This is a genomic window from Blautia sp. AM23-13AC, assembly GCF_003435675.1.
GTDB classification, from domain to species: domain Bacteria; phylum Bacillota; class Clostridia; order Lachnospirales; family Lachnospiraceae; genus Fusicatenibacter; species Fusicatenibacter saccharivorans.
The window spans coordinates 1-57,671 of sequence record NZ_QTUL01000001.1 but is presented as its reverse complement, the minus strand read 5'-3'; the positions used below and the strand labels follow the sequence as shown (position 1 = coordinate 57,671).

The 57,671-nt window shown below is 47.2% G+C and carries 44 protein-coding genes and 2 pseudogenes (1 of these 46 running past the window's edge); 8 read left to right on the top strand and 38 right to left on the bottom strand.

The window, feature by feature from the left end:
* The 22 genes from DW642_RS00225 to DW642_RS00120 all read right to left on the bottom strand — a co-directional run.
* Positions 1–953, bottom strand: the 5' portion of a protein-coding gene (locus DW642_RS00225; RefSeq protein ID WP_242991096.1) for a D-alanyl-D-alanine carboxypeptidase family protein. The gene continues 133 nt to the left of window position 1, outside the view; the window shows 953 of its 1,086 coding nt (coding positions 1–953); the start codon lies at positions 951–953; its stop codon lies beyond the left edge, outside the window.
* Entirely contained in the window at positions 928–1,332 is a 405-nt protein-coding gene (gene mgsA, locus DW642_RS00220) for a methylglyoxal synthase (protein ID WP_022462855.1), read from the bottom strand. The genes DW642_RS00225 and mgsA overlap by 26 nt, the downstream gene beginning before the upstream one ends.
* The gene (locus DW642_RS00215; protein ID WP_022462854.1) at positions 1,307–2,503 is read right to left on the bottom strand and encodes an FtsW/RodA/SpoVE family cell cycle protein; all 1,197 of its coding nucleotides are present in this window, start codon (positions 2,501–2,503) and stop codon (positions 1,307–1,309) included. The genes mgsA and DW642_RS00215 overlap by 26 nt, the downstream gene beginning before the upstream one ends.
* On the bottom strand, positions 2,487–2,747 hold the full coding sequence (locus tag DW642_RS00210) for a cell division topological specificity factor MinE (RefSeq protein ID WP_022462853.1): 261 nt from the start codon (positions 2,745–2,747) through the stop codon (positions 2,487–2,489). The genes DW642_RS00215 and DW642_RS00210 overlap by 17 nt, the downstream gene beginning before the upstream one ends.
* Before the next feature lie 12 nt (positions 2,748–2,759).
* Positions 2,760–3,539 carry a septum site-determining protein MinD gene (gene minD, locus DW642_RS00205; RefSeq protein ID WP_022462852.1) on the bottom strand — a complete coding sequence of 260 codons (780 nt, stop codon included), beginning with the start codon at positions 3,537–3,539 and terminating at the stop codon, positions 2,760–2,762.
* Positions 3,540–3,668: 129 nt separating this feature from the next.
* The gene (locus tag DW642_RS00200) at positions 3,669–6,653 is read right to left on the bottom strand and encodes a penicillin-binding transpeptidase domain-containing protein (RefSeq protein ID WP_117508925.1); all 2,985 of its coding nucleotides are present in this window, start codon (positions 6,651–6,653) and stop codon (positions 3,669–3,671) included.
* A complete protein-coding gene (mreD, locus tag DW642_RS00195) occupies positions 6,638–7,165 on the bottom strand; it encodes a rod shape-determining protein MreD (protein ID WP_022462850.1) in 528 nt (175 codons plus the stop codon). Before mreD ends, DW642_RS00200 begins: the two co-directional genes overlap by 16 nt.
* Positions 7,166–8,017 (bottom strand): rod shape-determining protein MreC, encoded by an 852-nt coding sequence (gene mreC / locus DW642_RS00190; protein ID WP_055228139.1) that lies wholly within the window; start codon positions 8,015–8,017, stop codon positions 7,166–7,168.
* Positions 8,018–8,038: 21 nt separating this feature from the next.
* The gene (locus tag DW642_RS00185) at positions 8,039–9,052 is read right to left on the bottom strand and encodes a rod shape-determining protein (RefSeq protein WP_055217830.1); all 1,014 of its coding nucleotides are present in this window, start codon (positions 9,050–9,052) and stop codon (positions 8,039–8,041) included.
* 56 nt (positions 9,053–9,108) lie between these two features.
* A complete protein-coding gene (gene radC / locus DW642_RS00180; RefSeq protein ID WP_022462847.1) occupies positions 9,109–9,798 on the bottom strand; it encodes a RadC family protein in 690 nt (229 codons plus the stop codon).
* Between the two features lie 94 nt (positions 9,799–9,892).
* Complete coding sequence (locus DW642_RS00175) at positions 9,893–11,506, bottom strand: NAD(P)/FAD-dependent oxidoreductase (RefSeq protein ID WP_117508924.1); 1,614 nt, start codon at positions 11,504–11,506, stop codon at positions 9,893–9,895.
* Positions 11,503–12,690, bottom strand: coding sequence for an NAD(P)/FAD-dependent oxidoreductase (locus tag DW642_RS00170; RefSeq protein WP_173813255.1), 1,188 nt, complete (start codon positions 12,688–12,690; stop codon positions 11,503–11,505). The genes DW642_RS00175 and DW642_RS00170 overlap by 4 nt, the downstream gene beginning before the upstream one ends.
* A complete protein-coding gene (locus DW642_RS00165; protein WP_055228136.1) occupies positions 12,690–13,976 on the bottom strand; it encodes a methionine gamma-lyase family protein in 1,287 nt (428 codons plus the stop codon). Before DW642_RS00165 ends, DW642_RS00170 begins: the two co-directional genes overlap by 1 nt.
* The gene (miaA, locus tag DW642_RS00160; RefSeq protein ID WP_117509148.1) at positions 13,970–14,947 is read right to left on the bottom strand and encodes a tRNA (adenosine(37)-N6)-dimethylallyltransferase MiaA; all 978 of its coding nucleotides are present in this window, start codon (positions 14,945–14,947) and stop codon (positions 13,970–13,972) included. The genes DW642_RS00165 and miaA overlap by 7 nt, the downstream gene beginning before the upstream one ends.
* 9 nt (positions 14,948–14,956) lie before the next feature.
* Positions 14,957–16,987: a DNA mismatch repair endonuclease MutL gene (mutL, locus tag DW642_RS00155; RefSeq protein WP_117508923.1), complete on the bottom strand. Its 2,031-nt coding sequence runs from the start codon at positions 16,985–16,987 to the stop codon at positions 14,957–14,959.
* Between the two features lie 55 nt (positions 16,988–17,042).
* A complete protein-coding gene (gene mutS, locus DW642_RS00150; protein ID WP_117509147.1) occupies positions 17,043–19,679 on the bottom strand; it encodes a DNA mismatch repair protein MutS in 2,637 nt (878 codons plus the stop codon).
* 280 nt (positions 19,680–19,959) lie between these two features.
* Positions 19,960–20,727 carry a hypothetical protein gene (locus DW642_RS00145; protein ID WP_117508922.1) on the bottom strand — a complete coding sequence of 256 codons (768 nt, stop codon included), beginning with the start codon at positions 20,725–20,727 and terminating at the stop codon, positions 19,960–19,962.
* An 18-nt stretch (positions 20,728–20,745) separates the two neighbouring features.
* Complete coding sequence (locus tag DW642_RS00140; protein ID WP_055228134.1) at positions 20,746–21,411, bottom strand: hypothetical protein; 666 nt, start codon at positions 21,409–21,411, stop codon at positions 20,746–20,748.
* A 22-nt stretch (positions 21,412–21,433) separates the two neighbouring features.
* Positions 21,434–22,531 (bottom strand): hypothetical protein, encoded by a 1,098-nt coding sequence (locus DW642_RS00135; RefSeq protein WP_117508921.1) that lies wholly within the window; start codon positions 22,529–22,531, stop codon positions 21,434–21,436.
* Positions 22,532–22,719: 188 nt separating this feature from the next.
* The gene (locus tag DW642_RS00130) at positions 22,720–24,354 is read right to left on the bottom strand and encodes an ABC transporter ATP-binding protein (RefSeq protein ID WP_117508920.1); all 1,635 of its coding nucleotides are present in this window, start codon (positions 24,352–24,354) and stop codon (positions 22,720–22,722) included.
* Positions 24,354–26,084 (bottom strand): ABC transporter ATP-binding protein, encoded by a 1,731-nt coding sequence (locus tag DW642_RS00125; protein WP_117508919.1) that lies wholly within the window; start codon positions 26,082–26,084, stop codon positions 24,354–24,356. Before DW642_RS00125 ends, DW642_RS00130 begins: the two co-directional genes overlap by 1 nt.
* On the bottom strand, positions 26,074–26,586 hold the full coding sequence (locus tag DW642_RS00120; protein WP_117508918.1) for a MarR family winged helix-turn-helix transcriptional regulator: 513 nt from the start codon (positions 26,584–26,586) through the stop codon (positions 26,074–26,076). The genes DW642_RS00125 and DW642_RS00120 overlap by 11 nt, the downstream gene beginning before the upstream one ends.
* Positions 26,587–26,776: 190 nt before the next feature.
* On the opposite strand from DW642_RS00120, the gene DW642_RS00115 reads away from it, so the two are divergent.
* On the top strand, positions 26,777–28,177 hold the full coding sequence (locus DW642_RS00115; protein WP_117508917.1) for a sodium-dependent transporter: 1,401 nt from the start codon (positions 26,777–26,779) through the stop codon (positions 28,175–28,177).
* A 204-nt stretch (positions 28,178–28,381) separates the two neighbouring features.
* On the opposite strand, the gene DW642_RS00110 is transcribed toward DW642_RS00115, so the two are convergent.
* Positions 28,382–30,136 carry a glycoside hydrolase family 13 protein gene (locus tag DW642_RS00110; RefSeq protein WP_117508916.1) on the bottom strand — a complete coding sequence of 585 codons (1,755 nt, stop codon included), beginning with the start codon at positions 30,134–30,136 and terminating at the stop codon, positions 28,382–28,384.
* Between the two features lie 346 nt (positions 30,137–30,482).
* On the opposite strand from DW642_RS00110, the gene DW642_RS00105 reads away from it, so the two are divergent.
* A complete protein-coding gene (locus DW642_RS00105; protein ID WP_117508915.1) occupies positions 30,483–31,484 on the top strand; it encodes a LacI family DNA-binding transcriptional regulator in 1,002 nt (333 codons plus the stop codon).
* Here the strand turns inward: DW642_RS00105 and DW642_RS00100 are convergent.
* Positions 31,479–32,246, bottom strand: a complete 768-nt coding sequence (locus DW642_RS00100) for a GNAT family N-acetyltransferase (RefSeq protein WP_117508914.1) — start codon at positions 32,244–32,246, stop codon at positions 31,479–31,481. The two genes, DW642_RS00105 and DW642_RS00100, sit on opposite strands and share 6 nt — an antisense overlap.
* Before the next feature lie 90 nt (positions 32,247–32,336).
* Positions 32,337–33,791 carry a MocR-like pyridoxine biosynthesis transcription factor PdxR gene (gene pdxR / locus DW642_RS00095; RefSeq protein ID WP_117508913.1) on the bottom strand — a complete coding sequence of 485 codons (1,455 nt, stop codon included), beginning with the start codon at positions 33,789–33,791 and terminating at the stop codon, positions 32,337–32,339.
* 157 nt (positions 33,792–33,948) lie between these two features.
* Here pdxR and pdxS point away from each other — a divergent pair, with 157 nt between their 5' ends.
* Together pdxS and pdxT are read left to right on the top strand one after the other, a co-directional pair.
* Positions 33,949–34,830 (top strand): pyridoxal 5'-phosphate synthase lyase subunit PdxS, encoded by an 882-nt coding sequence (pdxS, locus tag DW642_RS00090; protein ID WP_117508912.1) that lies wholly within the window; start codon positions 33,949–33,951, stop codon positions 34,828–34,830.
* The gene (pdxT, locus tag DW642_RS00085) at positions 34,830–35,411 is read left to right on the top strand and encodes a pyridoxal 5'-phosphate synthase glutaminase subunit PdxT (protein WP_117508911.1); all 582 of its coding nucleotides are present in this window, start codon (positions 34,830–34,832) and stop codon (positions 35,409–35,411) included. Before pdxS ends, pdxT begins: the two co-directional genes overlap by 1 nt.
* Positions 35,412–35,524: 113 nt before the next feature.
* Here pdxT and DW642_RS00080 read toward each other — a convergent pair whose 3' ends face one another.
* From DW642_RS00080 to DW642_RS00045, 8 genes are all read right to left on the bottom strand, one after another.
* On the bottom strand, positions 35,525–37,213 hold the full coding sequence (locus DW642_RS00080; protein WP_117508910.1) for a heparinase II/III domain-containing protein: 1,689 nt from the start codon (positions 37,211–37,213) through the stop codon (positions 35,525–35,527).
* A gap of 121 nt (positions 37,214–37,334) precedes the next feature.
* Positions 37,335–39,122, bottom strand: coding sequence for a family 43 glycosylhydrolase (locus tag DW642_RS16095; protein WP_117508909.1), 1,788 nt, complete (start codon positions 39,120–39,122; stop codon positions 37,335–37,337).
* A gap of 12 nt (positions 39,123–39,134) precedes the next feature.
* Positions 39,135–40,067, bottom strand: a complete 933-nt coding sequence (locus DW642_RS00070; RefSeq protein ID WP_158554945.1) for an AraC family transcriptional regulator — start codon at positions 40,065–40,067, stop codon at positions 39,135–39,137.
* Positions 40,060–41,805: a glycoside hydrolase family 35 protein gene (locus DW642_RS00065; protein ID WP_117508907.1), complete on the bottom strand. Its 1,746-nt coding sequence runs from the start codon at positions 41,803–41,805 to the stop codon at positions 40,060–40,062. The genes DW642_RS00070 and DW642_RS00065 overlap by 8 nt, the downstream gene beginning before the upstream one ends.
* A gap of 224 nt (positions 41,806–42,029) precedes the next feature.
* Complete coding sequence (locus DW642_RS00060; protein ID WP_117508906.1) at positions 42,030–43,661, bottom strand: extracellular solute-binding protein; 1,632 nt, start codon at positions 43,659–43,661, stop codon at positions 42,030–42,032.
* Positions 43,662–43,750: 89 nt separating this feature from the next.
* Positions 43,751–44,653 (bottom strand): carbohydrate ABC transporter permease, encoded by a 903-nt coding sequence (locus tag DW642_RS00055; protein WP_117508905.1) that lies wholly within the window; start codon positions 44,651–44,653, stop codon positions 43,751–43,753.
* A 12-nt stretch (positions 44,654–44,665) separates the two neighbouring features.
* Positions 44,666–45,535: an ABC transporter permease gene (locus DW642_RS00050; RefSeq protein ID WP_118700447.1), complete on the bottom strand. Its 870-nt coding sequence runs from the start codon at positions 45,533–45,535 to the stop codon at positions 44,666–44,668.
* Between the two features lie 686 nt (positions 45,536–46,221).
* Complete coding sequence (locus tag DW642_RS00045; RefSeq protein WP_242991094.1) at positions 46,222–47,382, bottom strand: LacI family DNA-binding transcriptional regulator; 1,161 nt, start codon at positions 47,380–47,382, stop codon at positions 46,222–46,224.
* Positions 47,383–47,470: 88 nt separating this feature from the next.
* On the opposite strand from DW642_RS00045, the gene DW642_RS00040 reads away from it, so the two are divergent.
* On the top strand, positions 47,471–49,876 hold the full coding sequence (locus tag DW642_RS00040; RefSeq protein WP_117508902.1) for a glycoside hydrolase family 2 TIM barrel-domain containing protein: 2,406 nt from the start codon (positions 47,471–47,473) through the stop codon (positions 49,874–49,876).
* A 20-nt stretch (positions 49,877–49,896) separates the two neighbouring features.
* On the top strand, positions 49,897–51,294 hold the full coding sequence (locus DW642_RS00035) for an MATE family efflux transporter (RefSeq protein ID WP_117508901.1): 1,398 nt from the start codon (positions 49,897–49,899) through the stop codon (positions 51,292–51,294).
* An 87-nt stretch (positions 51,295–51,381) separates the two neighbouring features.
* Here DW642_RS00035 and DW642_RS00030 read toward each other — a convergent pair whose 3' ends face one another.
* Positions 51,382–52,506 (bottom strand): DUF362 domain-containing protein, encoded by a 1,125-nt coding sequence (locus DW642_RS00030; RefSeq protein ID WP_117508900.1) that lies wholly within the window; start codon positions 52,504–52,506, stop codon positions 51,382–51,384.
* Between the two features lie 207 nt (positions 52,507–52,713).
* On the opposite strand from DW642_RS00030, the gene DW642_RS00025 reads away from it, so the two are divergent.
* A complete protein-coding gene (locus DW642_RS00025; RefSeq protein WP_117508899.1) occupies positions 52,714–53,394 on the top strand; it encodes an HAD family hydrolase in 681 nt (226 codons plus the stop codon).
* A 103-nt stretch (positions 53,395–53,497) separates the two neighbouring features.
* Here the strand turns inward: DW642_RS00025 and DW642_RS00020 are convergent, their stop codons facing one another.
* The 4 genes and pseudogenes from DW642_RS00020 to DW642_RS16605 all read right to left on the bottom strand — a co-directional run.
* Positions 53,498–55,384, bottom strand: a complete 1,887-nt coding sequence (locus DW642_RS00020) for a phage tail tip lysozyme (RefSeq protein WP_117508898.1) — start codon at positions 55,382–55,384, stop codon at positions 53,498–53,500.
* A gap of 279 nt (positions 55,385–55,663) precedes the next feature.
* Entirely contained in the window at positions 55,664–56,902 is a 1,239-nt protein-coding gene (locus tag DW642_RS00015; protein WP_117508897.1) for an MYG1 family protein, read from the bottom strand.
* 229 nt (positions 56,903–57,131) lie between these two features.
* On the bottom strand, positions 57,132–57,344 hold the full coding sequence (locus tag DW642_RS00010) for a ferrous iron transport protein A (RefSeq protein ID WP_022461118.1): 213 nt from the start codon (positions 57,342–57,344) through the stop codon (positions 57,132–57,134).
* 79 nt (positions 57,345–57,423) lie between these two features.
* Positions 57,424–57,543 (bottom strand): annotated as a pseudogene (locus tag DW642_RS16605) (DUF6783 domain-containing protein); the annotation flags it as partial.
* Here DW642_RS16605 and DW642_RS16600 point away from each other — a divergent pair.
* A pseudogene (locus DW642_RS16600) lies at positions 57,493–57,621 on the top strand (DUF6783 domain-containing protein). The pseudogenes DW642_RS16605 and DW642_RS16600 sit on opposite strands and share 51 nt — an antisense overlap.
* Positions 57,622–57,671 lie beyond the last annotated feature (50 nt).

The window sequence follows — 57,671 nt, the reverse complement described above, 5'->3', positions numbered from 1 at the left end:
TCATCGGTCGTTCCGGTTTTTCCGCCGAGCACCGTCACATTTTCCGGTGCGTTTTTCTCTCCGGTCAGATATTTGTCCGTGGAGCTTAAATAGATCGTTCCCGCCGTACCGTCCGCATGCGTTATGTTCAGCGTGTAGGAAGACATTGACATCGTATTCTGGAATTCCGTATGCTGATAGGCAGCATACAGCATCAGATAAACATCATATGCAGTAGTGTAATGATTCTCATCGTGAAGACCGTGCGGGTTTGCAAAATGCGTACCGGTCATGGCAAGGGAAGCTGCCTTATCATTCATCATCTGAACGAAATTCTCTACACTTCCGCCTACCTGGCGGGCAATCGCCATAGCAGCATCGTTGGCAGAATAAATCAACAATGCATGGAAAAGCTGATCCATCGTTACCGTATCGCCCACGGCCAGTCCACTCATCTGGGATCCATCTTCCAGCGCAAGATCCTCTTCCGTGATCGTTACCTGCGTATCCGGCTGGTTGTATTCCATGGCAAGGAGAGCCGTCATGATCTTCGTGATGCTGGCTGGGTAGACCTGATCATACATATTCTGCGCGAACAATACTTTTTTGTGATCCAGATCAAACAGTCCGGCCTTTACCTGTGAAGAAAACGAGATATCATTCAGCGGTACGCTCGTCTCACCGACACAGAGATCGGCAGAGAGCGTTTCAGCCTGAAACCGTTTTTCTGCCGAAAGCGGATCGGAGGCGAGCACCATACTTCGCGCAAACGGCTCTGTAATGTCCATCTGGCGGTCCTGACGGTACAGTTTCACACCGATCAGAACCGCAATAACAGCAACACAGACACCCGCGCCGATGATCAGGCGGTTTAAAATATGTTCGGTTTTTTCCGGAGCAGTCCCGTTTTTCTCCGTTACAGGCAGTTTCTGTTCTTTTTCTGTAGTATTAGTCGTTTCTCCGGTAGATTTCACGCCAGTCCATTTCTCCTCTGTCTAATGATTTGATCAGCATTTCTGCCGTTGCAAGATTGGTGGCAAGCGGAATGCTGTGTACGTCGCAGAGACGGATAATCCGATGGACATCCGGCTCATGCTGTTTCGGCTGTTCCGGATCCCGCAGGAAAATCACAAGATCCAGATCATTCTGTTCAATCTGAGAACCCATCTGCTGAACGCCTCCAACGTGTCCAGCCAGATATTTGCGGACGTTAAGTCCGGTTGCCTCTTCTACCAGACGGCCGGAAGTTCCGGTTGCGTAAAGAGTATGCTTGGCAAGTACCGAGCGGTAGGCGATACACAAGTTCTGAAGCAGCGTTTTTTTTGCATCATGCGCGATCAATCCGATGTTCATTGATGGTTTTCCTCCTTAGTAATTCATAGTTTCTGGTTACAAAATCCCGGTTCTGCAGTCCGACATTCAGGACAAGCCCCATTCCGATGTAAAGTGTTACAAGGGAGGTCAGTCCATAGCTGACGAACGGAAGCGGTGTACCGGTGTTCGGCAGGATTCCGGTTGCAACACTGATATTCAGAAAGCTCTGAAAGGCAATGAGTCCTGCCATACCGCAGCAGATCAACGTTCCTGACAGATCTTTTGCTTTCCGGGAAGTCCGGATGCATTCGACGAGAATCAGGAACAGGAGCAGGATGATTCCGCAGCATCCAAAGAAACCAAGTTCCTCTCCTGCCACTGCAAAAATAAAGTCATTATGGTTCTGGGAAACGAAATTTCCCTTATTTGCGGAAGAAACTTTATTGTTGTTGAGTCCTTTTCCGGTCAGCTTTCCGGAACCGATGGCTGTAATGGAATTCTGCTGCTGGAGACGGCCGTCGGCGTTGTCGGCATCATCGCTTAACCAGTCCTGAATTCGCCCAAGCTGATAACCAATCGTCTTGTCAAGAGCCGCCGGAAGCTGGAAATTCACCTGCGTAATGACAAGCAGAAGCGCAAGTACCAGTGCTGAACCGGAAACCAGAACAACGGCGATAACTTTGTAGCTTAAGCCCGCCACATACATCATAAAGCAGAACAGAACCATGACCGTAATCGTATTTTTCAAATCCGGCTGACGGTAAATCATAACGAGCGGCGGAATCAGAAGCCCGATCGCGGTAAAAATGGTTTTCGCCGTATTCAGATCTTCTTCATGCTTCATCAGAAACATCGCAAAAAACATGATCAGAAAGATTTTTGACAGCTCGGTCGGCTGAAACTGAAAGCTTCCGATCTGAATCCAACGGGTCGCACCAAACGTGTTTTTTGCGGTAGAACCGCCGAGATAAAGAACGCCAAGCATCATCAGATTTCCGATGTAAAGAACCCAGTAAAAATTCAGAAGCCAGCTATAGTCAAGCAAAGAGACAATAATCATGATGACTACGCCCAATACGACTCCGATGGCCTGTTTTTTCTGGTCTGCACTGTCTGCACTTCCGATCAGAAGCACACCAATAATGCTGATGGCAATCAGAAGAATGACCAGCCGGAAATTATAATTTTTCAGCTTATATCGTCTTAACATGATACTCCTCGTTTCTTTTCAATGGTATTTTCGCTGTCAGTATGACAGGGGTTGTTTGTGTAATGGTGACGGAAATTTCATCCGCCTCAACGGTAAGGTATTTTCCTGCAGCAGCAGAAAGATCATTTTTCAGCATCTGAAGCGATGCCGGAGAACAGTTCAGACGTTCTGCCATTAAAAGATTGGACAGACGTTCTTTTGCAACGAGGCCGGAGTGCGGCTTTCTGCCTGAAAATAAACCCATACCAGTTCCCTCCTATCGCCCGAATACGCGGCGGAAAAATCCCTTTTTGCTGTCAAGATCCAAGTATGGAACACTCTCCCCGAGGATCCTGTGGCTGATATTCGTAAAGGCTTCTCCTGCCTTGGAACCGCTTCCAGCGATCGCTTCGCCCTGGTTGGTGGCGATTACTACCTGCTCATCATCGGGCAGAATGCCGAGCAGCGGAACAGCAAGAATTTCCTGTACATCATCCACCGACATCATTTCACCGCGTTTTACCATATCCGGCCGGATACGATTGATGACAAGAGAGATATCCCTCAGATCCTGCGCCTCCAGAAGGCCGATGATGCGGTCCGCGTCCCGGATGGCCGAAACCTCCGGCGTAGTCACAACAATTGCCTTATTGGCACCGGCAACTGCATTTGCAAATCCCTGCTCAATGCCTGCCGGACAGTCAAGAAGAACAAAATCAAAGCTCTGTTTTAATTCATCGCAGAGTTTTTTCATCTGCTCGGGCGTTACGCTTGTCTTGTCCCTCGTCTGGGCAGACGGGAGAAGGTAGAGCTGCTCGTACCGTTTGTCGCGGATTAGCGCCTGCTTCATCCGGCAGTTGCCCTCCACAACATCCACAAGATTGTAGACAATCCGGTTTTCAAGGCCGAGCACGACATCCAGGTTTCGAAGACCGATGTCGGTATCTACCATCACAACTTTCTTTCCAAGCTGTGCCAGCCCGATTCCGATATTTGCTGCGGTTGTCGTCTTTCCGACGCCGCCTTTTCCTGATGTAATTACAATGACTTCACTCATCTGGAACCTCCTTGTTGAAAACTGTTCTGCATTTTCATGCCGCAGGATGCGTCCAAACCTTTGTTTAAAAACGCATCCTTTCTCTTTTGCAGCTTTCTTCCCAGGCTTCGTTTCTGCCGGAAAAATTCCTTAGTCTGCTCTCACGCTTGCAACACCGTTGGAGTTTGCCTGACCGGACAGAATATCGTCTGAGAGGCCATAGTAATAATCTAAGATATCCTTAGCTACCAACTCTGCGTTCATAGAAGAATATCCAAACGGAATGCGGACGGCAAGAGCAATATCGTCTCTGCTCTCATAGTGAGAGAAGCCGATAAACAGTCCATGGTTTGCACGTGTACGGTCTTCCTGCGCGGTACCGGTTTTTCCGGAAAGCTCTACCGGCCAGGATTCCGGGAAAATGGTCGCATTGGATACGCTGATTACTTTTCGCATGCCTTCGTGTACCAGATCCCAGATGTTGGAATCAACATCCATTTCTGAATTTACCGTCGGGCCGAAATCTGCGCCCATATCGATGTCATTGCCATCCGAATCCGTTGCTTTCTGCAGAAGGGAAAGATTATAAACCGTACCGGAATTTGCAATCGTTGTGACATAGCGTGCAAGCTGTGTCGTCGTATAGTTGTTGGTACCCTGACCAATCGAGGAAGGGATCGGGAGGGAATCGGTTACATTCGGATCGGTTTCCGAAATTTCGATTCCAGTCTTTTCATCCAGCTTAAACATATCGGCATATTTCTGGATCATTTCCAGAGAGCGCTTCTGTTTAAAGGTGCCGTTCTCATCGAGTCCCAGACGATATCCAATCGTACAGAAGAACACGTTGCAGGAGTTCTGGATGGCACCGACAATGTTCAGATCTCCGTGGCCGCTCAACTGATGGCAGTGGACATAGTCAGATTCGTTGACAAGTCCTTCCCCGAACAGACCGTTGCAGTTGATGGTACTGGTCGGAGTAATTATGCCTTCGCTTAATCCGGCAACCGCCATCAGCGGTTTAAAGGTGGAACCAGGAGCCGTCTTCTGCTGGGTTGCTTTGTTGTACAGCGGGCTGGATTCATCGGTATTCAATTTTGCCCAGTATGCGGTATCCATCTGGTTTGCCAGGCGGTTGTTGTCGTAGCCAGGATAGGAAACACAGGCTAAAATAGCACCGGTATTCGGGTCCGTAATGACAGCAGAACCGGAACACGGATCGAGTGCAAGCTGTGCCGGGGTGATTTCCAGTTTGGCGATTTTATCGGACAGAAGCTGGAACGGTGTCATATTTCCTGCAACATAAGCGGCATAATCGTCATCCTCTTTCGTCAGAAGGTTCTGATCATACATCAGATTGCAGATATCATAGCCATCGAGCATATCCTGCAGCAGCATATAGTGATACATCTTTTTTGCAAATGTTGTATTGTTTGCCAGACGGTCCAGAATAACCTCCGTCAGCTTCTGATAAACCTCCTGAGAATCCAGGTAGGCATCATCCTGCGTCAGTGCTGAGACATCAATCCAGTTCTGGCTTGCCGCATACGTCAGATAATCACGAAGAGAAATCGTTCCGTCATTCCATGCCTGATAGGTGGCGTCTTTCTCATCAATTGCTGTTGAAGAAAGAATACCCATCGTACTGGAAAGCAGCTTATCCACGATGAAGGTCTCATATTCCTGCATTTCATCGCTGAGGTCGTTGTAAACGGTTGCTGTTTCAACGGTCAGTTCCTGCGTAATCTCGGCAAGCACCTGCTGGAGCTTCTGCTGGAACAGTGCATAGATCCGCTGCTCACGCTCCGTGGCATCCGCCGCCGAGAAATGGGAAATATCAATCGTGCTGTTTTCGATCAGTGCATTGTATACATCATAAATTGGAATCGGAACGGCATCCGTATTGGCAAGTGTTGAGATATCAACAGATTTTACATCACTCAGATACTGTTTCAGAATGCCGGCAATTCTCTGTTCCAGAATTTTATATACCGCAATCTGCAGGTCATAATCAATCGAAAGATAGACGTTATTTCCCTGTTTTGGCTCAACCAGGGATCCTTCTACCGTTTCCAGCTCTTTTCCGACGTTATTAACGATAATCTCTTCTGATCCGTCGGTTCCCTGAAGGATTGTCTCCATATACTGTTCCAGACCAGATTTTCCGACGATGGATTCCGTGGAATACGTTTCTTCTTTTCCCTGGCTCTTCAGCTCTTCATTCAGTTCTGTCAGCTCGTCTGAGGACGCCTGGCCCGTATAACCGATCAGAGAGGAAAAATACTTTCCGTCATAATATACACGCTCGGAATCTTCCGAAATGCTGACACCCTGCAGAACATCTTCATTCTCTGCAATCGATGCAGTTGTATTGCTGCTGACGCCGGAAGCAACTGTCACGCGGACATACTTCTGATAATTCGTCTGTTTCATCTTATAGCGGATCACCAGAATTTCCAGACGCTCCTGATTGGAAAGAGAAAGGACCGCATTTCCGGATTCGTCTGTCTGGTATGGAAGACCATACTCTTCAAAATCTTTGGCAGAATATGCGTATTTTTCATCGTCAGAATAGGCATCCAGGCCAAAGCCGTCCGGTCCGGCAAGAAATGTCATCAGCGTTTCGGCACTGGAACTCTTCTGTTCTGCCGTCATATCGTCGATTTTCTTCTGTCCATAAATGTCTGCACGGAAACGGTCGCGGGTCGTTCCCTCTTCACCTGTAAAAACAAACGCACCGTTCTCATCCACTTCAATCGGGAAGGTGCTGGTGTCAATCGAGTCTCCGTTTGCACGAATCAGCTTACAGAGACGATAGAGTTCTGCGTTCAGAGAGAGAATACGTTCTTTTGTCGTGTTGTACGTTCCGTTATCCTCGATGGTTACGGAGTAGGAAACCTTATTTCCAGCGATCAGTTTTCCGTTCCGGTCATAAATATTTCCTCTTGTACTATCAAGGGTTCTGGTTTTTGTGATTTGCAGTTCAAAATTATCCGCATACTCTTCTCCATGCACCACCTGCAGGATAAAAAGTCTTCCGATCAGGACGGCAAACATAGCAAGGAAAACCACACCAAGCAATAGGGTGCGGTTTTCACCGAGTCTGCGGAAAAGTTTTCTTATCTTCTTAGCCATGGCGACTGTTGTCCTTCCATTTCATTTTCGGTCAGTTTACGGTTGATGATAAATAAAAGCCGGTAAAGCAGAATGGAGAGCACTACCGTGTATACCATTTCCGGCAGAATAATATGCGCCAGATAATCGAAAAAGTGCAGGCGCACGCGCAGCAGGAACTGCAGCACATACATCAGCAGACTGTAGACAAGATCGCTGGCAGCGACCAGTACAATGTGTACCTTAATATCATCGTCATAGAAGACTTTGCAGAAAAAGCCATTCAGATAACCGATATACATGTAGAGCAGTGCGTAAAATCCAAACAGGCTGCCGTAGAACAGATCAATCATCAGACCGCTGAAAAATCCGACCATCAGTCCCTCTTTTTTTCCGCGCATCAGCCCAAAGGCGGACGTCAGAATCAGAAGAAGGTTCGGCGTTACGGACGCGATCTGAAAATACTGAAATACAGTTGTCTGTAACAGGAAAGCTGCCAGAATCAGAAAGGCAAGCGTGATTTTTCTGCGCATTTACTCTCCTCCCTGCTGTTTTAATTCTTTGATCACGAGAACTTCCTGAATATGTTGAAAATCCACAACAGGAATGATGTATCCCTTTTTCGTCAGGTGATTGGAGTCCTCGGTGATTTCACTGACATAGCCGATCAGAATACCGCGGAGGTATTTATCACTGATGTTCGATGTCACAATCTTTTCGCCCTCAGCTACCGTGTCGGTTGTATTCAGCTGGGAAAAGGCAAGCTTTCCGTCGCTGATCAGGCGCAGATCACCCGATACAATACACGTATCTGAGGTAGATGCTGTCATGGCGCTCACGGAACTGGAGTCATCAATGATAGAGCGGACAGTAGCGGAATTGGAACTTACCTCCTCAACAAGTCCAACAAGGCCGCCGTCTGCAATAACGTTCATATCTTTCTGAATCCCGTCATTTGATCCTTTGTTGATGACAAAGGTATCATACCAGTTGCCCGGATCCTTTGAGATGACCTGTGCTGCTACTTTTTCATATTCCGAGTAGGACTGGTCCAGCTGATACAGCTCCTGAAGACGCTGCAGCTCCTGCTGCTCCTGTACAAGCTGATTGTTTTCCTCAGTCAGATCCGTGACCTTCTGTTCAAGCTCCTCTTTCTCGGCAGACAGTTTTTTGACGTTCTGGAAACCGGTCAGACAGTCTGTCAAATACGCACCGATCTGGTTAATTCCGTTCTGAAACGGGATGATCACAAAGCCTGCGGCTTCCCGGATCGGCGTGACCGGCATTTTGTCTGCTGCACTGCCTAAAATGCCGGAGAGACACAGGAACGTCATGATGAAAAGTAAATGTTTGCTTTTTAGCTGAAATTTTTTCTTCTTATTCATAGCGGGTCCTTTTTGATAGATTTACTTCTTTTTATTTACCGTGTAAGCCCAGCGATGCAGCGCATCGTGCGTGATCAGTTCCTTGAGCCCACAGATGGTACAGAGGTCATAATACTGGGAAAGCTGCACCGGACAGCCGAGCTGTCTCGAAAGATAGCGGTCAATGTTCGGAATCCTTGTGCTTCCGCCGGTGATGTAAATACCCTCTTTCTGGATATGATCGTGGATCTGCGGCGGTGTACGCTCCAGCGCATGCTTGATTTCCTCGCCGATCTCATTAACACCGGAAAGGAGTGCTTCGTTTACGAGGGAAGAAGTAATGATCCCTTCCATTGGAAGACCGGATGCACCATCTACGCCGCGCACCTTCCGCGCCTCTTTTTTGTCTGTTCCAAGATCCGCCAGCGCAATCTTGACACGTTTGGCTGTTTTGGAGCCAATCTGGAAATTGTTTTTGCGGCGGTTCAGATTGCATATCGATTCGTTGAACTGTTTTCCGCCTACCGGGATGATTCTGGAAAAAATAACCCTCGCGTTGGCGATAACAGAAATCTCTGTGCTCTGCGCTCCGATGTTGACAATCATGGAACCCTTCGTGCGGTTGATCGGAATGCCAAGTGCCAGCGCATCCGCGATTGGTTTATCCACAAGATACATGCGGCAGTTTTTTAAGGCTCCCTTATGTGCAATCGTATAATAAGAACGCCGTTCAATCTCTGTCATATCGCAGGGAACTGAAAAATACAGCTCCGGGCGGTATCCCATGTGGCGCGTACAGCGATGGAGAAGCGTGTGCAAAACGGCTTCTACCATCAATACATTCGCAATGCGTCCGTTGCTCATGGGGGTAATTACCTCGATATTGGAAGGCGTTCTCTCGTGCATTTCATATGCGTAATTTCCAACGGCAATCACCTGTTCGCGGTTGCGTATGGCAATCATATTTTTTTCTTTTGTGATTGTGTCTTTCTTCAGGTCATAGATTTTGACGGTACTGGTGCCAAGGTCTATGCCGTATACATTTCGAATCTGCATCGTGCTCCTTTAACTTGTTCCCTTCCTTTGGGCATTTCTGCCTCGGATTTTCGGGATCAGATTCCCTGTTCCAGCATACTGGTATAACAGTGATCCCCGATAATAATGTGATCCAGCAGGGTAATGCCGAGCATTTCGCCCGCCCGCCGGATCTGCCGTGTCACGGTAATATCGTCACCGCTTGGTTCCGGGATTCCGCTTGGATGGTTGTGAACCAGCAGAATATGAACCGCACGGAACTGCAGTGCCGCAAGAAAAAGCTCCCGCGGCGAAATCATCGTCGCATTGACCGTTCCTCTTGTGATTTCCTTTTCTCCGAGAAGCTGATTTTTTGTGTCCAGCATCATGCAGAGAAGAACCTCCTGATCCTCGTGGCGGAGACGTTCCATGTAATAATCCGCAATGGAAGCCGGATCATGAAAGCAGAGACCTTTTCTTGCTCCGGCCGCGGCCATTCGTTTGGAAAGCTCACCGATGCACTGGAGCTGGATCGCTTTTACTTCCCCGACTCCGCGGATCTGCAGAAGTTCCTGTCTTGTACAGTGATAGAGTCCTAACAGGCCCTCCTCTTTTCCGGGAAGGGAAAGAATTTCTCTTGCGAGCTCCAGGGATGTTTTTCCCCTTGCCCCACATCGTAAAATGACAGCCAGAAGCTCCGCGTCGGAAAGGCTTTCCGGGCCGTTTTCCAGGCATTTTTCATATGGCTGTTCCATCGTCGGCAGGTTTCGTAATCCATTTTTTCTCATGTATTCCTCCCACCACTCTTCCGGGAATTTTCATGGAATACATTGGTTTGAATCACCCATCATTCTAGCACAACTTTCCGCAGATGTATAGGAATTATGAAAAATTCATATATTTTTTTGCAATTTCCTCTGCCGTTTTTAATCCGTCCATGGCTGCGGAAGTGATGCCTCCCGCATAGCCTGCGCCCTCTCCGCACGGGTAAAGACCGGTAAGCGACGGACTTTCGAGCGTTTCATTTCTTACAATGCGGACCGGTGACGAGGTACGCGCTTCCACGCCGGAAAGAACGGCGTCCGGACGGGAAAAGCCGTGGATTTTCCGCTCAGATGCACGAATGCCTTCCACAAGGGAGTCTCCGATAAACGTCGGAAGAACTTCCCGCAGATTGGCGAAAGTCCATTCTCCGCAGATGGAAGGGGTTACCTCTCCAAGTGCTGTAGAAACTCTGTTTTCACAGAAATCACCAAAAAGCTGCACCGGAACTTTGCCTTTTCCGGCTTCCCACGCAGCGTGTTCAAGCGCTCTCTGGAATGCCACACCATCGAGTACGTCCGGCGTTCCCTCTACATGGTACGGGCGGTAGTCTTCCGGTGTTACGGTGACAATCATAGCGCTGTTCGCATTTTTACCTTCCCGGTCAGAATAACTCATACCGTTGACGCAGGTGCGTTCCGCTTCCGAGGATGCGTTGACAACATAGCCGCCGGGACACATGCAGAATGAGTACACACCTCTTCCGTTTTCACACTGATTGGTGAGCTTATACGGTGCTGCCCCAAGGAAATCCGGTGCCTCCGGTCCGTACTGATCCTCCGTGATCATCTTCTGCGGATGCTCAATGCGGACGCCGACAGCGAAGGATTTTGCTTCCATGGAGATCTTATTTTCGCAGAGTTTAAAGAAGGTATCGCGTGCAGAGTGGCCGATCGCAAGGACTGCAGTCTCCGCGGCAATCTTCTCGGTTTCATTGACGGTTACAGAAGTGAGTCTGCCGTTTTCAATCCCAAAGTCCGTCACTTTTGCTCCGAAACGGACTTCTCCGCCCCATGCCTCGATCTTTTTCCGCATTGTTGTCACAATTCCGATGAGCTGATCGGTGCCAAGGTGCGGTTTCTGATCGTACAGAATTTCTTCCGGTGCCCCGCATTCCGTGAAGATCCGGAGTACCTCACGGTTTCTGCCGGATGGATCCTTCACCGAAGTGTTTAATTTTCCATCCGAAAACGTACCGGCGCCGCCCTCTCCGAACTGTACGTTCGATTCCGGGTTCAGAACGCCGGTTTTCCAGAACGCATCGACACTTTTCTTTCTCTGTTCTGCAGATTCGCCGCGCTCCAGAACGAGCGGACGGTAGCCATGCTTTGCGAGAACATAGGCACAAAAAAGTCCTGCCGGACCGCTTCCGATAATAACCGGCCGGTGAACAAGAGTCTGTTCTCCAGATTTTGGGAACACATGTGGCTTTTTCTCCGCTTTTACGATCTGGTTATTTTTCGCCTTCCGCAGTACGGCATTCTCATCTTTTACTTTTACATCAAGCTGATAAACGTATTTTAATTCGGATTTCTTTCTGGCATCAATTGAGCGGCGTAAGAGCTCAATTTCCTGCAGATCGTGTTTTCCGATTTTCAGTGTTTTTCTTATTTTCTGTTCCAGTTCCTCCTGTGTGTGGGTGACTGGAAGCTTTAATTGCTGTATCCGAATCATGCATGTTCTCCTGCTGCAGCTCTTCCGGCTGCACTTCCGCTGGACCAGGCCCACTGGAGATTGTAGCCGCCGCAGACGCCGTCGACGTCCAGGGCTTCTCCCGCAAAGAAAATACCAGGGTGCTGTACCGATTCCAGAGAATCCGTAAGCTGGTCGAGCGTGATGCCGCCCGCACACACCTGGGCTTTTCCAAAGTCGGTCTGGCCGGTGATCTGTAAACGATATGATTTGATGGCGCCTGCCATTTCTTCCGGAGTCTTTTTCTTTCCGATCAGAACCGGAATGAGTTTTTCTGGAAGAAGACCGATCAGAAGCTCTTTTGGCGCTTTATACGGGCAGATTTCCTGCCGTCTGACAAGTTCTGCAGTAAGCTCCGATTCCGTCAGTTCCGGAAAGAAGTCTACGAGAAGTTCAACGCGTTTTTTCTGCATGCAGGCGCGCACAGCGAACCGGGAAATCTGGAATACCGGGATGCCGGAGACACCGTAGTCGGTAAGCTGCAGCTCTCCCTGTTCCGTCAGAATCTCCTGATTTTCAACCAGAAGCGTAATCTTCGCGCGCACCCGAACACCCGCCCAGGAGGAAAACTGGTTTCCTTTGCAGCGGAGCGGGCAGAGGGCCGGGAAAAACGGAATCGAAGCGAGCTGAAGCTGATCGGCAAATCGAAGTGTATCTCCGTCGGAACCGGCGATCTGGGAAGCACAGCTTCCGCAGCAGATGATGACGCTGTCAGCCGGGTACTGCCATCCTTCGGTGCGCACCAGATAACCATTTTCGGCTTTTTCCACTGCAACAGCCGTTTCCCGTGTCTTGATTTTTACCTTTCGGAATCTGGCTTCCAAAATCAGCAGCTCAAGAACGGACTGTGCCTGCTCGCTGGCCGGATAAAGCCAGCCTTCACGGCTCCGGATGCGGATGCCGAGCTGTTCAAAAAACTGTTCGGTGTCCTGTTCGGTAAACTGTTCGAGAACCCGTGATGCACGCTCCTGATTTCCCGTGCGGTAGCACGATGCATCCTGATAACGATTGGTAAAATTACACCGTCCGTTTCCGGTCGCAAGAAGCTTTCTGCCCGGTTTATCGTTCTTTTCCAGAACGGTGACCGCGGCACCGAGACGTGAGGCCCAAATTGCCGCCATCAGTCCGCTCGCGCCGCCGCCGATAATTACCACATTTTTTGCCATTATAATGTCACCATACCGGCATCGACGAGTTTCTGAAGACTCATCAGAATACCGAATTTTGCGTGCTGCCACGTAAGCCCACCCTGAAAATAGACAGCGTACGGCGGTTTGATCGGGCCATCGGCAGAAAGTTCAATGGAAGAGCCCTGCACGAAAGCGCCAGCTGCCATGATAACTGGGCTGTCGTAACCTGGCATATCCCAAGGTTCCGGGGAAACGAAGCTGTCGACCGGGGCAGCTGCCTGGATACCCTGGCAGAATGCGATGACGCCTTCCGGTTTTCCAAAGGTTACCGCCTGAATGATGTCGTGACGGCTCTCGGTTCCGTTTGGAACAACGGCAAATCCCAGTTTCTCATAAACATTTGCAGCAAAGACAGCACCTTTTAATGCCGCTGCGGTAACGGTCGGTGCCAGGAAGAATCCCTGGTAGAAGGAACCGTTCACACCGAGTGTTGCGCCAACCTCTTTTCCAAGTCCCGGGGAGAGCAGACGGTATGCTGCATTTTCCACGTACTTTTTCTTTCCAACAATGTAACCGCCGGCCGGAGCCAGTCCGCCGCCCGGGTTTTTGATCAGGGATCCGACCATCAGATCTGCACCGACATTGGTCGGTTCGATCGTCTCCACGAACTCGCCGTAGCAGTTATCGACCATACAGATGACATCTGGTTTGATATTTTTAATAAATGCAATCAGTTCACCGATGCGGGTAACAGAAAGCGTCGGTCTGGTCTGATATCCTTTCGACCTCTGAATCGTCACCATCTTTGTCTTTTTGTTGATGGCATTTTTGATTCCTTCGTAATCGAAAGAGCCGTCCTCTTTTAAATCTACCTGGCGGTAAGTTACGCCATATTCCGCAAGAGATCCGACGGACGGGCGGATGCCGATCACTTCCTCAAGGGTGTCGTACGGTTTTCCAACAGGAGAAAGCAGTTCGTCGCCCGGGCGGAGATTTCCGGAAAGCGCCGTTGCAAGCGCATGGGTTCCGCAGGCGATCTGCGGGCGTACCAGTGCATCCTCAGTGCCGAAGCACGTTGCATAGACCTGCTCCAGCGTATCACGTCCCAGGTCATTGTATCCGTATCCTGTGGTTCCATATAAGCATGCCTCGCTGACCTTGCTTGCCTGCATGGCGTGGATGACCTTTAACTGGTTGTATTCTGCGATTTCATCAATTTTTGCAAAACGCTCTTTTAATTCTTCCTCAATTTTCGTTCCAAATGCGAAAACCTCTTTGGAAATGCCAAGTGTGCTGTACATAGCAGCTTTTTCTGTCAACATGATTGTTCTCCTTCTTCCTTTGCATCGGCCGAAACGATTTCGTTCCAGCGATCCAGCATATATGATAATATTTTTTCTTCGTCGTAGTCAAAATCCGGCTTGTTCAGCCAGATCACATCCTTTTCCCGTCGGAACCAGGTCAGCTGCCGTTTGGCAAAATGACGGGTGTCCCGCTTGATGATATAGACGGCCTCCTCCAGCGTGCATTCGCCCGCAAGATACGGGAACAGTTCTTTGTAGCCCAGTCCCTGCATGGAGACAAGATCTCTTGTGTATCCCATTTCTTTCAAACGGAAAACTTCATCAACCAGTCCGTCGCAGATCATCTGATCGACGCGCCTGTCAATGCGGTCATACAGAATCGAACGTTCGTCGTTCAGCACAAAATAAGCAGAACAGTACGGAGATTCCTTCTGCTTCTGCTCCTCGTTGTGCTCCGAAATCTTCTGTCCTGTCTCGTGATAATATTCCAGCGCCCGGATTACACGTTTTACATTATTCGGGTGAATCGTCTCCGCGGAAGCAGGATCAACCTCGGAAAGTTCCCGGTACAGTTCTGCCGCGCCTTCCTCCGTTGCTGCTTTTTCTTCCAGCTGTTTCCGGATCGGCAGTTCACCGTGCGATTCCGTAAAATCAACTTCTTTTAAAAGCGCCTGGATATAAAAGCCGGTGCCGCCCGTCACGATCGGAATCTGTCCGGCGGCGTATATTTTTTCCATCGCTTCATGCGCCAGTTCCACAAACTTCACGACGTGAAACTCTTCGGAAGGATCGAGCACATCGATCAGATAATGCGGAACGCCGCACATCTCCTCCGGGCGGATTTTGGCAGATCCGATATCCATATGGCGGTAGACCTGCATGGAATCCGCGGAGATAATGGCCCCATTCACCGCTTGGGCAAGCGAAATCGACAGCTTCGTCTTACCGACAGCGGTCGGACCGGTCAGGATAATCAAAGGTTTTTTCAAAAAAATCACCTACACAATTCTCTTAAATTTCTTTTCCAGTTCCCGTTTCGAGAGGGAAATGATCGTCGGCCGGCCGTGCGGGCAGTGATACGGATCTTCGAGCGTCAAAAGCTCGGCAATGAGCTGCTCCGCCTCTGCATAGGAAAGATGATTGTTGCCCTTTACGGCGGCCTTGCACGACATCGTCGCCAGACGGTCTTTTAAAATCTCCAGCGGCTTTTCGCGGACCTCCTCAAGATTGTCGAGAATCTCGATAAACAGCTCCTCCGTCGCAATACCGTACAGGTTGTGCGGCACGGCGTTGATCGCATAGTCTTTTCCGCCGAACGGGGAAATTTCGTAGCCGAAGGACTGGAAAACGTCCATGTAACGGGTCACAAGATCTGCTTCCTGCGGCGTTAAGGAGACGATCAGCGGAGGACTCACCATCTGGGAGGTGACGTTCTTTTCCCGGTAATTTTTCATCATCCGCTCGAACAGTACCTTTTCGTGCGCGGCATGCTGATCGATGATGTAGAGATTCTCGCCGTACTGAATCAGCCAGTACGTATCGAAAACCTGGCCGATGATGCGGTGCGATTTCTCTGCCTCCGGGGTAAGAAACTGCTCATCAAAGAGCTGCATCTGGCCTTCTGGCTCAGGCGAAGCAGATGCAGATGAGGATTCTTCCGGCATGGAAGATACCGTTGGAGCTGCATCTGGCTCCTGCTGATGCTGTATTGCGTCCGCGTTTGAGAGGTCTGCCGTCTTTGGCACGTTTCCTGCACCCGGCTCAAACAGTTCTTCCTCTTCCCGCGTCATTCCCGTCATCTGCTGAACCGGCACATACGTTTTCGCTGCGCGGTATCCATTTCGTTCCACCTCCGGGAAAATTGGCATTCTTCTGCTCTGGCTGGAAACCGGCTCCACCGGAAGGGACTGCCGTGCAAAGCCTTCTTTTACCTGCCGTTTCTGCTCGAACGGTTCCGGAACAACAATCTGTTCTTTCCGTGCCGCTTTTTCCTCTGCTTTCCGTTCCCTGTCGGAAGAAAGCGAAACATTCACAATCTGCTCCCTGTGATTCAGCGCACCTGAGATCATATCGCGCATCTGACGGTAAATCTCCTCCTGATGAGAAAAACGAAGTTCCATCTTCGTCGGATGCACATTGACATCCACCGCCTCTCCATCCATCTGGACATAGAACAGCGTAAACGGATATTTATGCTGCATCATCGATGTTTGATATCCGTCCTCAATCGCACGGGCGAGCAGCTTGCTCCGCACATACCGTCCATTCACGTAATAATTTTCAAAATTCCGGTTTCCCCTCGAGATCACCGGTTTTCCGATAAAGCCGTCGATCGTCATCAGCGGGCTTTCCGAGTGAATCTCGATCAGCTCCCGCGCAATGTCGCGGCCGTAAATATTATAGACCAGTTCTTTTAAATTCCGGTTGCCGCTCGTATGGAGCTTCACCTGTGAATTCACCATATATTTAAACGAAATCCCCGGATGCGACAGCGCAAGCTGCTCCACAACGGAAGTCACCGCATTCGCCTCCGTAACCGGCGTTTTTAAGAATTTCTGACGAGCCGGCGTGTTGTAAAAAAGATTCCGGACCAGAAAGGTTGTTCCGGTCGGGGCACCGACCTCCTCATTGGCCTTCTCCGCGCCGCCCTCAATCACATACCGCGTTCCCGTCAGCGCATCCGGCGTTTTCGTAATCATCTCGATCTGCGCAACCGCCGAGATACTCGAGAGCGCCTCGCCGCGGAAGCCAAGAGATGCAATCTGCACGAGTTCTTCCACGGAACGGATCTTGCTCGTCGCGTGGCGCAGAAAAGCGAGCGGCACCTGTTCGGCCGGAATGCCGCTTCCATTGTCCGTGATCCGCACCAGCGAGATACCGCCGTCGCGGATTTCCACGGTGATCGCCGTCGCACCGGCGTCCATTGCATTTTCCACCAGCTCCTTTACCACGGAAGCCGGCCGTTCCACGACCTCACCGGCCGCAATTTTATCGATCGTATTCTGATCCAGTACTGCTATGGTAGCCATGTTGTTCCTTTCTGTTTCGGATTGATTCTAACTTATGTTCTGATCCAGTATTCCCCTATTTCCAGCGGTTTTTCACCTTTCCCTGGAAACGGTACAGGGTATTTAAAGCATCCATCGGTGTCATATTCGAGATATCAAGCTCCGAGAGCTCTTTGATGATATCATCGTCCTGCACCGTATCGAACAGCGACATCTGTGCCATATCGACCTCGTCGTAGTGAACCGGCTTTGCCTTCGGTTTCTTCTGCATGGTCAGATCCTTGACCGCAGCAGTGATATCGGCATCGCTCAGCTGCTCCACCAGCTCCTGCGCCCGGGAGAGCACTGACTCCGGCACTCCCGCAAGACGCGCTACCTGGATACCGTAGCTCTTATCTGCGCCGCCCTGTACAATTTTACGCAGGAATACGATATCGTCGCCCTTTTCCTTGACGGCAATACAGTAGTTGTGCACGCCCGGAAGCTTTCCTTCAAGCTCAGTCAGCTCATGGTAATGCGTAGCGAACAGTGTCTTTGCGCCGAGCAGCTTCGGATTCGCCACATGCTCAATCACCGCCCAGGCGATCGAAAGACCGTCGAACGTACTCGTTCCTCTTCCGATCTCATCGAGAATCAGCAGACTGTTCGAGGTTGCATTCCGAAGAATATTCGCCACCTCCGTCATCTCAACCATAAACGTACTCTGGCCGCTTGCCAGGTCATCGGATGCGCCGACACGGGTAAAGATCCGGTCCACAATACCGATGTTTGCCTTCGAAGCCGGAACAAACGAACCGATCTGTGCCATCAGCACAATGAGGGCCGTCTGGCGCATATACGTCGATTTACCGGCCATGTTCGGTCCGGTGATGACGGAAACGCGGTGGTCACCGTTGTCAAGCAGGGTATCGTTTGCGATAAACATATCGTTTGGAATCATCTTCTCGACCACTGGGTGACGGCCATCCTTGATATCAATCTTTCCTCGGCTGTTCAGCTTCGGACGCACATAGTGATTGTGCTCGGCAACGTAGGAAAGTGATGCATACACATCGAGCCGTGCCAGAGCCTGCGCCGTGCGCTGAATCCGCTCCGCCTCACCGGCAACCGTATCGCGCACCGTACAGAAAAGATCATATTCCAGAGCGTACAGCTTGTCCTCTGCGCCAAGAATCGTATCTTCCAACTCCTTCAGACGCGGTGTGATGTAGCGCTCGGCGTTCGTCAGCGTCTGTTTTCTGGTATAGTAATCCGGTACAAGGTCTTTAAACGAGTTCGTAACTTCCAGATAATAGCCAAATACCTTGTTGTACTTGACCTTCATGTTTTTGATACCGGTTTTCTCCCGCTCACTCGCCTCAAGTTCACTCAGCCACTGCTTTCCTTCTGTCTTTGCATGGCGGTAATTATCGACCATCTCGTTGTAGCCGTCTTTGATCATACCGCCGTCGCGCATCAGATACGGTGGATCATCCACGATTGCCGCATCGACAAGCTGATAGAGGTCTTCCAGCGGGTCGAGATCCTCCTGAATCTGCGCCAAAGCGCCGCCGTCAAACGAGTTTAAGAGCTGCTTGATGTAAGGCAGCATCTGCAGCGACGATTTAAAGGCGATCAGGTCACGCGGATTCGCGGACTGGTAGCTGATTCTTCCGACGAGACGCTCAAGGTCATAAACCGGACGGAGGTATTCACGGATTTCCTCGCGGAGCATCGCCTGCCCCGTTAGAGCCTCTACAGCATCGAGTCTTGCATTGATTTCATCCTCGTCGATCAATGGCTGCTCCACGTAGCTTCGCAGAAGACGCGCGCCCATCGCCGTGCGGGTTTTGTCGAGAACCCAGAGGAGGGAGCCGCGTTTCTGCTTCTCCCGCAGCGTTTCCACCAGTTCCAGATTCCGGCGGCTGGAGCTGTCGATCAGCATATATTTGTCCGTCACATACGGTGTAATCGAGTTCATGTGAGACAGATCCGATTTCTGTGTCTCGTGCAGATACTGGAACAGCGCACCGGCTGCAATTGTTCCGCAGTTGTAATCGGCGATGCCAAGGCCTTCCATCGTAGCAGCATGGAACTGTTCCTGCAGCGTACGGCGGCAGATATCATCGTCGAAATACCAGTCTTCCAATGCATTCACGCAGATATGAAGGCGGGTCCGGAGATCCTCCACATCGATCCCGCAGAGCAGGAACGACTGATTGCAGATGATTTCCGCCGGCATAAACTTCGTGATCTCATCCACAAGGCGGCGAGGCTTGTCCATTTCCGTGACGAGGCACTGGCCGGTGGAGATATCTGCCGTAGAGATACCGAAGCATCCCTCCATGCAGACGATCGACATGATGTAGTTGTTCTTCGTCTCATCAAGTCCCTGCGGGATCAGCGTCGTACCCGGTGTGACAACGCGGATGACTTCGCGCTTTACCATGCCCTTTGCCTGCTTTGGGTCCTCCATCTGCTCGCAGATCGCAACCTTATGGCCGTTCTCTACAAGACGGTTGATATACCCTTCTGCAGCGTGATACGGGATACCGCACATCGGAGCGCGCTCCTCCATGCCGCAGTCCTTTCCGGTCAGCGTAAGCTCAAGTTCTTTGGATACCAGGGTGGCATCTTCGAAGAACATTTCGTAGAAATCACCTAAGCGGTAAAACAAAATGGTATTAGCCGGGTCAGTCAAGCCCGTCTTCGTCTGGCAATAATGTACCATCATAGGCGAAAGCTTCTCACACTGATCCAGCGCATCCTGTGCTGTCACAGGCCGCGTGGACATCAGTGCCGGCGCTTTTACCGCTGTGTTTTTTGTTTCTGTATCGTTCATTTGTATTTCATACCTTTTCTCAAGAATAAATATAAGAAGTATAACAAACGTCATACCTGCACAATTTTAGCATGAAACCAGAAATTGTGCAAGATTCACAAGCGTATAAAATGCCCCCTTCCTGTCAGTGGTTTTTTCTCAAAACCAGCCGTCCAGGAAGCGAGCATTCCCTTTAATTTTTCTTTTTTTGTCTCCATTTTGAGAAAGACGAACCAATCAACAGGATCAGCACAAAAACAACGGCAACCGTTTCATAAATCTGCACGCCGGTGTTGACAGGATTGTCGTCAATTGAGCGGTAATCGCGCTCCAGACGCCACAGCATCGCCATCCGGTCCATGAAATCAATCTGCCGCGTGCCGTCCGTCTCGGTCTTAAAGACGGCACAGTAAAGATTCGTGTACCACTGGTCAAGAAGACTGACCCCTGATCGCCCGATCTTTCCGCTGCCGATCTCCTCGTCATTTTCATCATACAGAATCCTGCCGCTTCTCGAACTCTGGTAATCGAGCGGCGTTTCATCTACATCAAGGAAAATCAGTCTTGTATCTTTTCCATAGGAGGTATCCACATACTGCTCCTGCGCATAGCCAAGACACGTACCGGATGCGTCGTAATAGCCGTACGTCGTGCCGGAGCCTTCTCTGTCATTGATGGGCTCATCCTCCACATAGTCAATCGAAAACCACTCCTCCTCGTTGATATAGACCGTATTCTTCTGAAGATAGCCCGCCACTTTTCCGTCTGCCACAATCTTCGTCTTTCGTTTACTTCCATACAGGTCAAAGTAGATTTCTATGGTTTCTGCCGATGTAAGCGCCTCTTTTGCCTCATCCGCAGTTGCAAACTCAGATTCCGGCACTCTTTCTTTTCCGCAGCCGCCAAGCACCAGAGCGGCGGCAAGAAAAAGACCAGCGGCTGTATATATTCTCTTTTTCAACTGCCTTTTTCCTCCGCCTTACTTGTTATCTTTGTAATACTCATTTGCCTCATCGTACATCATATCGAGCAAGGCGTATTTATCCTGGAAATCCATCACCTGCGTACCGTTATCCTCCAGGTTCACATAGAGATTGCACTGTGAACCGGACCAGTCCATCTCTTTTTTCGCAGAACCGATCACCGTTCCGCCCTCTGTATAAATGGTATGTCCATCCTCTGATGCGTAATATGGTTTTTCGTTCAGATCTGCATCGAGAAAAATAATGTAATACGCTTCCGGCATCTGATCCGGTGTCGTCACGCGCTCCTGTGCATAGCCAAGCAGGTTGTTGTCCGGATCATAGAATGCATAGGTAGTAGCGGATTTTGTCATCTTATTGATTTCTTCGTCCGTCACAATTTTCATATGGAACCATTCTTCGCCGGAAATAGAGATCGTCCAGGTCTGATCAAAGAGACCGCTGTTTTTCATATACGCGGCAGCCTTTTCATCCGCATAAATGTTTCCCGAAGCGTCAACGTTATCCAGATCACAGCGCATGCGGACGGACGAAGCCGATGCAAGGGCTTCTTTTGCCACATCCGCGTTTTCATACCCTAACTTTTCTTCTGCCGCCGAGCAGCCGCACAGAAGCAGAAGTCCTGCTGTAAAACCCAAAAACAATTTTGTCGTTTTTCTCATAGATTCCCCTCTCTTTCTTTTGTCAGGACCGATTGGAAAGACCGCCGTCTTTGTCGCGTGCCAGTTCTCTTGCCGCCATCACAGCGAGTGCGGTCAGCTGCGGCAGATATTTTGCATCGTAGACAATCAGAAACGCATTGTCGAACATGATGTTTCCGACGGTAAGATCCATATTGTCGACGATGGCGCCGATCATAGTTCCGTTCAGTTTTACCGAGTAATTGTGGCCGATGGAGCCGGCGTATTCCCGGAGTTCCAGTTTTCCCTCCGGCAGTTCCATCGAGAACTGATCCCGTACGAGTGCAAACTGCTTTTTCAACACACCATACGGCTCGCCGTACAGATAAAAACGGTACGTCGGCAGCGCGTGGAGCAGTTCCTTCGTCATACGGAAGATTTCGGTGTGCATCGCATCGTAGATATAAAATGTTTTCAGCGGCACGGTGCTGTCGATCTCGTAAACCAGGTTTCCGTCTGTATCCTCCAGATCGAAATGCTGGCCCGTCAGGCGGTAATCCTCCGTGAAAGTGTAAATCTGGGACGCCGAAATCTTCTGAAACGGCTGTACCGTTCCAGTTTTGACGAAATGCTCCAGATTCGCTTTTAATTCGCTCTGGAACATCATCAGATCGGAATGGTAGCTTAGATGGTCTGCGAGGTTCTCTGCAACATCTTCATGAATCGGATACACGGGTGTGGTGAGTTTCTTTTTGATAAAGCCTTCGATGAAGGAATATCCCAAATAACCGACATGACCGTCTTTGGTCAGCCAGAAGTAGAGATATTCTCCCTTGGCGTCCGGTCCGAAAACGAGTGCTTTCTGCCGCATCGTGTAGAATTTTGCAAGCCATGCAGAACCGAACGGTGTATCGACGTTCTTGTAAGCCTCATAAAATTCTTCGATTTTCCGCGGCTTCTCCATGGAGATCATGGCAATCATATCCGTCATGGAATTGTAGTTCTCCGGGGTTGCCATGGACCAGATGGCAATGCCGAAAATCAGGACAACCGTGGCGATGGTGAGTGTGATCGTCTCTCCGTAGCCGACCGCCATCAGATAGATGCCCAGCAGCGTGACAGCGCCGCCTGCGATGCGGAATTTCCATTTTCTCTTTTTCAACTGAATACCGCCTCCTCTCTTTTCGTTACTTTTATTGTACTTGCTCCCCTTTTTTGTGTCAATTGAAACTCGCTCCTCCGCTCTATTTTGTTCTGCCTGGCGGGACAAAGAAAGCGTGTCGGCGCATCTTTTTTTGTCAGAATGCATCCGGCACGCTTTGTTTCAAAAATTTAATGAACGAAAAGAAATTATGAAATTGGAATCACGCGTCCCGTTTCTGCCATAGTTCGGTGGGAAATGGAAATTACGGTACGGTTTTTGGAAACCCTTTGCAATGCATTTAATACCATTTTTTCCGTCTCTGCATCAAGGTTTGCGGTAATCTCATCGAGGAGCAGAATTTCAGGCTCCGCTGCGGCTACACGGGCAATCGAGAGGAGCTGCCACTGACCCTGTGAGAAGAGATCCTGTGTACAGATCGTATCATATTGGTCCGGAAGCGCCTCGATGGTCTTTGCAAGTCCGGTCAGCTCTGCTGCTTTTTTTACATCTGTATCCGAAATCTTTGCATCATACAAAGTAATCTGGTCTTTTACCGATCCCGGCACCATGTGGAACGACTGCTCCACATAGCCGAAAACCTTTCGTTTCTTCGCATCCGGCAGATCGACAGATGGAACGCCCCAAATCAGAACCATTCCTTTCTGTGGCTCATATAAACCGAGCAGCAGTTTGAAAATAGTACTCTTTCCGGCACCCGTTCGTCCCAAAAGTGTTACCTGCTCGCCTTTTTTGATCTGCAGACTTACATCGTTTAAGATGACCTGGCTTTCGTCATATCCAAACGTCACATTTTTTAGCTCAGCCGCTATGCCGTAATCTGTATTTTCAGTCAGCGCAGCCGGCTCTTTCTTCTCTTCCAGGCTGTAAAATTCATTGATTCTTTCCATACCGGCAAACGCAGACTGAATTGTCTGGATTTCCATACCAAGACTTTCGACCGGAGCAAAGATCTGGGAAATATAGTTTATAACAGCAACGGCGGTTCCGGCGGACATGCCGAACAGCTTTAAAACGGTCGAATTGCCGGAGGCCGAAAGCAGCATGACAACAGCAACAACAATGGCATTTAAAATCAGGATGACCGGAGAATAGACGGCATCGTAAAAATTGGTCTTCTCCATTGCGCTGTAGCTGTCATCAATATAGTGCGCATACTGCTGCTCCATATACGTCTCTTTCTGCAGACAGTGGATGGTACGGATGTTGTGCAGCGTCTCCGGAACGTGACCCGAAGCACGGCTGACTGCACGGCGATTGGCAATCTGGGAGGCCAGCATGTTTTTCTGGATGTAACGGGTAAAGAGGAACAGAACAGGGAGTAAAATAATCAGAACAATCGTAAGTCCACGATTAGTCACCCAGATGACGGCAAGAATGCTTAAGATTTTGCACGCATCAGCAAACATACTGATGATCCCGGAGGTAAACAGGTTTTCCACTGTGTCGACGTCACCGACAAATCTTGATACGAGAGCGCCCGGCTCCTGGCGGTTCAGCTCGTTGGTGGAAAGGCGTCCGAACTTTTCCATCAGACTGCTTCGGAGTGCATGTGTAATTTTCTGGCCGAATACCGTCAGAAGACTCTCTCGTGCCGACTCCAGAAGACCCGTCAGAGCAAGAAGTCCGAAATACAGCAGAATTCCTTCCATCCAGAGGGTATGCTTCTTTGTCAAAAGGTCAATCAGCTGTGCCAGCACAAGAGGCGGGAGCAGTGCGAAAATAACCGCACCGCAGACGACTCCCAAAAGTGCGGCTGATAAAACGCCGTGTTTTCGAACGGTTTCTTTGATTACCCGCAATACAGATTCTTTCTTTTGCATCAAAAGCTGCCTCCCTTCCTCTGATTGCTGCAGAGCTCTGCGTAAGACGGAACTGTTGCAAGGAGTTCCTCATGTGTGCCGACTTTCGCATGGCGCTCATCCATCCAGATGACCTGATCCATCTGATCAAACAGATAGAGGCGATGGGAAATGAGGATTATAATAGAGTCTTTTGCCAGCTCCTTTAAATTTACAAAAATTTGTGCCTCCGTCTCTTTGTCGAGTGCCGAAAACGGATCGTCGAGAACCAGAACCGGCCGTTTGTGGTACAGGGTTCGCGCAAGGGCAAGGCGCTGCGCCTGACCACCGGAGAGGCGGACACCGCCCGTTCCGACCAGAGTATGGATTCCGTTTTCCATTGCTTTCACTTCATCTTCCAGGCAGACGACTCGGATCATCTCCTCTGCGCCCTCTTTTCCCCCGAGACGGATATTCTCTTCCACACTTCCATGGAACAGCTCCTGGTCATGGCCAAGATAACCGACCATGCGGTTCCGGTCTGCTTTTTCCATTTTTTCAAGTTCTTTTCCGCCGAAGGTGATGCTTCCCTCATACGGCGACTCGCAGAGAAAAGTCTTTCCAAGCGTTGACTTTCCGCATGCGACAGGTCCCGTCACACCGATGATCTGGCCAGGAGCCGCCTGAAACGACAGGTCATGGATGATCTCTTTTCCGTTTGGATAGGCAAAATGCAGGTGATCGACGTTAAGCTCTGCAGGCGCTGCGGCTGGAAGCTCCGGTTCTGTTTTGGAATTCTGCAGCAAAGGTTTGATTCGTTTCCAGGAAACCTGCGCTTTATGTACCGCATTAAAAAGCTTCGCAGCGCTCGATGATTTGGTGGCAAGCTTTGTGTAGCAGGACAAAAACGTGGTAAATACGGCGATGTTCCACGGTGTCCACCCCTCATGCAGGACGTTCCTGCCTCCAAAATACAGGATAAACAGAATGCTCGTCATCGAGATCATACGATAAATCGGCGGCATAGCTGTGTTCCAGATATTGGCGCGCACAGCGGCAGATTCGTAAGCCGAAAGATTCTCCTCATAAGCGGCCTTTCTGTCCTCCTCACAGCCAAAGACACGATACGTGATGGCATTTGTCGCACGTTCCAGGGTTGCAGCACTTAATGCACCCGACTGTACCTTATAGGCAGCGCCCGTTTTCTGTACCATGACCTTCATCTTTTCGGCAATCACGTAGGAAATGGGTGGGAAAATCATGCAGAGCAGCGCCAGGCGCCAGTCGTACCAGAGCAGCATACACGCATAGGCGAGAAGAGCAACACCGGTATCAAAGATTTCCGTTGTAAATTTCCGCATTCCTTCTACGCAATCGTCTACATCGAGAATGGCCTTCGTCAGTACATTTCCGGTACCTTCTGCTTCCAGCTCCAAACGGCTTTTGCGAACCAGCGTTCCGTAAAGAATCTGCTTCATATGCCGGTTGACGTTGTTGGCAAATCTTCTGACATAGAACCGTTTGAAATAGCGGGAAACCTGCACAATGCCAATACTCACGACATAGGCCGTGACCAGCATCAGCATCTGGTGGAAGGTTCCTGTGCCGCCGAGGAGATCAACCAGCTTTCCTGTCATTTTTCCCTCAAACCAGGGGCCTGCAAGAAGTCCCAGGTTATAGATGAGACCGGAAACCGCAACAAAGAAGAGAGTTTTCCATTCTTCCTGAAAGTAAGAGAGTACCCGGTTCGGGCGAAAGGATTCATCCTTCATCGCCGCTGCCTCCTTCTGCTGTTGCTTTTATTGTTTTATCTGTTTTTTCCCTTAAAATTTCTGAAAGTTCCGCAAAATGATTCTGCCGTTCTTTTTTCGATTTCCAGTACAGCTTGTCCAGTGTTTCGCAGAAGCTCTCTGCCTCTTTTTCCGGAAGCTCTGCAAGCAGCCATTCGTAAAAGAATGTTTCAATTTCCGCTTTGGAATTTTTCAAGGATTCTGCTTTTTCCGTAGCATACAGAAGCTGGCTTCTGCCGTCCCACGGATTCGGTTTCCGGATCAGATATCCCTTTGTCTCAAGGCTTGCAGCGCGCCTTGCAGCGGCTCCTTTATCAATCTTTAACTGTTCGCGCACTTCCGTCTGGGTGATGCCTGGATGATGGCGCACCAGATGGATAAAGTCAAATTCTGCCGTACCGATGCCTTCTTCTTTCATTGCCTGCACCGTAAATTTCCCGGCTTCCCGCGCTATTTTTGTTATTTTCCGTTCTGTTGGATCCATTTTTCTGTTCCTCCTGTCCATTCTCGATCTGTTTCAAATAGATGCATATACAACTAATTAGATGATAGTACAACTAATCGAAATTGTCAATCTATAGATCTTCTGGTTGACGAAGTATCGTCCGAACTTTATAATAGAAGTATTCGGCTGTTAAAAACAGTCAGTCTATCAATAAGGAGATGTATCTTATATGGAAAAGAAACATACGCGCGGCAGCTTTACCGGATCGATCGGCTTCGTGCTTGCTGCTGCAGGAAGCGCGGTTGGACTGGGAAATATCTGGCGTTTCCCTTATCTTGCCGCAAAAGACGGAGGCGGAACCTTTATTTTAGTTTATATCGTACTGGCTCTGACCTTTGGATTTACCCTGCTGACAACTGATATTGCCATCGGAAGAAAAACCGGACAAAGTCCGCTTGTCGCTTACGGTAAAATTCACCCGGGCTGGAACGGTCTTGGCCTTCTCGCCAGTATCGTGCCGGTTGTCATCCTGCCTTACTACTGCTCCATTGGCGGCTGGGTATTAAAATACCTGTCTGTGTTTCTCACCGGACATGGCACTGCTGCTGCCGAGGATGGTTACTTTACCGGCTATATTACCGGTACATGGCAGCCGATTGTGTGGTTGGGAATCTATCTTTTTCTTACCGCATTCGTTGTATATCGTGGTGTCAATAAGGGAATTGAAAACTACAGCAAAATTCTGATGCCGATCCTTCTGATTTTAATCATCGGAATTTCTGTTTTTTCTCTGACCCTGACCCATACCGATGCAGACGGTGTCGTCCGTACGGGACTGCAGGGTATGAAAATTTATCTCGTTCCGAATTTTAAGGGAATGACGCCGCAGAAATTTTTCACCGTCTTTGTCGATGCACTCGGACAGCTTTTCTTTTCGATCAGCGTTGCGATGGGTATCATGGTTGCCTACGGTTCCTACGTAAAAAAAGAAACAAACCTGATGAAATCGATCAATCAGATTGAGATTTTTGACACCATTGTTGCGCTGCTTGCCGGTTTGATGATCGTTCCTGCTGTATTTACCTTTATGGGAGCAGAGGGTATGTCCGCTGGCCCTGGTCTGATGTTTGTCTCCCTGCCGAAGGTCTTTCAGTCCATGGGAGCAGCAGGCGGCGTAATCGGAACCATTTTCTTTCTTATGGTCTCCTTTGCAGCCATTACATCTTCCGTATCGGTCATGGAGTCCATTGTTTCCTGTATGATCGACAAATTTCACATCAGCAGAAAGAAAAGCACGGTTATTGTAACCGTTTATGCATGTCTCGTCGGTATCATCGTATGCCTCGGCTACAATGCGCTTTATTTTGAACTGAAGCTTCCAAATGGCGCAACGGCTCAGATCCTGGATGTCATGGATTTTATCAGCAATAACCTTCTGATGCCGCTTGTTGCACTTCTCTCCTGTATTCTGATCGGATGGGTTGTAAAGCCGCAGGTCATCATCGATGAGGTGACGCTGGGAGGATATAAGTTCGGTCGAAAGAGGCTGTATATCGTCATGGTGAAGTTTATTGCACCCGTGCTCCTTGCCGCGCTGCTGCTGCAGTCGTTCGGTATTTTAAACGTCTGATCACTGCGATACCAGATTGCTATGTGCTTTGCACTCACGCAATCTTCAAAAACATTCGTAATCCGCTCATTTTCCTTCGAAAAATGGCTCCTTACTTATGTTTTTGGCGAGTCAAGAGATCAAAAAAGCATGTTTTCCGGTGGCTTTTCCAGAAAACATGCTTTTTTTGTGCCTGTCTGCACATATTTCTAACAGGTGAAACCCTTACATCCTGCGAATTAACGTTCCATTTACACCAAGTATCTCTCCATCAAATTCCCGGGCAAAAAGTACTTCCCCGTCTCCTTTTACTTTTATCTCCTCATCCGATGCGTTGAGCAGAACTTCGATTTTATTTCCCTCTTCGTCTAGTTTAATATACTCTACACACCGATCATTTTCATAACCATTCGGAAAATGGAAATGCAGGCTTCTGCACACTTTTTCATTTCTTCGAAGCATGATCAGTTTCCGCATCGTTGCAATTTTTTTCTGATTCTCTTCGCTTTCAATTTCACTCCAAGGCATACATCTTCTGCAGTCCGGATCATGAGCGCCTTCCATTGCGATCTCCGTTCCATAATAAATACAGGGGCTTCCCGGAAGCGTAAAAAGGATTGCAAGCTGCTGGTAGAACTTGTCCAGATCGTGAAAACGGTTCATCAGCCTCTCGGTATCGTGGGAATCCAGGAGATTAAAAAGTACATCGTTATTTTGCTGCATATACATGGTATAGCAACGGTTTACCATATATTCAAATTCTTCTTTTTTCATTGTTTTATCAAGAAAGAAATCATGGATTCCGCTCAGCAGCGGGTAGTTCATGACAGAATCATATTCATCTCCCTGCAGCCACTGGCTTGCATCATGCCAGATTTCCCCCAGAAGATAAATATCCGGCTTTATCGTTTTTAAATGCTCCCTTATCCGCTTTAAGAACCTGTGCGACACTTCGTTTCCTACATCGAAACGAATTCCGTCGATATCAAACTCCCGTACCCAGTCCTCACAGATTTTACAGAAATACTGTATCACCTCTTCGTTGTTTGTATTCAGCTTTGGCATCCCGTCTGTAAATGCAAAGGAATAGAACCGTCGGTCTCTGGTATCTCCCCTTTTTTGAACCTGTTCCCAGTCCTCTACCATAAACCAGTCCGCATAACGAGACTCTTTTCCATGCTCCAGGATATCTATCCACGGCTCAAATTTTCTTCCACTATGATTAAACACTGCATCTACCATAATGCGGATTCCTTTTTCATGTGCTTCTCTGCAAAGCACTTTCATTGTATCCGCATCGCCAAAAAACGGATCTATTTTTGTATAATCGGTCGTGTCATATTTGTGGTTGGATTCTGCTTTCATGATCGGATTCAGATAAATACCGGTAATCCCAAGTTCCTGCAGATACGATAATCTCTGACGGATCCCTTCCAGGTTTCCTCCGAATTTTTCTTCGTTTGTTACGGTTCCGTGATTTCTCCAGGGTGTGATATCATCTCCGTTTTTTTCCGGTGTCCCGTTGCAGAACCGATCCGGGAAAATCTGATACCAGATCGTTTCGTTTACCCATGCCGGTGTGCGATTGATATCTGCCGGGTTCATCCAGGGTACAATAAAGCACTGCTGCATACGGCCATCCATCCGGAGCTGTTCTTCTGTCAGGAAACCATCCTCAAAATAATACCAGACTTCCTTTTCCGTCCGCAACTCGAAATAATATTTGCATCTTTTGTATTCCGGAAGAAGCGTTGTTGTCCACCAGATCTGATAAGGCAGACGTTTTTTATATATGATTTCCTCTCTTTTCCCGATCCACCTTTCTTTTCCGCCCAAAATTCCGGCTTCGTAAGGATCGCCGTAATGGATAAAAACCTGTTTTACGTCATATCCTGTCTTGATATTGACAATCAGTCTGTCCTCATCCAGAGCATAACTCATCTGTTCTGAAGTTTTATGGTATACACCGCTAAATTCCATCTCATTTTCCTCCCGCATAGCTCTAAGGCTGTTTTTGCATCCTTGTAAGAAACACGATCACTTTTTTTGTTTCGTATTGTTTCGTATCTTTACTATAAGCCTTTTTTATTTCTTCGTCAATCAATTTCCATTTTTCCCTGCGCTTTCGTAAAATTCAGATAATTTTCAGGATGATTTTTGTGCAGGATGCTTTCTTTTTTCAAAACTTAACGAAACATTTCTTTTTCAAGGTATTGATTGCTTTTTATCTTATGATTTTATATAATGATACCGGGATCAAAAGGTCTTTTGACACCTATGATAGCTGGGAGTTTACATTTTTTGTTTTGTGAAAGGATTGCCGATTATGACTACCATTCAGGATATTGCTGATAAAATGGGAGTTTCCAAGAGCACGGTATCCAAAGCGCTCAATGACGCGCCTGATATCAGCGAAGCTTTACGGAAACAGGTTTTGGAAACTGCCGTGGCTCTGGGTTATACGAAGCTGCGGCGTTATAAGAAACCGACAAGAAAAGTCTGTATTATAATAGAAAAAGAGAATATGCGGTATCAGGAACCGCATCATTTTGCCTATGATATCCTGGTGGGTTTTCGTCAGATGGCAGAACCGGCCGGATTTGATGTTGAAATTGTGCCTGTTGATATTAAGACCCAAAGAAGCCAGCATTATGATGTTTTCATGCTGGAGCATGATTATATAGGAGCTTTTGTAGTCGGCTTTTCCCTGAGCGATCCCTGGATTCAGGACTTTAAAATCAGCCGCACACCGGCTGTTCTTTTCGACAACTATATAGTAGGGAATCCTTCCACCGCTTATGTAGGTATTGATAATGAGGAGGGAATGGAGCTTGCCGTCTCTTATCTTGCCGGACTTGGACACCGGAAGATCGCCTATCTGAGCAGTTCCCTCGGTGCCCGGGTTCTCCAGGCACGCCATGCTGCCTTTCTCCGTTCCATGCACCAGCACGGACTGAAGACTTCTCCTGCTACGATCGGCTGTTCTTATTATCTGTCAGAATGTATGGAAAAGCACCTTCCCCGTTTCCTGGAAAATGGAATCACTGCTATTATTTGCAACCAGGATACCCTGGCTAGTGCAACGCTCACGCAATGTCAGCAGCTGGGATTCCAGGTTCCTGATGATATCAGCATTATCGGATTTGATGACCTGCCGATTGCCGCTTGTACGTCACCGCCCCTTACGACCATCAGACAAGATCGGCTGGAGCTCGGAAAAAGTGGATTTTTTGCATTGTCAAGTCTTCTCAATCACATCCCGATCAGTACATATTTGTTGCATGCACAGCTGATTCAGCGGGAATCGACAGGAAAGGTTCCTTCATAAATTCATCTCATCAACAATATTTGCCGGTTTTGCAGTCATTTCTACCCATGCCGGAATAAAACCGCTTTTAACAGCGTTTCTTACAGATCTGACATTAGACCAGGCGGTACAGTAAAAAGGTACTTTTCCCCTGTTTATGATCTCTTTTGTAAGTCTGCTTGTCAGTGCAGAGGCAATCCCCTGTCGTCTGTATTCCGGCAAGACATCCACACCAATCTGCCACATATCGTCGCAATCGGCAGAACAGGCGGCAAGTCCCACCAGCGTGCTTCCATCATATGCGCCGACGCCAAGTACATCCAGATTCTTCCGATCTTCGCAAAGCGCATTGCTCCATTCCGGCAGATACAAATCCGCAAAATCTTCCTGTGTCAATACTCGTGTCTCATAGGCGCAGGAAAGAGTCGGTATCCGGCTGATGTCCGGCAGATAGTATTCTGCCATGAAACATATTTTGTGACCTTTTTCAGCTAAACGTTCATTCAGCCAATGCATGTTTGGTGTCTCAAAACAGTGGTAAAATTCGAATTTGTCTACATACGCAGATACCAGATCCATAGTCTCCGGTATGGAAGCCGCCATGATATTACTTCCATAGGAAACCAGATTGCAGGTAATAGGCTCTTTCAAATATTTGCGGGCCTTCTTTCCTAATTTTATGGGAACAACAACATTTTTGTCCGCCTTGAAATCTTCCACGCGGCATCCCATATCTTCCGCAGACTGCCTCATGGCAATCTCCATCATTTCACGATTCGTCATGTGCTTTTCTCCTTTATGAGTTTGTAATAGAAACTGCTGGGCATCAGAGAAGCTCATTCCCTGCAGTTATTTTTGTGGATCAATTTATGATTATTCCTGGCTCTTTTTCATCTCTGCCTCAAATGTGTTTTCCGTCATATGCGCCCGTAGAATATGAAGCAGCACTCCCGCTGCCCGCTCCATTGCTGCCGGATCAATGGAGGAATAATTCATGACATACGTATTTTCCTGCTTTGCCGCCTCCGCTGTGTCTGCGTAATAGCCGGAGAGCGGCTTTAATTTTACGCCGCGGGATTTCGCCTGCGTGACGATCTCCTCTTCTTTTTGATCGGTGCAAAGATGCATCAGGAAATGGACGCCTGCTTCTTCCTCTTCGATGGTTACGTAATCACCGAGCGGCTTCTTTTCAAGCGCCTGCAAAATCAGATCTCGTTTGTTCTGATAATAGTTCCGCAGCCGGTTGATATGTTTTTCGAAACTGCCGTTCTCAATAAACTCTGCCAGTGTGTACTGCTCAAAGTTGGAAACGGTACACGAATAAAACGACAGCTCGCGGTAAAATTTCTCTGCCAGTGTCTGCGGCAGCACCATATAGCTGATCCGTACCGTAGAAGCAAGTGTTTTTGTAAACGTATTCATATAGATGACCTTGTCCGATACATCGATGCTCTGCAGCGTTGGAAACGGCTTTCCGCCGAGACGCAGCTCACTGTCGTAATCATCCTCAATGATATAGTGATGCTCTGATTTTGCCGCCCAGCCGAGCAGTTCATAACGGCGGCTGACTGGCATGACTGTCCCAGTCGGAAAGTGATGGGACGGGGATGTATGAATAATATCAACCGATCTTTTTTCCAGCTCCTGCACCGAAACACCGTCCTGGTCGAGCGGCACTGGCGCGTACCGCACCTTCATACTCTCATAAATCCGCGCAATTTTGTGATACCCGGGATCCTCTACTCCATAAACAAGATCGTTCCCAAGAAGCTGAATCAGAATGTTATGCAGATACTCCGTTCCTGCGCCGACAATAATCTGCTCCGGCAGCACCTGCATTCCACGAAACTCGCGCAGATATTTTGCAATCGCACTGCGCAGCTTTAAAATCCCGGCGCACGGGGAATTGATCATCAGCTGGATCCGGTTATCATTCAGAACAGCACGCACCGTCCGCGTCCAAATTGTGAACGGAAAAATTTCGCTGTCCGTCTGATTGCTGGAAAAATCCGCAAAATAGGAAGTCTCCCCGTTTGCCACCTGCAGAATCTCTTTTGGCACCGCATCCCGCATGGAATCCTCAATTTCCAGCTCAGCCGCATAAAATCCGCGCTTTGGCATGGAGTACAGATAGCCTTCCGCAACAAGCTGCGCATAGGCATTCTCGACGGTAATGACGCTGATACCCAGATTTTTTGCAAACGTCCGTTTCGACGGCAGCTTCTCTCCAGGGCGGATGTTTCCCAGTAATATGTCGTTTTTGATACATTTATATAAATATTCATACAGGGAATCTGACCCTATATTCGCAAAATTATACGTCAGCATCCAACCGTTCTCCTCTCATCTGACCTTACTGAATATATTTGTTTTGGCAATTTTTTTATAGTCACTTTACCAGTATACTGTGAGGCATAACAAAAGTAAAGCCAAAACAGAAACAAAATTTATCACCTGATATTTATCAGGCAGGGAGGAGATTATTATGACAGCAACAAATGAGAGATACAAACTGAACAAAGAACTGGCACAGATGTTAAAAGGTGGTGTGATCATGGATGTTACCACACCGGAACAGGCCCACATCGCAGAGGAAGCTGGTGCCTGTGCCGTTATGGCACTGGAGCGGATTCCTGCAGACATCCGTGCAGCCGGCGGCGTTTCCCGTATGAGTGATCCGAAAATGATCCGCGGCATCCAGGAAGCCGTTTCCATCCCGGTTATGGCAAAATGCCGCATTGGCCACTTTGTAGAGGCACAGGTTCTCGAAGCCATCGAAATCGACTACATTGATGAGAGTGAGGTTCTCTCTCCGGCAGATGATGTTTACCATATCAACAAACGAAGCTTCAAAGTACCGTTTGTCTGCGGTGCAAAGGATCTCGGTGAGGCACTCCGCCGGATCAATGAGGGCGCATCCATGATCCGTACCAAAGGTGAGCCGGGAACCGGCGATATCGTACAGGCCGTCCGCCATATGAGAAAAATGAACAGCGAAATCCAGAAACTGACCTCCATGCGTGAGGATGAGCTGTTTGAGGCAGCCAAGGTCCTGCAGGTTCCGTACGACCTTGTTCAGTATGTTCATGACAACGGCCGTCTCCCGGTTGTCAACTTTGCAGCCGGCGGTGTGGCAACTCCTGCCGATGCAGCACTGATGATGCAGCTTGGAGCAGAGGGTGTGTTTGTTGGTTCCGGTATCTTCAAATCCGGCAACCCGGCAAAACGTGCGGCTTCCATCGTAAAAGCCGTTACCAACTACACCGATGCGAAACTGATCGCAGAACTCTCCGCTGATCTCGGCGAGGCTATGGTCGGCATCAATGAGCAGGAAATCGCCTTACTGATGGCAGAAAGAGGAAAATAATGAAAATTGGAGTGCTTGCACTGCAGGGTGCGTTTGCAGAACATGAAAAAGTATTAGAGCAGCTTGGCGCGAAATGCATCGAACTGCGGCAGGCCCGTGATCTTTCCGAGCCTTACGATGCGCTTGTACTGCCGGGCGGTGAGAGTACCGTTCAGGGAAAGCTCTTAAAGGAGCTTGGCATGTTCGATACCATGAAAAGCCAGATTGAAAACGGTATGCCGGTTCTCGCGACCTGTGCCGGTGCGATTCTTCTGGCCGAAAAGATCGAAGGACAGATCAAGGGACAGCCGGAACAGTATTTCGGCACGATTCCGATGTGCATCAGGCGGAATGCCTACGGCCGCCAGTTGGGCAGCTTCCACACAGAAGCACCGGTTGCGGGCATTGGAACAGTGCCGATGACGTTTATCCGTGCGCCGTATATCGCATCTGTGGGGGACGGCGTGGAAGTGCTCGCGGTTGTGGAAGAGCGGATCGTCGGTGTAAAATACAAAAACCAGATGGCCTTCTCCTTCCATCCGGAACTCGACCCGGATATGAGGATTCATAAGACATTTCTTTCGATGATCAGCAACGTATAAAGCAAAAGACTGTGCAAATGGTAAATTCATTTGCACAATCTTTTGCTCTGTTTTCGTACCGCAATGCAGCCTCACTGAATATCTTCCTTCTAACAACGTCAGGAGCTTTTGTATTATTCCGGGCAAAGTACAAATCGGCTTCGCCAGATATTTTCTTTTCCGTCAGCTTCCCATTGAATCAGAAACACAGTTTCCATTTTTCCTTGATGATCTCTATGAATGCATGGAATAATTTGAATCTTTTCCGGAGAAACACCATCTATTTTCAGAGTTCCCCTGTCACCGATTCGAATCCGGTCTTTTTCCCGACTTACGTTCTGCCGTGTGACAAGATTTTCCGTGAAGCCATTATCCAAAGGAGCGGTCTTCAGGCAATCTTTGATCTGAAGTTCACCGGTTTCCCTGCAAAAAACAGCAGTCCGTATCAGTTTTTTCCTGCTTTCTTTCTCATATGCCCCAGCAAAGGAAATCGAAATTTCTCCTGTCTCGGAGTAATTCACTGCATCGGCACGATATGTTTCCCCTTTGCACTGTTCCTTTCCATCCAAAATCGGAACGCTATGGCCACGTGAACTACAGCAGAGTACGGAATATCGTTCGGGGCCAAAATATGCTTTCGTGTATTCTCCGGCTCCAAGATCACTGATAATTTCTTCTTCCCCGATAAAATACAGAAAGCTGCCGACATCGTTATGATTGTGCGGCTCCCCGTTGTTTCCACCTTTGATTGCGAATGCGGTCTGATGCTTTCCAGTTGCAATTGCCCATTCGGCATCCGCCAGATAAGTAAACGTGCCGGAACATACCCGTTCCTCTGCAGCATTCTCGGAACCGTCCGACCTGCTTTTTAACACATTCAGATATTGCTTCGTCCAGATCCAGTCCCTATATGCGGCATTCCAGCGATAACACGGATCTTCCCCAAAATGCATTGCCCGTACCAGCGGCGGGATTTTAACATTTGGATCCAGCATTGCAAAATGGCAGGTAAGTCCCATCCGGTAACGGCTTTTGCTGTCTCCGTCAGAAAAGCTTAACGTATTTCCGCCCGGGAAATAGCATTTCTGCTGAAATTCCATGATTTTCCGCTGCTTTTTTCCATCCAGCAAGTCAGTTTTCCCGCCCGTTTTTTCTTTCAGAAGTTCCGCGAACATGGAAAAATAACTCATTCCATATTCCCAATAGCCAAGACCTTCCATGCAGGCGCCGTCCTCGCCGAAGCTCGCAAGAAAGCAGGAAAGATCCCGGGTCACGCGCGTCAAGATCTGTTCACAGTTTTGATTGATACTCTCGATGCTTTCCGCATTCGGAAAAAGAACAGGAAAAAGCTCAGATGCATAGCAGGCGGCTGCTCCTACGGATCCACAGCAAACAGCATTCCAGTTACTTTTACTCGTTTCCCACCAGAATGCACCGTTTTCCTGTATAAGAAACGGCTGCAACACTCTCCTGCTGCTTTCCTTCCAGATCCGACACAGTAACTCCGGCCGCAGATCGTTTCGAAGTAGAAACGCAATTTCCAGAAGTGACTGTGCAGTCTCGCACGCAAAAAGATCCAATGTAATCTTCCACTTTTCATCCTTTTTCCGCTTCACATGTGCCGGCAGCGCCCAGCAAGTTTCCGCACAAATCTGCTCCAGAACCCATTCCAGGCCGGAAAGATCCATAGAAATGTCCCTCTCTTTTGCAAACAATGCATTGAACGCAAAAGCAACGAGGTATTTCCGGCGTCCAAAGTAAGCTTCTTCATACCGCAGCCGGTTCCCCGTCTTTTCAAACAGAGAAAAAAGCTCCTCTGTCAAAACAGGGAAATCCAAAAGAGAAAGCGTTTCGGCTTCTCTTGAAAGCTCTGTTTCATATTAGAAAAGATACTGCTGCAATTCTTGTTCTGTTCTTCCGTTCATATATTTTTTCTCCGTAAACCTAGACAATCACTTCCATCATTTTTCCGGCTTCGTCAAACTCCAGCGGGGCCACGCAGGTTTCCCGGTGGAATCCCTTTCCCTCCGGATACTGCGCAAGCGGTGTGCCAAAACGATGGTAAGCAATCCAGTATGCATCTTTTCCAGGCACCTTACAGATGCTGTGATGACCCGTTCCAAGAACACCTTTTTGCACATCTTTCTGAAGAATCGTCTTTTCAAACCGAACCGGTCCGTACAGGGAATCGGACGTTCCATAGTTTACATGATAATTTTCACTTCCTGTATCATCACAGGACCAGGTAAAATGGTAAATTTCATCCCGCTTCAGAACCGTAACCGCCTCACGGAAATCGTACAGTCCTTCCAGATTTTTCATCGTCTCCGGAACAATATGCATCATATCCGGTGTCAGTTTTGCAATGGCCGCATAACCATTTCCAAACAGGAGATATGTTTCGCCGTTTTCCTGATAGATCGACGGATCAATCGTCTGACTCATCTGGATCTGATACGTTTCCATCATTTCCATGGTGATCATGGGTTCTGCTGCAGGCACAAACGGTCCCTCCGGATAATCAGATACTGCTGCTCCAATGCAGGATTTGCCATCAACACGCTTTCCACAGAAATAGTAGTAATACTTTCCATCTTTTTCTGCAATGCATGGCGCCCAGGCACTTCCTACCGCCCACGGAACATCTCCATCTGCCATGTCGAAAATATCAGCAGCCTTCTGAAATTTTCTCAGATCCTTCGATGCAAAAACAGAAAATTTCGTACCGGACCAGTCGGTAAAGCCATCCGTTGTCGGATACAGGTAATACGTTCCGTCAAAACAGGCAAGATCCGGATCTGCAAAGAGCCCTTCTACGACCGGCTTTTTGTGATCAAAAAATCGTTCCAGCAAGGCAAGCTCCTCGTCAGTAACTGCAAGAACGCCACCGTGGCGTTTTTTTGTTTTTCCAAGAGCATATTCCTTTTCCTTTAAAATACGGAATTTTCCCGAAGAAAGATCATCCGTTAAAAGAGGAAGATATCCTTTTCCCTCCGCAAACTGATCCGCAATCAGACACCATGTCTTCTGATCCGGTAGCAGATAACATTCCGGTCCTTCTACGCCAAACAGCGAAGAAAGTGTTTCTGATGGGATCTCCTGAAAATTGCCCGTCAGGGAGTCACAGGACTCCAACAGCAGACATTTATTCGTCTCATCCTTGGAAATCCGATAGTATACACCTTCTGATTCTACCATCGTTGTATCAATCACATGTTCTTTCCGCTCCATGTAAATAAATGGCTCGGAAAAACTTTGAAAATCAGATGTCCAGGATGCATAGATCCGCTGTTTGGCTTCCGTATCACCGGAAAGTTTTACCATAGATGCCCAGAAAACCAGAAACTGCTCTCTTTTTGAGTCATAGATTCCTTCCGGTGCCCAGACGCATCCGGCTCCCGGAACACCTATGGTACTGGCACGCTCCGCACTCCAGTGAACCAGATCCTTCGATTCCCAGACAATCAGATCACGGCTTCCGCGATATTGTGCCGTATCCCAGCCTTCTCCTGCTTCGATCCGTAAATCGGTTGCTATCAGATAAAATTTCTTCTGCTTTGGATCACGCAGCAGAAACGGATCGCGAACACCTTGCATTCCAAGATGAGAATATAAGACTGGCTGTCCGTCATTCAGATCCTCCCAGTGAAGTCCATCCCTGCTGATGGAAAAATAAATCTGTTCTCCATCCTTTTGTTCTCCGGTAAAATGTACAAATAAATAGCCTGCCATATTTTGTTCTCCTTATCTGCTTTTCATATAGTTCATAGGTGTCATTCCAGTCATTTTTTTAAAGACTTTACTGAAATAACTTTCATCGGAAAATCCGACTTTTTCGCTGACCTGCGAAATTTTAAGCGAAGTTGTACCAAGAAGCTCCTTGGCATGGGAAATTCTGACTTCCGTCAGGTACTGAAAAATCGTTTTTCCTGTTGTCTGACGAAAAATCCGATTTAGATAATCAAAGTTTCCACCAAGCTGCTCTTCAATCAATACTCCGGAAATTGGCTCGCGATAGCAGTTATTCAGATAATCCAAAAGATCATATATTTTCCGGTAGCTTCCGACCACTCCGGTTTTTTCCTGGGCAAGCGATGTTACAAACTGTCTGGAAACCAAAATCATCATCTCCAAAATCTGACAGGCACACAAATTGTAATAACCTTCCATACGATTTTTCTGACAGGTAATTCCATCATTGATTTTCTGCAGAATTTCAGAATAAGAAGAAGTGTCGGAAAGATGCATATATTTGGGCAACGCAAGAAGCGAAAGACTGACGCGTTCCTGTCCGGAAAGGGTACAGGAATCACTTTGCATGGACTGCGTTCTCTTTCTTAAAATTATCTCAGTTGTCTGCTCATTTGTCATCTTGTTTTTTTTTATGGATTTCTGATGGAAATGAATATAATGGTATTCACAATGTGTTGCTCTTTCCCCCACATGTATTTTATCCGGATCCAGAATTAAAAAATCCCCCGGTGTTAAATGATACCGTACACCATCCTCCAAAAGAAACATCTCACCCTGACGCACCAGATAAATAATGTATTCCAACGGCATTCTTCTTTTATGAATATACGGCGGTTCAATCACCGCCGTATCTGCCAGGCTAATTTCCGGTAGTTGACTGCTGTCATACTGATAATAAATGTTTTCCTTCATTCTTTTAGCCAAGATCCGGTTCATCGCAGAGTGTAATGATTCCCGGCACTTTTCCTTCTGTTTCAAAAATCAGAATCGTATTCGTTCCTTTTTTTAAAAGCGGACCCGGAATATATAATCGTTTCTGTGGCCCAATTTCCCAGAATCTTCCAATATTAAATCCATTTACAAGAATGCAACCTTTTCCCCATCCGGTAAAATCAAGGAAGGTATCTCCCGTCTCATCTGCTTCGAAGCTAAATTCATAAAATCCCGGTGTACCAGGAACGGATGGAATTGTAAAATCAAGATGTTCCAGATGTTCCATCGGAAGCGTATATTCTTTCCAATAATAGTGATTATGACCATTAACCTGTACGCTTCCATCAATCCCTTTTCTCTGTCTTTCGAGATTCGGACCGAAATTTACTCTTCCCATATTTTCCATCAAAATAGAAAGTTTCTGTCCTTCCGGTTTATTCTCCTCCCATTTTATTTCATCAAGAAGTTCTCTGTCATACAGTGTAACAGTTGGGATTTCATCCACAAAAATGTTAGCTCTGTCGTTAGCTCCCCACAGCCGCAGTGTTTCCAATGGCCCTTCATCTTTCAACTGGCTTTCGTATAAAATATATCCGTATCCCTGATCCAGTTTTTCCATTGACACCGGGTATACACTCTCCATCGCTTTACTAATCCGGTCTTTGTTTCCGAATAAAGATGTGCTTCTTTTGACACGAAGTTTTCCATATGATTTTCTGCGAATTTCTGTACTAAGTTTTACTTCCGGAATTTCGGTATATTTCCGGATTACATTCTGGAATGCCGTATACTTCGCCGTAATCTGACCGTCTTCCGTCAGCAGTGCATCATAATCATAAGAAGTAACATCCGGTGTCAGCTCATCATAGTAATTGGATCCATTCGTAAAACCAAAATTGGTTCCACCTTCAAACATGTAGATATTCACATGGCCCTCGGAAAGAATTTCGTCCAGATCTTTTGCATGTTCTTCTAAATCACCGGTCTGATGCGTTTCTACACCCCAGTTATCAAACCATCCAACCCAGAATTCCATACACATCAGCGGTTTATCGCCGATTTTCTTTTTCATGACGGCAAACTGCTCTTTTCCTTTGGAACCAAAATTTCCGGTCTGTAAAACACCTTCCACTTTTCCGCAGTCAAAAGCATCTCCCCAAGGACCATCCGATGTAACCATCGGCACTTCACAGCCGCAGTCAATCATCAGCTGTTTCATGTAATCCAGATACGATTTGTCATCTCCGAAATATCCATATTCATTTTCCACCTGCATCAGAATAACAGAACCGCCCCGTGTAATCTGAAGCGGTGCGATCACTTCAAATAATTTTTCATAATATTCTTTCACATGTTGTAGAAATGGCGGATAGAAACAGCGAAGGCGCATGCCGTCTTCCTTCAGCAGCCAGTATGGCAATCCGCCAAACTCCCATTCTGCACAAATATAGGGAGATGGCCGGAGAATCACCATCAAACCAAGCTCCTGGGCCAGTTTTACAAATCTGGTAATATCCAGAATTCCGGAAAAATCAAACTTTCCTTTCTCTTTTTCGTGAAGATTCCATGGAATATACGTTTCCACCGTATTGCAGCCCAGAGCTTTTAATTTTTCCAGTCGGTCGCGCCAGTATTCCGGCACAGTACGAAAATAATGCATACCTCCGGAAATGATTTTTACTTTCTTTCCGTCCAGATAAAAATCTTCTTTTACTTCAAACGTCTTCATAGTTCCTCCTGTTTCTGAAATTTCCATCTTTTTTATGTTAAAAATAATATGTCTGCCAAATTTCCCGTGACCGGAACGGAAACATTTGACTCGCAAAAGGGAGACACCAGAGGCATCATGTCTTTTCCGGTATCTCCCTTATCTTGCTTATCATGAAATCACAGAATTATCTGCCAGGTTTTGTCGCTAACCTTTCTTGTTCTACGGTCAAGTGAACACCTTTTTTATTCACCTCTTGTGAAATCCGGTGTTCCATTTTCCTCTACAAAAGCATCTAAATCTTTCTGAATTGCTGCCTTTACATCGTCATAACCGGCCGCTTTCAGTTCTTCTCTCATCTGATCGACAGTTGCCTTCGGATCATCTACCTGACCATATGCCAGCTGCGGGATATATTTTGCGAGAACATTAGCCAGTGCTGCCTGCTTTGCCTCAATTGCAGTTGTATCAACAATCAGGTTTTCAAATGGATAATCATAACCGATTTTATCCAGCGAACTGATCAGATCATCGGTTCCATCCCACCAGCTTTCATCCTGCAGTTCCAGATCATCATTACGTCCCATCCAGAAATTGGAATCCAGGGCATCTGTACTGGAATCAAATCCATCTGGTCTGCCCAGCTTGCCATCTTCTGTTACAATATAATCCTCACCTTCAATACCATAGTTTAACAGACGATAGCACTCTTCATCATTTCTTAACAGATCATATACCATCAGGGCGCGTTCCGGATGTGTGGAGTTTGCACTGATAGCACATGCACCATGCTCTTTCAGCGGATGCTGTACGTTCTGATTTTCTTCGCCCCAGTAATAGAACTGCGGATCGGAACCCGGCTGTTTCTTCTCCATATTCGGAACAATCGTAGAATAATAGGTCTGGGCATGATGCTGATCCGCACCGGTTGTTCCGGCATAAAACTCTTCTCTGGTGTCTCCGTCAAAGTTCAGGACATCTTTTCTCCATACACCCATGTCATTCCATTCTTTCATCAGCTCTGCCGCATCATAAAGGCTGTCATCCTCTACATACGGAGACATAACGGTTGTCGGATCGTCCTGCATAACACCCCAGAAGTCTGTGTAAATACCAACACTGGCGCAATTGAATGCCGTATATTCCTTTTTCGAAGTAATATAGCCGCCAAGAATACCTCCCGTCTGGTTTTTGCCAGCGATATCCCACGGAATAACATCTTCCTTATTATCTTTAATATACTGGAAATACGTCGTCAGATCTTCAAATTTTGTAATTTTTCCATTTTCCAGACCTGCTTCTTTTGCCCAGTCTCCACGATAGAACATACCATGGTTCGTATACTGTGTATAGTGATCTTCCGGTATGAAATAAATTTCATCGTTATATTTGCAGATATCCCAGTCTCCGTCTGCGGATACCTGTTCCCAGGTCTTTGGCGCATATGTTTTCAGCATATCCTCGGAAAGTGGAAGAAATGCGCCCTTCTTTGTATTTTCCCATCCGTACAGCCAGTCCGTTGCCGTACAAATCAAATCCAGACTGCTGTCTCCACTCAACAGCTTCAGATTATACTGTGTCTGCCAGTCTGTCCATTCTATGTACGTAAACTCGAGTTCTGCATTTACTTTTTCCGTCAAAATCGGATTCAGTTTGTCCAGCATGGCTTCCAGTCTGCCATTGGTCGGTTTGTTTCCCAGCACCAGCATGTTAATTACTTCATGCTTGGAAGTATCAATACTTCCATCTTCCTTTACGCTTGTGTTGCCGGATCCGCTGCTTTCGGACCCACTGCTTCCGCATCCTGCCATACTTGCAATCATCAGGGAAGCCATTACCAGTGCTACTGCCTTTTTACCTGTTACGCGTTTTCTCATAGCGTCCTCCTTCTTTTCCTGCTTTTTCGGAATTTTATGTGAATCCCCATCAAAACACAGGGGAATCTCACATCATACTTTTTCCATGGTCAGCCTTTGACCGCGCCTACTGTAATACCGGAGATAAAGTATTTCTGTACAAACGGATACAGAAAGATGATCGGTCCGGTTGCAACAACTGCTGTTGCCATTTTCAATGTGTTAGATGGAAGGTCTGCCACACTGACATTTGCACCTGCTACAGAGTTTTTCAGTGCATTTGCTGTATTGATGATCTGATATAAGTAGTACTGTAATGGTTTATAGGTTACAGAACTGTTCAGATACAGAGAAGAAAGATACCATTCATTCCAGTATCCCAGTGCCAGAAAAAGTCCTACCGTTGCAAGTGCCGGCTTTAACATCGGGAAAATCAGTGATACGAAAATTTTAAAGTCTCCCGCTCCGTCAATTTTTCCGGATTCTGTAATTTCATATGGTACCGATTTTGCAAAATTCTTCATCAGAATGATCAGCCACGGAGACATTAACAGCTGTAAAAATACTGCCATATAACTTCCGTTTAATTTCAGGTACCTGGAAACCCAGATATAGGTTGGTGCCATACCGGCGGAAAACAGTGTTGTAAAGTAAATAAAAAATGACAATGCATTTCGAAACGGAAAGTCCTTTCTTTGTAATGCATAACCGGTCATCGCAATGATAAACAGACCAACAACTGTTCCGCATACCGTCAGTGCAATGGTAACTCCGTATGAGCCAAGAATCATTTTAGGTGAACGAAATACCAGTTCATATGCACTCAGAGTAAACCCTTTGGGTAAAAGCCCAAATCCCTCTTTCGCTACAATACTCTCGGTACTGAAAGATGCAGAAATAACCAGGATAAATGGAAGTAAGCAGATGAGCGCCCAAATACTCACAAATACGTAGGAGATAATTCGTAAAGCTCGCGTCCCTGGATCCAGTTTGATTTTATTACGATTTTTCATTTTCTTCTCCTCCTAAAACAGTGCATAGTCCGGATCAAGTCGTTTTACCACCCAGTTGCTGAACATAACCAGAACAAATCCAAAAATAGACTGATACAAACCTACGGCAGAAGATGTTGCAAAGTTATTCTGTGTCGTCATTGTACGGTATACAAAGGTTTCAATGATATCAGTTGTCGGGAACAACTGTGAATTCGCACCACCTGTCAGGTTCCAGAACAAACCAAAGTTTCCTTTCATGATTCCGCCAAGCGCAAACAGAAGCAGAATGATAAAGGTTCCTTTCAGGGAAGGAAGAATGATGTAACGAATTCTCTGCCAGCTGGTAGCGCCATCTACCTCTGCTGCTTCTACCATACTGGAATCAATACCGCAGATTGCCGCGAAATAAACAACAGAACCATAACCTGTTTGCTGCCACATGTTACAGAAAATAATGATGAAGGGCCATAAACCAGCTTTGCTGTAAATCTGTATTGGGTCAGCACCCGTTTCACGAAGAAGTGCATTTAATGCACCCGTGTCATAATTCAGAATATTAAATGCGATCGCCCCAATCAGTACAGCAGAAATAAAATACGGAAGGAACATGATTGTCTGTGATACCTTTTTAAAAAATTTACTTCTGATTTCATTCAGCATAAGAGCAATTACGATCTGAAAAACATTTCCAAGAAGAATAAAAACCAGATTGTATAAAATTGTATTTTTCGTTAAAGTCCACAATTCACCGGAAGAAATCAAAAATTCAAAGTTTGATAATCCTACAAAAGGGCTTCCAAAAATACCATCCCGAAAATTGTAACTCGTGAATGCAATCCATACGCCCGGCAATGGGCAATAGTTAAACACGATAAAAAAGATGACTGCTGGCAAACACATCAGAAGAAGTGTTTTGTTGTTGCGAAAAGTCTTCCATGCTCGATTCTTTTTACTGGGGACAGCCGGAAGAGCTGCTGTCGTTTGGTTCCTTTTTCCTTTCACGTTGCGTTCCTCCTATTTTGCAGTTTGTGAAAATTTGTCTGCACATAATTTGCAGCCTTTATATGAAACCGTTTTCACGTTTTTCCAAAAATAAAAGTGATCATGATGAATGTATCTTTGCTTTTACTGCTTTTCCTGTATATTATAACGATAATTCCATCTAAAAAGCACTTAACTTATACATCTTTCCAAATCACATATCTTTTTAATTGGCACTTTCGTGAAACCCTTTTCATATTTCGTACTATACTCCTTCCGCTTTGATTTGTCAACTTGTTTTTTGTATAATTTGCTTTCTTTTTTTTAAAGCCATCTGAATTAGTTGACAATTTGACAAATCACCCCTTTATTCCTCTATGTATATCCACTTTTTTTCTTTCTGAAAACGCGCTATTTACCGCCATTTTGATCTGTCGGTATCTCTCTTACAAAAGCCAAAATCTGTTCCAGGATCAATATCACCATGTCTGCAAACATTCCAAAATTAGTGCAAAAAAATTCTTCTCTCTGATGGTCTTTTAAAATCAAAGAGAAGAATTATCTGGCTATATGAAATTACATGCTTCTGAATCGATAATGTGATATTATTGCAATATCGTGGATTCGCGTACGATTAAACGCGACACACATTGCTGAATTTTCGGAATCTCTTCTCCTGAAAGAAGTTTTACCGCAGACGCAGCCAGCATTTTTCCAAAAGAAGCATAATCATAGCAAACGCTGGTAAGCTTCGGGTTAACAATATCTGACAGAAAGGTTCCGTCAAAGCTGACAAGCGATATATCCTGCGGAACAGACAAATGATGTTCCTCAATACACCGAAGAATTCCAATTGCGCTGAAATCATTGATTGCAATTACGGCAGTCGGCATCGTACGATTTTCCTGAAAGAGCTTTTCCATACACTGGTACCCCCCTTCGATGTTGTAATCCGAATCCGTTACATAGCGTTCTCTGTATGTGATTCCATTTTTACGAAGCAGCATACGATACCGCATTCGTTTATCATATGTTGACCGGATGTGATTTTTCCCGCCGATCAGTGCAATATGCCGATGGCCAAGCGAAAAAAGATGCTCCATGGCAAGGTCTACACTCGCCATTTCATCAATGCATACCTGATAACAAAGAGATCCTTCTATTTTTCCAGTTGTAATAATCGGTGTAGTGTCTGTGATTCGATCAAGCAAATCCACATATTCCAAATCTGTAACGAGCTGGTCTGATTTTCCTCCCATTAAAATAATTGCATCCACACGCAGGTCAAACATCTTCTGCAAATACTGTTCTTCCATTTCATAACTGCTCTGAGATGAAAATATCATGGGAACATATCCACTTGCACCAATTTCCTTTACGCATTCGTCCACAAGCTGTGCATAAAAGGGATTCATCATATCCGCTGCAAGAATGCCAATGATTTTTGTTCTTGCATTTGTCAGCCCCTGTGCTAGCGCATTGGGGCGATAATCATATTTTTGTATGATTTCCTCCACTTTTTTTCTTTTTTCCTCGCTTACCCGGGCATTTTTCGTCATGACCCGAGACACCGTCGCCGGCGAAACGCCTGCTTCTTTTGCAATAGTATAAATGTTTTTTTCTTTTTTCATAAATCGCCCTCTTGAAACTCTTACTCTATTCCAATTTTTTGAAACCCTTTTCATTTCAAATTCAAGGATAGACTTTTTGCACGTAAAAGTCAATCCTAAAGTCGCTATTTTACAAAAAATCCCTCTCTTTTCCATGGATTTTTCAGATGAACTCTTTATAATAAAAACCATAGGAACGTATAAAAATTGAAATATCATGATAAAAACAGGAGGTTATAAATCTATGAATACCCAAACAATTTATCTCCATCATTCCTGGAAATTTCACTATGGCGAAGAGCCGGATGCCTGGAAAAAAGACTATGATGATACTGGCTGGACAGCTGTCGAGCTTCCACATGACTGGTCTGTTGCAATGCCATTTTCCAGATCCTATTCCAGCGGCACCGGATATGCAGCCGGCGGCATCGGATGGTATCGTGGAACCTTTTCCCTGCCTGAGAAGTATCGTGGAAAACGCATCGTGCTGCTGTTTGACGGTGTCTACAAAGAAAGCCAGGTCTGGTTCAACAGTTATTATCACGGCTTTCATCCCAATGGATACACACCTTTTTTCTATGACATAACATCCCAGGCTGTTTTTGGTACAGATGGTATCAATGAAATCAGCGTCCGTGTAGACCGGACAGAGATTTCAGATTCCCGATGGTTTACCGGTTCCGGAATCACAAGAAAGGTAACGCTCCTTGTTACAGATCTTCTTCACGTTACACCATATGGCACCTGCTTTTCCATAAACAGGGCAGATAAAATCTCAGCGGATCTTTCTATCACAACAGAGATCTGTAATATGGAAGATCAGGAAACCTCTTTTTCACTGGTCCAGTATCTGCGTGATCAAAATGGAAACACGGTGTTTTTCGCCGAGCAGAGAGCCACTCTTCTTCCTGGAGAAACCGCAAAACTAAAGACTGAAGGAACGGTAGCACAGCCAACACTGTGGTCTCCGAAACATCCATCTTTATATACACTCGAAACATGGCTCCACAAAGCCAAGGATGACTCCGCCTTTCTTGCAGACAAGTTCCGTGTAGGTATCCGCACCTTCCGTTTTGATGCCGATTATGGATTCTTTCTGAATGAAATCCCCATGAAAATTAAGGGGGTCTGCGTTCACCACGATGCCGGTGCACTCGGTGCCGCCGTTACAAAAGAAATCTGGATACGCCGCCTTGAAAAGCTCAAAGAAATGGGCTGCAATGCCATCCGTATGAGCCATAATCCGCATATGCCGGAACTGTACGATCTATGTGATGAAATGGGCTTTCTTGTTATGGATGAAGCATTTGATGAGTGGGAAGGGCCAAAAAACAAATGGTCTACCGGTCATAATGTTTATCCTCCAAAGCATCAGGGATATTACAAGTACTTTCCTCAGTACCAGAAAGAAGATCTGTCTGCTATGGTATTGCGCGACCGAAATCATCCAAGTGTAATTCTCTGGAGCATTGGAAATGAAATTGATTATCCAAATGATCCTTACTGCCATCCTCTGTTTCAGAGCATGACCGGAAACAATGATGCAAACAAGCCTGCCGCAGAGCGCGTATACAATCCGGATCGGCCGAATGCAGAGCGATTAAAAGCACTGGCTTCCATGCTTGCTTACGAAGTACGCGCAGTGGATCCTACGCGCCCGGTTACACTGGCTGCCGCTTTTCCGGAGCTCTCTGCAAAGATCGGTTTTCTGGATGCCCTCGATGTTGCCGGATACAATTATAAAGAACATTTATACGAGGAAAGCCACTGTGATTTTCCTTCGCTCCCATTTTTAGGCAGCGAAAACGGACATGATCTTGCTGCCTGGCATGCGGTAACCGAAAACGAATATATCAGCGGACAGTTTCTCTGGACAGGCATTGATTATATGGGAGAGGCACACGGATGGCCGCTTCGAGCTTCTGAAGCCGGGCTTCTTACGATGGCTGGCTTTGAAAAATCCGGGTTTTACCGGCGGATGAGCTTCTGGTCATCCAAACCGATGTGCCATCTTTCCACACAGCGGGCAGACTCCATGAGAGAAAGCTGGCAGCCATTATTCGAAAGCTGGAATTACTGTGATGGAGAAGATATCGAAGTCCGCTGCTACACAAACCTTTCCGAAGCGGAATTATTCTTAAACGGAATCAGTCTCGGCAAAAAGGAGGCTTCCTATACTGAAGATTCGATTCGCTGGATCGTTCCCTTTCAGCCGGGCACGCTGATGGTTCTTGCTTCTGGAAAGCTTGCGGCACAAAAGGGCGGGGCTTCCTGTACTTTTGAAGCAAAGGATGAGCTGAAAACGACTTCTATGCCTTGTGCCCTGCAGATCCGACCCTGGAAGCCGTCCAAAGAAAATTCCGCTGTTTTACCGGAAAATCCGCTTCTGCAGTTCGAAGTTTATGCCGCCGACAGAGATGGTGCTTTCTGCTTCGGAGATTCCTCCATGGTTCAGGTAACGACAGACGGAGGCGTCCTTCTTGGAATTGAAAACGGAAATGCTGCAGACTGCACCGAGTATGCTTCTTCCTGCCGCCGGTTGTACCATGGACGACTGATTTTCTATGTCCGCCGCTCTTTTGCAGATCACCCGGTTACCGTGCAGGTTTCTTCAGAACTGCTAAAATCCAATTCTGTTACTATTTTCTGAAAGGAGTAACGACAGACTTTATGTGGAAATCCTTTTACAATCCAGATCTGGGCAAAGTAGAAACGCCACAGGGAACGATGACTCTCCCAAAGATTTTTCTTCCCCTGTTTCTGGAAATGTTTTTGATGAATCTGATGAGCACCGTCAATACTTTTACTTTGTCCTTTTATTCCGATGAAGCAGTTGCTGCCGTTGGTTCCGCCGGACAGTTTATGGGCATGATTCTGAATTTCTATTCCGTAATCAGTACCGGTGCGTCCATCGTAATCAGCCAGAATCTTGGTGCCAAAAAGGAAAAAAATGCATCCGATGCTGCTTTCTGTGCGCTGTTTGCAGGTGCCGGGTTAAGCGTTCTCCTTGGTGCTACACTTTCGTTCTTTTCCATGCCCCTGATGCGGCAGATGAATTTATCCGGCCAGGTATTAACATATGCCTCTTCTTACCTGAGAATCTGCATTCGTGTTTCCTTTTTTGCCGCGTTCGTGTCCATCTGCAGTGCCATATTTAAAAGCTATGGAAAGCCCAAAATATCGGTATTTGTTACCCTTGGAATGAATGCGCTGAATGCCCTTTTAAATTATCTGATCGTCTTTCAGCCGGTCGAACTGCCGCTTCACGGCGTAGAAGGGATTGCCTGTGCCTATGCCTTCAGTGAGGGCTGTGCCGCTTTTACCATGCTTCTGCTGCTCCTGGTTCTTCCGCTTGGCCTTGACTTCCGTCATAAGTCCATACGCAGCAGTTTCCGGATTTTACCAAAAGTGCTTCAAATCGGAATTCCAGGCGGTATCAGTACGCTTTCCTATTCTGTATCCCAGGTAGTGACAACCTCCATTATTGCACTTGTCGGTGTGCAGGCTGTTTCCGCCAAAATTTATGTTTCCACACTTGTTTTTTACGTGTATGTCCTAGGCCTCTCCCTTGGTCTTTCGACCTCGTTGCTGATCAGCTGGCTTACCGGCGCCGGAAAATACGAACAGGCTTATCAGCTGAATTTGCAGAATTTAAAAATCACAATTTTGCTGAATGCCTGCCTATCCACGCTCCTTGCCTGCTTTGGTTCCGTGCTGCTGCGGATCTTTACAGACGATCCTGCGATCCTTTCGATCGGACATACCATTTTGTTTTTTGATATTTTCGTGGAAATTTTTCGAGGCTTTAATCACATTGAGGAAAATTCCTTGCGCGGAGCAGGCGATGTGGTTTTCCCTATGGGTGTTTCCATTCTCTCCTGCTGGCTGATGAGTGTATTCTTCTCCTATCTGCTTGGTGTAAAAATGGGATTCGGATTATTCGGATGCTGGATCGCTTTTGGCATGGATGAGGCGTTCCGTGGTGTAAATTATCTGATCCGGTGGCGATCACGCAAATGGATGAAAAAAACCGTTGTTATTTCTGAAGAAAATACAATCTGGCCTTAAAAGGCTCCAGCTTCTCGTTGATTTTTCATTCGAGAAGCTGGAGCTTTCCGCTGTTGTTCATCTGCCCTAAAGCATTTTTTTGTATTATTATTTGATACGTTTCAGTTCATACTGTCTCGTACCAAGACCAATTTTCTCTGCCTGGTCAAGGGTTGCCTGCCATTCAATGTTCGGGTTGGAATCCTTGAAATGATCGTGGTGGCAGTGCCATCCCGGCTCTGCAAGATGCTCGCCAAGCTGGCTGTTTTCGATCGGAGTTGCCTTCAGGCAGGCATCGGCACACGCCTGGTCAAGAGCAACCGGGTCGAAGCTTGCAAACATTCCGATATCCGGCAGGATCGGAGCATCGTTCTCCCCATGGCAGTCACAGTTCGGGCTGATATCCTGTACCAGAGAGATATGGAAACACGGACGTCCATGACAGACAGCCTGTGCATACTCAGCCATTTTCCGGTCGAGAAGCTCGTTTTCACTGCTGTTTGGATTATAAACCGCATCAAAACTGCAGGCACCGATGCAGCGGCCGCATCCTTTGCATTTGTCATAGTCAATGACTGCTTTTTTATCCACATAGGAAATTGCATCGCTTCCGCATTCTTTTGCACAGCGGTGGCAGCCACGACAGACATCCGTATTGATCGCCGGTTTTCCACTGGCATGCTGCTGCATCTTTCCGGCGCGGCTTCCGCATCCCATACCGATATTTTTCAGTGCACCGCCAAAGCCCGTTGCTTCATGGCCTTTGAAATGGCTCAGACTGATAAAAATATCTGCGTCCATGATCGCATGGCCAATCAATGCTGTTTTGCAGTATTCTCCGTTGACAACCGGAACCTCAATTTCATCGGTTCCTCGCAGTCCATCTCCGATGATAATCTGGCATCCTGTGGTAATGGTATTGAATCCGTTCAGATTTGCGCAGTCAAGGTGCTCCAGGGCATTTTTTCTGCTGCCCGGATATAACGTATTGCAGTCTGTCAGGAACGGAAGACCTCCCTGCTCTTTACAGAGATCTGCAACCACTTTCGCATAATTCGGACGAAGAAACGCCATGTTTCCCAGTTCGCCAAAATGCATTTTGATTGCAACAAATTTACCTTCCATATCAATGTCTTTGACGCCAGCAGCGATACAGAGTTTTTTCAGCTTGTCAAGCTGACTCGTTCCCACAGGACATCGAAAGTCGGTAAAATAAACCGTTGACTTTTCCATTCTGTTATTCCTCCTAATTTGTCCTTTTTTATCAGAATAGCACTTTAAGCTTACTTGAAGTCAAGTGTGATTGTAATATGCATGGATCCAGTCATGCACTTGTCTTTTTTCAGGATTTTTCGTATACTGAAGGTAGTTTTAAAAAAATCAGAGTACAGAGTAAACGAAAACCGTCTGTTTTCTTTTACTCTCTGGGAGGTCGCATTTATGATAAAGGCAGTATTATTTGATATGGATGGTATCCTGTTTGACACCGAGATTGTAATGAAAGAGGGCTGGCAAAAAGCTGCCCGGGAGCTGAATTTTACGCTCACGGAGGAACATCTTTCACAGATGCGCGGCAGCGCGCTTCCGCGGAGCAGAAAGCTGTTTGAGGAATGGTTTCACGGACAGGTGACATACGATGAAGGACGCGCAATCCGCACGGCGTATCTAAATGATTATATTCAGCGAAATGGTGTACCGGAAAAGCCGGGACTTCACGAGTTTCTTTCCTGGCTGAAGGAACATTCGATTAAAGTTGCGGTTGCCACTTCCACAACACGGCGCGTTGCGGAAGGATACTGGAAACAGTCCGGCATTGACCAGTATATCGATGCTTCGGTCTGTGGAGATGAGGTAATCAACAGCAAGCCGGATCCGGAAATTTTCTTAAAAGCAGCGTCTCTTCTGAAAGTTCCGATTGCTGCATGCATGGTAGCCGAAGACAGCATCAATGGTCTGAAGGCCGCGCGTGCAGCTGGTGCCATCTCCTGCATGATCCCGGATCTGACACCGTATACAAAAAAGCTTTTTCCATTTTGTGATTATGTGAGTCCTTCTCTTTTGGCCTGTAAAGAAATTCTGCTGCAGACTCCGGAAGCGGACAAACTGAAAAGCTGGAAGTAAAAAATCATACATAAATTCAATTATTTTACTGTAAGAAAATCCTCCACACAGAATCTTTCTGCTGCGGAGGATTTTCTTTAACACGTCTTCATCATCTGTTCGTTTATTCTATATCTACCGGCGAATCATACGATTCCATAACATTGTAGATCTGTTCTGCTGCTGTTGTACGCAGTTTCTGCTGTGTGCTCTGGTTTGCGCATTTTTCGTATTCACGCATAAAGGCAGTTGCTGCGGTGTCAACATCTTCGGCATTTTTCAGTCTGTCCAGCAGATTCGGATTGTAGTCGGAAAGGTAGGCCATCAGACTGTCGAGCTGGCCGGACAGGCTTCCAAGGCTCTTTCCAAGATCAATGGTATATCGGCACAGATACTCTTTGATCGTTGGATCTGTAAAACCACAGAGACCATATCCATATCTTCCGCCACTGTAAAGGCCAAAACGGGAACTTCGGATCACTTCGTCACGGGAAATGATTCCGGCATCAACAAGGTTCGTGTACTGCTCTCCGCTCAGGCTTGTGCGGCTGGTAGAGCCATACTCAAGCAGTGTCGGATTGAGGTCTGTGGATGCCTCGTTTGCAATATTTCCCATAATACCGGCGGCTCCTTCTTTTGTAAATCCGTGCATCAGGAAGTAATTCCAGATCTTTTCTGCGTTCGTTCCGCCGATTTCATCGTCGGCTGCAAAACGACGGATCGTCAGAATCGTGTCACAGTCCACCGGGCGGTCGCAGGTGATACCGGCGTTTTCATTCAGCGCTTCTACGATTTTTCCTTCTCCGTCATACAGCGCCACATGGCCATTATAGCAAATAACATCGCCTGCGCATGCCTCATCCAGGCTTGCAACCTCCGTTCCAAGGCTGCGCCATCCGCCGGAGGTCGTATATTCACCGTCGTACGCACCACAACGGGTCAGAATCTGCCATATAAAATGAGAGCAGTCAATACCGTCCGTCAGGGAGTTTCCACCCCAGACGTATGGTCTGCCAACGAACTGTTTTGCAAATGTGATAATACCGTTTCCGGTTGAGGTTTTTACTTCATAAACCGTTTCTTTTTTATAGGGAAAGGCTTCATTTTCAGACGGATCGATCACCTGATCCGCCAGTTTCATCTGATCCTCTCCGGTGCCGGTTACATATTCCAGCGCCTCTTTTCCCTGCTGCAGATAATCCGTACGGACAAAGCCGCGGACGTCGCCCGATTCAATATAAACCCACTCCTGATCCGCATCGGCGATCACAAAGCAGAGTGCCTTTGCCGGAAGTGTTCCCACGATCCGTGCGCTGGTGGAACCGCTTTCGCGGACGTTTAATCTGGTATCGACCTTTGCGTAGGCGTACGCTTTGTCGACCTGTGCGAAACCTGCGCGGAGATCTTTTTTCATGGAGCTGATATATTTTCCGTAATCAATCGTCTGAATCCAGTCATCCGCCTGTGTCTCATCATTTTTCGGTGTTTCTGTCGGTGCTGGTGCAGGCGTCTCGGTTGGCACCGGGGTTTCAGTTGGTTCCGGGGTTTCGGACGGGGCTGGAGTCGGCGTTTCACTTGGGGATGGCGTTACCGACGGTTCTGGAGTTTCGCCTGGAGTTGGTTCCGGGGTTTCACTTGGAGATGGCTCCGGCATCTCGCCTGGATTCGGGTCTTCCGGTGTCTCCGTTGGATTCGGATCCTCTGTCGGTTCTGGCGTTTCCGGTACTTCTGGCTCCTCTGTGGAAGCGGCATTTTCATCCTGAGATGGTACGGACGGTTCTTCTGCTGGTGTCTCGGTTTCCTGTGTTTCTACAGCCGTAACAACGGCTTCTTCTGTGTTTCCGTTTTCCGTTTCACTTTGCATGGCCGGTGCATCCGCCTGATCTTTCTGCGTTTCCTGCACCGTTTTCGCTGTCTCCTCTGCATGCGCCGGTGCAGCCGAACCGAGAAGCATTCCGGCTGCCACGCCGAACGCTGTTACCGTTGTGCCAAATTTTTTCTTTGAAATCATATATGTTTTGCTCTCCTCTCTGCTGTTTGTCGATTTCTGCCTGCCATTTTCTGCTTTTGAGGCCGTTCGGATGAAATCACAAAAACGTATCGTTCCTGTAAAGTCTGGCCTCTTTTTTTGAAGATAAACCAAAAATGATATCATTTATTTTCATTGTGCAAAAATTTCACGTATTTTCTATATTGTATCACAGACAACAGCAGATGCAAAGAAACAAATCACATATTGAGGAATTTTTCTGTTTAACGCGTGAAATTGAGAGAGATTCTCTGTAAATTCTCAGGAACCGGACGGAATGCGGACCAGCAGCCGTTTTCCATTCTGCTCTGATACCGTCAGAACCGGAATATGTTTTTTGCGGAGCTGGTGCATGACCGGATAGGCCGCAAAGAGATCACCGCTGACACAGACAGCCTCCGGCTTTTCTTTTAACAGGTCCGACAGGTATTCCCGCAGGCGTATCTTCCATTCTGCTTTTTCAAGTGATGACACGGCATAACTGCCACAGATGTTCAGTTCCGGGGCCTCCAGCAGCGGTTTATGAAGAATAACTGCATGCTCCATGCCCGGCATCTGCCGCAAAAGCGCGTCATCCGCATCAATCGCATCGGTACCGATGTGGATCAGAACCGGTGCTTTTGGCATTCCCGTAAGGCTGATGCGACAGGCAGCGACGGCATCGTCAAGCGTTTCTGCGGTGAGAAGAAATCCTCCTTTGTGGCAGAAAGACACATCGGAAAGCCCCGTCGCTTCCTGCAGTGCTTCTTTTTCCAGACCAAGCCATGTTTCCGGAAAATCATACTTGTAATTGAATGAATTTTCTTTTCGAACCGGCTGCACGCAGTAACCGCCGCGGTTCGATGGGAATATCAGAAATGCAATTTCAGTCGCGGAAAGCTGTTTCTGACATGGAAAAAATTCCGACAGAATCTGAATCTTTTCATCCATTGTTCCTGCCTTTTTCTCCGCTGCGATCCGCTTCCTGTGTTCGGCAAGAAGAGCTGCAAACTGCTGCTCCGCCCGCTCATCCGCACGAAAACGCTCCCATTTATGTTCCAAAATCCGTCCGGCCACTGCCACCGCTTCCAGGAAAGCAGCATCGCTTCCGCTGTTATCATCCCATACCGGATTGAACATGCCGATCATACTGGCGAGTTCATTCTTTTCTCCTGTATTATCATTGAGATCGAGCGGCTGTACAAACTTCTCGTCAAACCGCGCGGCCATCTCCGGACTTAAAATTTCTGTGCCAAGTGCCTCCCATAAAAGGCCAAACGCCGCGTACGGAACCTGGTTTTCCCGGATCCGGCTGTCTTTCTGGTGATGGTCGTATTCTCCTCTTCCAATATCAAAAACAATCCCGTCAAAATCCTCCGGCACACGATTTCCGCGCTGGATGGTAAGCTGCGGATTAAAATGCAGAAGCAGTGCCGCAGAGAACACATCATCCGCATGAAATTTTCCGCCGTGCGTAAAAGCAGCGGCATGTTCTTTTTGTATCTGTTCTAATAATGTCATAAAATTCCAACTTCCTTTTTCTTAAGATCTGCTCTATTTTACTCTATCTGGCGGCTGTTTCGCAACGGTTCTATGTAAAGAAAAGCTTGAAAATTTCCTGGCGCGTATTTATTAAAAATCATTTCCGTAGTCTGCACACTTATCTACGAAAATTCTTTTGTGGGTATTTGGAAAATCAAAATGAGCGGCTCCTCTTCCAAGGTTCCGCTCATTTTGATTTTTCTTCCTTTCATACCTGAATCCGGTCTGCAGCTGCATCACACATTGCAATCCGTTTTCCATCCATGCCAAGGATCAATCCACCGTTTATTCTCTGGATGACCTGTACGGTGCTGCCTTCTTTGATTTTACGGCTTCGGAGGAAATCCAGAACATCAGGGATTCCAAACATCCATTTGATGGTACAGATATCACCGGTTTTTTTCTTTGAAAGTGCCTGCATGGTATCCCTCCTTTTTACTTTTTCTATATTGTATTCCCTGAGGAAATATTTAGTCAATAAGAACAATTGGGATACGCTTCTAACTAAAGTTTGTGTGCAAAGCGCTAGAGTGTGTTTGAAAAAGGCTTTTCGTAGTCTGCATGTTCCAATTTGTGGGAGATTTTGTCTGAATGAAGGAGGCGTAGCGGGCTACGGCGACTGAATGAGGGCAAAATATACCGCAAAGCGGGGCGTGCAGGCTGCGGAAATGGTTTTTCAAACACACTCTAGTTTGTGAACCTCACATGACTAAAGTCACGTGCTTCAGACCGCTTTAGGCGGCAGACA

Bases quoted from the DNA above. Each gene is read 5' to 3' on its own strand.
- mgsA (WP_022462855.1), bottom strand. From the start codon at position 1,332: ATGAACATCGGATTGATCGCGCATGATGCAAAAAAAACGCTGCTTCAG.
- DW642_RS00215 (WP_022462854.1), bottom strand. From the start codon at position 2,503: ATGTTAAGACGATATAAGCTGAAAAATTATAATTTCCGGCTGGTCATT.
- DW642_RS00210 (WP_022462853.1), bottom strand. From the start codon at position 2,747: ATGGGTTTATTTTCAGGCAGAAAGCCGCACTCCGGCCTCGTTGCAAAA.
- minD (WP_022462852.1), bottom strand. From the start codon at position 3,539: ATGAGTGAAGTCATTGTAATTACATCAGGAAAAGGCGGCGTCGGAAAG.
- DW642_RS00200 (WP_117508925.1), bottom strand. From the start codon at position 6,653: ATGGCTAAGAAGATAAGAAAACTTTTCCGCAGACTCGGTGAAAACCGC.
- mreD (WP_022462850.1), bottom strand. From the start codon at position 7,165: ATGCGCAGAAAAATCACGCTTGCCTTTCTGATTCTGGCAGCTTTCCTG.
- mreC (WP_055228139.1), bottom strand. From the start codon at position 8,017: ATGAATAAGAAGAAAAAATTTCAGCTAAAAAGCAAACATTTACTTTTC.
- DW642_RS00185 (WP_055217830.1), bottom strand. From the start codon at position 9,052: ATGCAGATTCGAAATGTATACGGCATAGACCTTGGCACCAGTACCGTC.
- radC (WP_022462847.1), bottom strand. From the start codon at position 9,798: ATGAGAAAAAATGGATTACGAAACCTGCCGACGATGGAACAGCCATAT.
- DW642_RS00175 (WP_117508924.1), bottom strand. From the start codon at position 11,506: ATGATTCGGATACAGCAATTAAAGCTTCCAGTCACCCACACACAGGAG.
- DW642_RS00170 (WP_173813255.1), bottom strand. From the start codon at position 12,690: ATGGCAAAAAATGTGGTAATTATCGGCGGCGGCGCGAGCGGACTGATG.
- DW642_RS00165 (WP_055228136.1), bottom strand. From the start codon at position 13,976: ATGTTGACAGAAAAAGCTGCTATGTACAGCACACTTGGCATTTCCAAA.
- mutL (WP_117508923.1), bottom strand. From the start codon at position 16,987: ATGGCTACCATAGCAGTACTGGATCAGAATACGATCGATAAAATTGCG.
- mutS (WP_117509147.1), bottom strand. From the start codon at position 19,679: ATGATGGTACATTATTGCCAGACGAAGACGGGCTTGACTGACCCGGCT.
- DW642_RS00140 (WP_055228134.1), bottom strand. From the start codon at position 21,411: ATGAGAAAAACGACAAAATTGTTTTTGGGTTTTACAGCAGGACTTCTG.
- DW642_RS00130 (WP_117508920.1), bottom strand. From the start codon at position 24,354: ATGCAAAAGAAAGAATCTGTATTGCGGGTAATCAAAGAAACCGTTCGA.
- DW642_RS00125 (WP_117508919.1), bottom strand. From the start codon at position 26,084: ATGAAGGATGAATCCTTTCGCCCGAACCGGGTACTCTCTTACTTTCAG.
- DW642_RS00120 (WP_117508918.1), bottom strand. From the start codon at position 26,586: ATGGATCCAACAGAACGGAAAATAACAAAAATAGCGCGGGAAGCCGGG.
- DW642_RS00115 (WP_117508917.1), top strand. From the start codon at position 26,777: ATGGAAAAGAAACATACGCGCGGCAGCTTTACCGGATCGATCGGCTTC.
- DW642_RS00110 (WP_117508916.1), bottom strand. From the start codon at position 30,136: ATGGAATTTAGCGGTGTATACCATAAAACTTCAGAACAGATGAGTTAT.
- DW642_RS00105 (WP_117508915.1), top strand. From the start codon at position 30,483: ATGACTACCATTCAGGATATTGCTGATAAAATGGGAGTTTCCAAGAGC.
- DW642_RS00100 (WP_117508914.1), bottom strand. From the start codon at position 32,246: ATGACGAATCGTGAAATGATGGAGATTGCCATGAGGCAGTCTGCGGAA.
- pdxR (WP_117508913.1), bottom strand. From the start codon at position 33,791: ATGCTGACGTATAATTTTGCGAATATAGGGTCAGATTCCCTGTATGAA.
- pdxS (WP_117508912.1), top strand. From the start codon at position 33,949: ATGACAGCAACAAATGAGAGATACAAACTGAACAAAGAACTGGCACAG.
- pdxT (WP_117508911.1), top strand. From the start codon at position 34,830: ATGAAAATTGGAGTGCTTGCACTGCAGGGTGCGTTTGCAGAACATGAA.
- DW642_RS16095 (WP_117508909.1), bottom strand. From the start codon at position 39,122: ATGGCAGGCTATTTATTTGTACATTTTACCGGAGAACAAAAGGATGGA.
- DW642_RS00065 (WP_117508907.1), bottom strand. From the start codon at position 41,805: ATGAAGACGTTTGAAGTAAAAGAAGATTTTTATCTGGACGGAAAGAAA.
- DW642_RS00060 (WP_117508906.1), bottom strand. From the start codon at position 43,661: ATGAGAAAACGCGTAACAGGTAAAAAGGCAGTAGCACTGGTAATGGCT.
- DW642_RS00055 (WP_117508905.1), bottom strand. From the start codon at position 44,653: ATGAAAAATCGTAATAAAATCAAACTGGATCCAGGGACGCGAGCTTTA.
- DW642_RS00050 (WP_118700447.1), bottom strand. From the start codon at position 45,535: ATGTGTTTGCCAGCAGTCATCTTTTTTATCGTGTTTAACTATTGCCCA.
- DW642_RS00045 (WP_242991094.1), bottom strand. From the start codon at position 47,382: ATGGAAAAGAGAGGGATTTTTTGTAAAATAGCGACTTTAGGATTGACT.
- DW642_RS00040 (WP_117508902.1), top strand. From the start codon at position 47,471: ATGAATACCCAAACAATTTATCTCCATCATTCCTGGAAATTTCACTAT.
- DW642_RS00035 (WP_117508901.1), top strand. From the start codon at position 49,897: ATGTGGAAATCCTTTTACAATCCAGATCTGGGCAAAGTAGAAACGCCA.
- DW642_RS00030 (WP_117508900.1), bottom strand. From the start codon at position 52,506: ATGGAAAAGTCAACGGTTTATTTTACCGACTTTCGATGTCCTGTGGGA.
- DW642_RS00025 (WP_117508899.1), top strand. From the start codon at position 52,714: ATGATAAAGGCAGTATTATTTGATATGGATGGTATCCTGTTTGACACC.
- DW642_RS00020 (WP_117508898.1), bottom strand. From the start codon at position 55,384: ATGATTTCAAAGAAAAAATTTGGCACAACGGTAACAGCGTTCGGCGTG.
- DW642_RS00015 (WP_117508897.1), bottom strand. From the start codon at position 56,902: ATGACATTATTAGAACAGATACAAAAAGAACATGCCGCTGCTTTTACG.
- DW642_RS00010 (WP_022461118.1), bottom strand. From the start codon at position 57,344: ATGCAGGCACTTTCAAAGAAAAAAACCGGTGATATCTGTACCATCAAA.